Annotated in this window: 49 protein-coding genes and 2 pseudogenes (1 of these 51 cut by a window edge); 18 read left to right on the top strand and 33 right to left on the bottom strand. The window is 71.1% G+C overall.

What is annotated here, in order from left to right; translation table 11 throughout:
• From ABZZ04_RS22505 to ABZZ04_RS22445, 13 genes are all read right to left on the bottom strand, one after another.
• A protein-coding gene (locus ABZZ04_RS22505; protein ID WP_356933966.1) for a hypothetical protein crosses the window boundary here: on the bottom strand, positions 1 to 410 show its 5' portion. Its footprint begins 211 nt before the window's first position; 410 of the gene's 621 nt are visible here — the first part of the coding sequence; it begins with the start codon at positions 408 to 410; its stop codon lies beyond the left edge, outside the window.
• Positions 411 to 441: 31 nt separating this feature from the next.
• Complete coding sequence (locus tag ABZZ04_RS22500) at positions 442 to 1,044, bottom strand: pilus assembly protein TadG-related protein (RefSeq protein ID WP_356933965.1); 603 nt, start codon at positions 1,042 to 1,044, stop codon at positions 442 to 444.
• Positions 1,044 to 1,274 carry a hypothetical protein gene (locus tag ABZZ04_RS22495; protein WP_356933964.1) on the bottom strand — a complete coding sequence of 77 codons (231 nt, stop codon included), beginning with the start codon at positions 1,272 to 1,274 and terminating at the stop codon, positions 1,044 to 1,046. Before ABZZ04_RS22495 ends, ABZZ04_RS22500 begins: the two co-directional genes overlap by 1 nt.
• A gap of 245 nt (positions 1,275 to 1,519) precedes the next feature.
• The gene (locus tag ABZZ04_RS22490; RefSeq protein ID WP_356933963.1) at positions 1,520 to 2,617 is read right to left on the bottom strand and encodes a response regulator transcription factor; all 1,098 of its coding nucleotides are present in this window, start codon (positions 2,615 to 2,617) and stop codon (positions 1,520 to 1,522) included.
• A gap of 61 nt (positions 2,618 to 2,678) precedes the next feature.
• The gene (locus ABZZ04_RS22485; RefSeq protein ID WP_356933962.1) at positions 2,679 to 3,995 is read right to left on the bottom strand and encodes a histidine kinase; all 1,317 of its coding nucleotides are present in this window, start codon (positions 3,993 to 3,995) and stop codon (positions 2,679 to 2,681) included.
• Positions 3,996 to 4,046: 51 nt separating this feature from the next.
• Positions 4,047 to 4,934, bottom strand: coding sequence for a DUF5936 domain-containing protein (locus ABZZ04_RS22480; RefSeq protein ID WP_356934036.1), 888 nt, complete (start codon positions 4,932 to 4,934; stop codon positions 4,047 to 4,049).
• A gap of 14 nt (positions 4,935 to 4,948) precedes the next feature.
• Complete coding sequence (locus ABZZ04_RS22475; protein ID WP_356933961.1) at positions 4,949 to 5,887, bottom strand: type II secretion system F family protein; 939 nt, start codon at positions 5,885 to 5,887, stop codon at positions 4,949 to 4,951.
• Between the two features lie 10 nt (positions 5,888 to 5,897).
• Complete coding sequence (locus tag ABZZ04_RS22470; RefSeq protein ID WP_356933960.1) at positions 5,898 to 7,235, bottom strand: CpaF family protein; 1,338 nt, start codon at positions 7,233 to 7,235, stop codon at positions 5,898 to 5,900.
• A gap of 69 nt (positions 7,236 to 7,304) precedes the next feature.
• Entirely contained in the window at positions 7,305 to 7,691 is a 387-nt protein-coding gene (locus ABZZ04_RS22465) for a TadE/TadG family type IV pilus assembly protein (protein ID WP_356933959.1), read from the bottom strand.
• Positions 7,688 to 8,035, bottom strand: coding sequence for a pilus assembly protein (locus ABZZ04_RS22460; RefSeq protein ID WP_356934035.1), 348 nt, complete (start codon positions 8,033 to 8,035; stop codon positions 7,688 to 7,690). Before ABZZ04_RS22460 ends, ABZZ04_RS22465 begins: the two co-directional genes overlap by 4 nt.
• Positions 8,036 to 8,197: 162 nt before the next feature.
• Entirely contained in the window at positions 8,198 to 9,478 is a 1,281-nt protein-coding gene (locus tag ABZZ04_RS22455) for an AAA family ATPase (RefSeq protein ID WP_356933958.1), read from the bottom strand.
• A gap of 7 nt (positions 9,479 to 9,485) precedes the next feature.
• Positions 9,486 to 10,196 (bottom strand): Flp pilus assembly protein CpaB, encoded by a 711-nt coding sequence (gene cpaB, locus ABZZ04_RS22450; RefSeq protein WP_356933957.1) that lies wholly within the window; start codon positions 10,194 to 10,196, stop codon positions 9,486 to 9,488.
• A gap of 75 nt (positions 10,197 to 10,271) precedes the next feature.
• On the bottom strand, positions 10,272 to 11,138 hold the full coding sequence (locus ABZZ04_RS22445) for a hypothetical protein (RefSeq protein ID WP_356933956.1): 867 nt from the start codon (positions 11,136 to 11,138) through the stop codon (positions 10,272 to 10,274).
• 724 nt (positions 11,139 to 11,862) lie between these two features.
• Between ABZZ04_RS22445 and ABZZ04_RS22440 the strand changes: the two genes are divergently transcribed.
• Positions 11,863 to 13,569, top strand: coding sequence for a glycoside hydrolase family 18 protein (locus ABZZ04_RS22440; protein ID WP_356934034.1), 1,707 nt, complete (start codon positions 11,863 to 11,865; stop codon positions 13,567 to 13,569).
• A 368-nt stretch (positions 13,570 to 13,937) separates the two neighbouring features.
• The gene (locus ABZZ04_RS22435; RefSeq protein WP_356933955.1) at positions 13,938 to 15,806 is read left to right on the top strand and encodes a serine/threonine-protein kinase; all 1,869 of its coding nucleotides are present in this window, start codon (positions 13,938 to 13,940) and stop codon (positions 15,804 to 15,806) included.
• Between the two features lie 48 nt (positions 15,807 to 15,854).
• Here ABZZ04_RS22435 and ABZZ04_RS22430 read toward each other — a convergent pair whose 3' ends face one another.
• The 5 genes from ABZZ04_RS22430 to ABZZ04_RS22410 all read right to left on the bottom strand — a co-directional run bounded on the left by ABZZ04_RS22430 (position 15,855) and on the right by ABZZ04_RS22410 (position 20,829).
• A complete protein-coding gene (locus ABZZ04_RS22430) occupies positions 15,855 to 16,769 on the bottom strand; it encodes a hypothetical protein (RefSeq protein ID WP_356933954.1) in 915 nt (304 codons plus the stop codon).
• Between the two features lie 62 nt (positions 16,770 to 16,831).
• Complete coding sequence (locus tag ABZZ04_RS22425) at positions 16,832 to 18,307, bottom strand: gluconate:H+ symporter (protein ID WP_356933953.1); 1,476 nt, start codon at positions 18,305 to 18,307, stop codon at positions 16,832 to 16,834.
• Between the two features lie 144 nt (positions 18,308 to 18,451).
• Positions 18,452 to 18,862, bottom strand: coding sequence for a RidA family protein (locus ABZZ04_RS22420; protein ID WP_148838926.1), 411 nt, complete (start codon positions 18,860 to 18,862; stop codon positions 18,452 to 18,454).
• Positions 18,863 to 18,868: 6 nt separating this feature from the next.
• Positions 18,869 to 19,630, bottom strand: a complete 762-nt coding sequence (locus tag ABZZ04_RS22415) for an IclR family transcriptional regulator (protein ID WP_356933952.1) — start codon at positions 19,628 to 19,630, stop codon at positions 18,869 to 18,871.
• Positions 19,627 to 20,829 carry a sugar kinase gene (locus ABZZ04_RS22410; RefSeq protein ID WP_356933951.1) on the bottom strand — a complete coding sequence of 401 codons (1,203 nt, stop codon included), beginning with the start codon at positions 20,827 to 20,829 and terminating at the stop codon, positions 19,627 to 19,629. The genes ABZZ04_RS22415 and ABZZ04_RS22410 overlap by 4 nt, the downstream gene beginning before the upstream one ends.
• A 142-nt stretch (positions 20,830 to 20,971) precedes the next feature.
• Here ABZZ04_RS22410 and ABZZ04_RS22405 point away from each other — a divergent pair, with 142 nt between their 5' ends.
• Entirely contained in the window at positions 20,972 to 22,312 is a 1,341-nt protein-coding gene (locus tag ABZZ04_RS22405; RefSeq protein ID WP_356933950.1) for an alanine racemase, read from the top strand.
• A gap of 155 nt (positions 22,313 to 22,467) precedes the next feature.
• Positions 22,468 to 24,099 (top strand): D-aminoacylase, encoded by a 1,632-nt coding sequence (locus ABZZ04_RS22400; protein ID WP_356933949.1) that lies wholly within the window; start codon positions 22,468 to 22,470, stop codon positions 24,097 to 24,099.
• A 15-nt stretch (positions 24,100 to 24,114) separates the two neighbouring features.
• Here ABZZ04_RS22400 and ABZZ04_RS22395 read toward each other — a convergent pair whose 3' ends face one another.
• Positions 24,115 to 24,951: a siderophore-interacting protein gene (locus ABZZ04_RS22395; RefSeq protein ID WP_356933948.1), complete on the bottom strand. Its 837-nt coding sequence runs from the start codon at positions 24,949 to 24,951 to the stop codon at positions 24,115 to 24,117.
• An 84-nt stretch (positions 24,952 to 25,035) separates the two neighbouring features.
• On the opposite strand from ABZZ04_RS22395, the gene ABZZ04_RS22390 reads away from it, so the two are divergent.
• On the top strand, positions 25,036 to 25,857 hold the full coding sequence (locus ABZZ04_RS22390; RefSeq protein WP_356933947.1) for a TetR/AcrR family transcriptional regulator: 822 nt from the start codon (positions 25,036 to 25,038) through the stop codon (positions 25,855 to 25,857).
• 196 nt (positions 25,858 to 26,053) lie between these two features.
• Here ABZZ04_RS22390 and ABZZ04_RS22385 read toward each other — a convergent pair whose 3' ends face one another.
• Together ABZZ04_RS22385 and ABZZ04_RS22380 are read right to left on the bottom strand one after the other, a co-directional pair.
• Entirely contained in the window at positions 26,054 to 26,914 is an 861-nt protein-coding gene (locus ABZZ04_RS22385) for a serine protease (protein ID WP_356933946.1), read from the bottom strand.
• 223 nt (positions 26,915 to 27,137) lie between these two features.
• On the bottom strand, positions 27,138 to 28,004 hold the full coding sequence (locus ABZZ04_RS22380) for an AraC family transcriptional regulator (RefSeq protein WP_356933945.1): 867 nt from the start codon (positions 28,002 to 28,004) through the stop codon (positions 27,138 to 27,140).
• A 207-nt stretch (positions 28,005 to 28,211) separates the two neighbouring features.
• Between ABZZ04_RS22380 and ABZZ04_RS22375 the strand changes: the two genes are divergently transcribed.
• The 7 genes from ABZZ04_RS22375 to ABZZ04_RS22345 all read left to right on the top strand — a co-directional run bounded on the left by ABZZ04_RS22375 (position 28,212) and on the right by ABZZ04_RS22345 (position 35,973).
• Positions 28,212 to 29,045: an arylamine N-acetyltransferase gene (locus tag ABZZ04_RS22375; RefSeq protein WP_356933944.1), complete on the top strand. Its 834-nt coding sequence runs from the start codon at positions 28,212 to 28,214 to the stop codon at positions 29,043 to 29,045.
• A gap of 264 nt (positions 29,046 to 29,309) precedes the next feature.
• Complete coding sequence (locus ABZZ04_RS22370) at positions 29,310 to 30,521, top strand: pyridoxal phosphate-dependent aminotransferase (RefSeq protein ID WP_356933943.1); 1,212 nt, start codon at positions 29,310 to 29,312, stop codon at positions 30,519 to 30,521.
• Between the two features lie 101 nt (positions 30,522 to 30,622).
• Positions 30,623 to 31,009, top strand: coding sequence for a hypothetical protein (locus tag ABZZ04_RS22365; RefSeq protein WP_356933942.1), 387 nt, complete (start codon positions 30,623 to 30,625; stop codon positions 31,007 to 31,009).
• Positions 31,010 to 31,256: 247 nt separating this feature from the next.
• Positions 31,257 to 32,360, top strand: a complete 1,104-nt coding sequence (locus ABZZ04_RS22360) for a hypothetical protein (protein WP_356933941.1) — start codon at positions 31,257 to 31,259, stop codon at positions 32,358 to 32,360.
• A 91-nt stretch (positions 32,361 to 32,451) separates the two neighbouring features.
• A complete protein-coding gene (locus ABZZ04_RS22355) occupies positions 32,452 to 33,684 on the top strand; it encodes a toxic anion resistance protein (RefSeq protein WP_356933940.1) in 1,233 nt (410 codons plus the stop codon).
• Positions 33,681 to 35,321, top strand: coding sequence for a substrate-binding and VWA domain-containing protein (locus ABZZ04_RS22350; RefSeq protein WP_356933939.1), 1,641 nt, complete (start codon positions 33,681 to 33,683; stop codon positions 35,319 to 35,321). The genes ABZZ04_RS22355 and ABZZ04_RS22350 overlap by 4 nt, the downstream gene beginning before the upstream one ends.
• A 61-nt stretch (positions 35,322 to 35,382) precedes the next feature.
• Complete coding sequence (locus ABZZ04_RS22345) at positions 35,383 to 35,973, top strand: hypothetical protein (protein WP_356934033.1); 591 nt, start codon at positions 35,383 to 35,385, stop codon at positions 35,971 to 35,973.
• 31 nt (positions 35,974 to 36,004) lie between these two features.
• Here ABZZ04_RS22345 and ABZZ04_RS22340 read toward each other — a convergent pair whose 3' ends face one another.
• The gene (locus ABZZ04_RS22340; RefSeq protein ID WP_356933938.1) at positions 36,005 to 37,744 is read right to left on the bottom strand and encodes an Ig-like domain repeat protein; all 1,740 of its coding nucleotides are present in this window, start codon (positions 37,742 to 37,744) and stop codon (positions 36,005 to 36,007) included.
• 285 nt (positions 37,745 to 38,029) lie between these two features.
• Positions 38,030 to 39,853 carry a phosphoenolpyruvate carboxykinase (GTP) gene (locus tag ABZZ04_RS22335; RefSeq protein ID WP_356933937.1) on the bottom strand — a complete coding sequence of 608 codons (1,824 nt, stop codon included), beginning with the start codon at positions 39,851 to 39,853 and terminating at the stop codon, positions 38,030 to 38,032.
• A 212-nt stretch (positions 39,854 to 40,065) separates the two neighbouring features.
• Here ABZZ04_RS22335 and ABZZ04_RS22330 point away from each other — a divergent pair, with 212 nt between their 5' ends.
• The gene (locus ABZZ04_RS22330; RefSeq protein WP_356933936.1) at positions 40,066 to 40,761 is read left to right on the top strand and encodes a hemolysin III family protein; all 696 of its coding nucleotides are present in this window, start codon (positions 40,066 to 40,068) and stop codon (positions 40,759 to 40,761) included.
• Positions 40,762 to 40,812: 51 nt separating this feature from the next.
• Positions 40,813 to 41,445 carry a TetR family transcriptional regulator gene (locus ABZZ04_RS22325; protein ID WP_356933935.1) on the top strand — a complete coding sequence of 211 codons (633 nt, stop codon included), beginning with the start codon at positions 40,813 to 40,815 and terminating at the stop codon, positions 41,443 to 41,445.
• 102 nt (positions 41,446 to 41,547) lie between these two features.
• Here the strand turns inward: ABZZ04_RS22325 and ABZZ04_RS22320 are convergent, their stop codons facing one another.
• Positions 41,548 to 43,581 carry a thioredoxin domain-containing protein gene (locus tag ABZZ04_RS22320; protein WP_356933934.1) on the bottom strand — a complete coding sequence of 678 codons (2,034 nt, stop codon included), beginning with the start codon at positions 43,579 to 43,581 and terminating at the stop codon, positions 41,548 to 41,550.
• Between the two features lie 171 nt (positions 43,582 to 43,752).
• On the opposite strand from ABZZ04_RS22320, the pseudogene ABZZ04_RS22315 reads away from it, so the two are divergent.
• A pseudogene (locus ABZZ04_RS22315) lies at positions 43,753 to 44,070 on the top strand (Uma2 family endonuclease); the annotation flags it as partial.
• Between the two features lie 224 nt (positions 44,071 to 44,294).
• Here ABZZ04_RS22315 and cas6e read toward each other — a convergent pair.
• The 7 genes from cas6e to ABZZ04_RS22280 all read right to left on the bottom strand — a co-directional run bounded on the left by cas6e (position 44,295) and on the right by ABZZ04_RS22280 (position 52,918).
• Complete coding sequence (gene cas6e, locus ABZZ04_RS22310; protein ID WP_356933933.1) at positions 44,295 to 44,963, bottom strand: type I-E CRISPR-associated protein Cas6/Cse3/CasE; 669 nt, start codon at positions 44,961 to 44,963, stop codon at positions 44,295 to 44,297.
• Positions 44,960 to 45,790, bottom strand: coding sequence for a type I-E CRISPR-associated protein Cas5/CasD (gene cas5e, locus ABZZ04_RS22305; RefSeq protein WP_356933932.1), 831 nt, complete (start codon positions 45,788 to 45,790; stop codon positions 44,960 to 44,962). The genes cas6e and cas5e overlap by 4 nt, the downstream gene beginning before the upstream one ends.
• On the bottom strand, positions 45,787 to 46,980 hold the full coding sequence (gene cas7e, locus ABZZ04_RS22300; RefSeq protein ID WP_356933931.1) for a type I-E CRISPR-associated protein Cas7/Cse4/CasC: 1,194 nt from the start codon (positions 46,978 to 46,980) through the stop codon (positions 45,787 to 45,789). The genes cas5e and cas7e overlap by 4 nt, the downstream gene beginning before the upstream one ends.
• Before the next feature lie 37 nt (positions 46,981 to 47,017).
• Positions 47,018 to 47,677, bottom strand: a complete 660-nt coding sequence (gene casB / locus ABZZ04_RS22295) for a type I-E CRISPR-associated protein Cse2/CasB (RefSeq protein WP_356933930.1) — start codon at positions 47,675 to 47,677, stop codon at positions 47,018 to 47,020.
• Positions 47,678 to 47,703: 26 nt separating this feature from the next.
• On the bottom strand, positions 47,704 to 49,269 hold the full coding sequence (casA, locus tag ABZZ04_RS22290) for a type I-E CRISPR-associated protein Cse1/CasA (RefSeq protein ID WP_356933929.1): 1,566 nt from the start codon (positions 49,267 to 49,269) through the stop codon (positions 47,704 to 47,706).
• Positions 49,270 to 49,432: 163 nt separating this feature from the next.
• Complete coding sequence (locus ABZZ04_RS22285; RefSeq protein ID WP_356933928.1) at positions 49,433 to 52,264, bottom strand: CRISPR-associated endonuclease Cas3''; 2,832 nt, start codon at positions 52,262 to 52,264, stop codon at positions 49,433 to 49,435.
• 522 nt (positions 52,265 to 52,786) lie between these two features.
• Positions 52,787 to 52,918 (bottom strand): hypothetical protein, encoded by a 132-nt coding sequence (locus ABZZ04_RS22280; protein WP_356933927.1) that lies wholly within the window; start codon positions 52,916 to 52,918, stop codon positions 52,787 to 52,789.
• Positions 52,919 to 53,029: 111 nt separating this feature from the next.
• Between ABZZ04_RS22280 and ABZZ04_RS22275 the strand changes: the two are divergent.
• Positions 53,030 to 53,899 (top strand): annotated as a pseudogene (locus ABZZ04_RS22275) (tetratricopeptide repeat protein); the annotation flags it as partial.
• A 294-nt stretch (positions 53,900 to 54,193) separates the two neighbouring features.
• Here ABZZ04_RS22275 and ABZZ04_RS22270 read toward each other — a convergent pair.
• Together ABZZ04_RS22270 and mca are read right to left on the bottom strand one after the other, a co-directional pair.
• Complete coding sequence (locus tag ABZZ04_RS22270; protein WP_356933926.1) at positions 54,194 to 54,433, bottom strand: hypothetical protein; 240 nt, start codon at positions 54,431 to 54,433, stop codon at positions 54,194 to 54,196.
• A gap of 1 nt (position 54,434) precedes the next feature.
• Complete coding sequence (gene mca, locus ABZZ04_RS22265; RefSeq protein ID WP_356933925.1) at positions 54,435 to 55,316, bottom strand: mycothiol conjugate amidase Mca; 882 nt, start codon at positions 55,314 to 55,316, stop codon at positions 54,435 to 54,437.
• A gap of 97 nt (positions 55,317 to 55,413) precedes the next feature.
• Here mca and ABZZ04_RS22260 point away from each other — a divergent pair, with 97 nt between their 5' ends.
• A complete protein-coding gene (locus tag ABZZ04_RS22260) occupies positions 55,414 to 55,830 on the top strand; it encodes a DUF4307 domain-containing protein (RefSeq protein WP_356933924.1) in 417 nt (138 codons plus the stop codon).
• Between the two features lie 257 nt (positions 55,831 to 56,087).
• Positions 56,088 to 56,585 carry a transcription elongation factor GreA gene (greA, locus tag ABZZ04_RS22255; RefSeq protein ID WP_356933923.1) on the top strand — a complete coding sequence of 166 codons (498 nt, stop codon included), beginning with the start codon at positions 56,088 to 56,090 and terminating at the stop codon, positions 56,583 to 56,585.
• Positions 56,586 to 56,701 lie beyond the last annotated feature (116 nt).

Raw genomic sequence — 56,701 nt, 5'->3', positions numbered from 1 at the left:
CCGGCTACCGAGTTGGGGTTCTTCTTGACGAGCAGTTCCTCGGAACCGGACCAACTACTGGTGGGCTGGTTCATGTCGCTCCCGTTCTTGACCTCGCCCTGCACCGTGACGAAGCCACCGGAATCACGCTTCACCTGGTTGATGACCAGGGTGATCCCTCGCTGACCCCTGATTTCGGCGAGCTTCACATTCGGGTCCACGTTCTCCCCGGCAGCCGTGTCCTCCGGCTTCTCGTCCTCCTTGTCCCCGCCCGAGGGCTTGGAAGGAACGGAGGAGGGCGACGAGCCGGCGTCATTGGTCTTGTCGCCGCCGTCGTCGGTGCCGCAACCAGCGACGGCCAAGGCCATCGCAGCCGCCAGCGAGACGGCTGCCACAGCCCTTCGGGACCTGGTGGAGCGCCGAATGCTCATGGGTTCTGATTCCTTTACTCGTCGTTCGCCATCAATTGTCGACCAGGTGCACGTCGTAGAGGATCCTGCTCACCGTGGACCAGGGCGGAGGACTGGCCGGCGCGATCTGGAGGAAGTCGCTGCCGCACGTGAAGAAGAACATGTCCCGGATGCTGTCGTCGTTGTAGTCGACCGACGTCCAACTGCAGCGGAACTTGATGACGGCGGTGGCCTCTGCCTCCGCCTTCTCGTTCTTCGATCCGGGAAGCACCGGTGAGTCCACCGGCTTGAGTCCTCGAACCTTCACCTTGATCCGGTCTTCGTAGCCACCAGGCATCGGAACGCAGCTCAGGAGCTTCGTCTGGTTGGCCGAAGCGAGCCCCGATGCCGCGGAGCAGCCGCCCACCGGGTGGGCACGAAGGTAGGCGTCGAGCAAGTCCTCGGGGAGCGAGGCGAAGAATCCGGCCTGGAACTCCTCGCGGGCCTGGCGTGCCGCAGCCAGGGCTGCCGCGTCTGCCGCTCCCTGGGCACTGTTGCGCAAGGCAGCTGCCTTGCCGACGGCAAAGAATGCGAACACGAGGAAGAGCAGGCCCGCCACCATCACTACATAGATGGGGAAGGCCTGCCCTGCGTCTCGGCGATTAGTGCCGGTCATCAGCCCGAGGTGATGGAGGACACCAGGCCCTGGATGCGGCCCGAGATCGCGCCACCGATGCCCGTGGCCATGATCGCGCCGATGATCGCCACGACCACCAGGATGATGCCCAGGTACTCGAACGCCGTCTGGCCGCGGTCCTTGGCCTCGTAGCGCTTCTGGATGGCGCTGACGGCGGTGTTGGCCCAGCCGTTGACGCGAACGGCGGTCTTCAGGGTGATGTTCGACATGGTGTTCCCCTCCGGGTTCGGCCGACCGGTAGTCGGCCGACTCGCAAGTTTCCTGGGTGTCGCCCGCGGTACCGGCTTCCTCCTGGCCGGTGCCGCTGGCGACATGAGAAACATACGGCGGCGCGCCCCGCTCGCCGGAGGGTCCCAGGGCCCATTCCCGGGCCCAAAGCGTCAGTTGGGTCTGCGGGATCGGCGCATCGCGCCAGGACCCACGTCCCGTCGCACTCCCGTTCGCACTCCCGCGCTCAGCCACGGTGACCACCGGCCTCGCGCGCTCCCCGCCCCGCGGAGGGGGCCGTGCCGAGCCAGCGGGCGATGGCCTCGCTGCGGCTCGTGCTGTGCAACTTGGTGAAGATCCGGTTGATGTGGTTCTTGACCGTCTTCTCACTGATGAAGCAGGTGGCGGCGATCTGCTGATTGCTCATGCCGGACGCGATCAGCTCCATGACCTCCACCTCCCGTGAACTCAGCCCGTACTGCTGCCTGTTGAGCGCTGCACCCGGTTCCCCGGTCATGGAAGACTGTGCCACAACTGGTTGCAGATGCGAAAGACCTTGCGGTGTTCGAACGGGTCGCGGCGCAGGTGGAGCCGGTTCGGGCGCGGGTGCGTGTGCAGGCGCACCGTGTTGCTGAACGGAACTCGGGGCGTGGCCGTCGTATCCGGGTCCCTGGTAGGGAACACCGGTGGTCAGCGCCGTTCCGAGCCCCTCGGGAAGCGGTCGCTGCTGCGGCGTCGGGCCCTGGCGCATGTGGGCGAGGAGGGCGTTGGCCGCGGTGGCGGTGAAGTGGGCGCGGCCGTCCTTGGTGTCGCGCACGGCCTGCACCAGTTGGTCGGCCGTGAATTCGCCGTGGACCAGGTAGCCGCCGGCGCCCAGGCGCAGCGCCTCGTGGACGATCTCGTTCTCGCGGCTGTAGGTCAGCATCATCACGGGTGCGACCTGCACGAGGTGGGGCAGTGCGGAGATGCCGTCGACACCGGGCATCCGGACGTCGAGCAGGACGACGTCCGGGCGGTGCCGGACGGCCATGTCGTAGGCCTGACGGCCGTCCGTGGCCTCCGCGACGACTTCGATGTCCTCGCGGCCCGAGAGCAGGACGCCGAGGCCGGCCCGGACCACGGGGTTGTCGTCGGCGACGACGACCCGCAGGACGCCGGGCACCGGTCGGTTCAGTGCCGCCGGGAAGGGGGACATGGGCTCGGATGCCGCGGACTGCTGGGAAACGGGGAAGGCGTGGGAACCGGGTTCCGGGTCGAGCGGGGTGACGTGCGAGGACGTGTGCTGGGACGCGTGGTTCTGCGCGGCCCAGTTCTGGCCCGACGCGCGGGAGACGTCGTCCGGCATCTGCGACCTCCTCTCAAGGGTCTATGGGGGGTGAGGGTGGAGTACGGACGGTTCGTGCGGTTCATGCGGCTTGCTCCGCGCCGGGGGCGGCGGTCAGAGCGGCGATCGGGAGTTCCAGGCGCACCTCGGTGCCCTTGGCCGCCTGGCCCTTCCCGATCCGGATGCGGGCGCCGATGGACGCGGCGCGTTCGACCATGCCGACCAGGCCGAAGTGCCCGGCGTGCCGGAGGTCGTCGAGCGTCGTGCCCGGTGGCAGACCGCGCCCGTCGTCGTACACGCTGACGCGCAGGACGTCGCCCTTCACACCTGCGAGCACGACGAGGTAGGTGGGTTGTGCGTGACGGTGGGCGTTCTCCATCGCCTCGGACGCGATGGTGAGCAGCTGGCGGGCGACGACCTGGGGGACGTGCGGTATCGGTGCGTCGTTCAGGAGCCGGAAGGTGGCGGTGAGTCCGTGCCGTCGGGTGAAGTCGTCGGCACGGGCCATCAGTTCGCGTACGACGTCCACGCCGCCGTCGAGGCCGGACTCGCGGCGCAGGTCGGAGAGGAGTTCCCGGGACTCGGCGGCGGCCCGGCGGGCGGAGCGGGCGACCAGTTCGGCCTGGTGCCTGACGGTGAGCGGGTCCATCCGGTCGGAGGAGGCCGCCAGGCCGTCGGCCGCCAAGGCCAGGCCGTGCAGGGTCTTGGCCACCGAGTCGTGCATCTCCCGGGCGAGGCGGGTGCGTTCGCCCTCCACGGCCTCGTTGACGGCGAGGCGGGCCCGGGTCTCGGTGAGGGCCTGGCTCGCCGTCCCGAAGCGCAGGAGCAGGTTGCGCAGGGTGACGCCGACGGCGCCGGCTATGCAGCAGAAGCCCGGGAGCAGGATCGCCGTGGCGTCGGCGGGCTGGAGCTTCGGGGTGGTGTTGTACACGCCGAGGACGATGATGATCTGGAGGGCGGCGAAGACCGCCGCGCCCCGCCAGCCGTAGACGAGCCCGGCCAGCAGCGGGGTGCAGACGGTGACGTACGCGAGGGTGGACTCGGGGCTGGCCGTGATCAGCAGCAGGGCACCGAAGAAGGCGTCGATGCCCAGCAGCCAGGGGTAGCGCAGCAGGACCGGGCCGAAGCGCTCCCAGTCACGGAACAGGACGTACGACCCCATGAACGTGACGAGGATGGCCGAGCCGATCAGCCAGGAGGCCGGCCCCGCCGCGGTGTGGTTGATCGCGAACGGGGTGGCTATGGCGATCATGGCGAGCCGGAAGCCGAAGACCTGGCGGCACATCGCCTGGAGCGCGTTCAGCTGGATCGCGAACGCCGGCCGTGAGCCGGGATCGGCAATCGCCTGACGCACCTCGGCGTTCAGTTCGTTCTGTGCGTTGCCGAGCGGGAACGACATGAGCCTGCCACCTCCTTCCGACCGTCCTGCCCACCGTCCGCGTCGTCCACGTCATCCGCCCGCGAGGAACCCGAAGTCGATGTTGGCCCCGTAGACGAAGCCGACCGTCAGCAGCACCAGCGTTCCGGGCAGCAGGAACGTGGTGACCGCGAAGGTGGCCTTGGGGACGGCCCTGGCCGCCTTCCGGCGGGCGTTCTGGGCGTCCGTGCGCCGCATGTCGTTGGCGATCTGGATCAGCGTCTCGACGATCGGCGCACCGAGCTCCTCGCCCTGCTGGAGCGTGGTCACGAACATCGCGACCTGCTCCGAGTCGTTGCGCCTGCGCAGTTGCTCGAACGCCTCACGACGACTGACGCCCATGTCCATCTGCCGCAGGGTGATGCGCAGTTCGTCGGCCCAGGGGCCTTCGTACTTCTCGGCGACCCTGGCCAGGGCCTGCCGGAAGCCGAGGCCCGCGGAGACCACGACGGCGAGGACGTCGAGGAAGTCGGGAAGGGTCCGGTCGATGTGGTCGCGGCGGATGCGGACCGCGGACCAGAGGCCGACCTCGACCCAGAAAATACCGAAGGCGACCAGCAGCAGGGCCAGGAAGATCTGGCCGCGCATGAGCATGCTGAAGGCGCCGAGCGCGCCGAGGCCGCCGTAGACGGCGCGGCGTGCCGCGTAGCGGTCGATGGTCAGACCGCCCGGGTTGCCCGCCATGTCGATCTGGCGGCGCTTCTTGTTGACGGCCTTGGGGCCCATCATCCGCAGGACCGCGGGGGCCCAGCGCATGCCGAGACGGTCGATGCCGGAACCCACCGCGCTGGTGCGGGTGGAGCCGACCTCCAGCGCGATCGCGAGGTCGCCGGGAAGCTTCGCGTCGCGGCGGTACATGCGGATACCGGCGATGGCGCCGTACACCGCGAGCCCCATGATGCCTGCGAGCACCAGATCCATGTTCGCCCCGCCCATCAGACGTCGATCTTGGACATGCGGCGGATCACGATGAATCCGATCGCGTACAGGACGATGGAGATGACCACCGCGGTCTGGCCGATGAAGGCGCCGGTCATCCGGTCGAGCGCGCCGGGCATGACCGCGTCCATCAGGAGCATGGTCCCCAGCCCGAACATCGGTACGGCGTAGGCGGTGACGGTGACCTGGGAGAGCTGGGTCTTGACCTCTCGGCGGGTCTCCTTGCGCTCCTCCAGCGTCTCGGTGAGGTTGCGCAGCGAGCTGACGACCGTACCACCGGCCCGGTTGGACAGGACGAGGGTGGTGACGAGGACGACGAGTTCGCGGGAGGGCAGCCGGTCGGTCAGTTCGCTCAGCGCGTCGTCGAGGGACTCGCCGACGGCGAGGCGCCGGGAGACCCGGGCCAGTTCCTCACCGGCCGGGTTCTCCATCTCGTCCGCCGCCATGCCGATCGAGGTGCGCAGGGCCAGGCCGGCCTGGGTGGCATTGGCGAGGATGCGGGCGAGTTCGGGGAGCTGGTTGATGAAGCGCTCGGTGCGCTTGGTCCGCTGCCAGTTCAGGAAGGCGTTGGTGCCCCAGAGGCCGATCAGGGCGGCGACCGGGCCGAAGAAGCTGGCGAGGAGCGACGAGGCGATCATCCAGAGCCCGGCCAGGGCGGCGAGCGCGTAGACGAAGAACTCGCCCGGGGTGAGCTCCAGACCGGTGGCGGCCAGCTTGAGTTCGAGCTTCCGGCCCAGACCGATCTTGCGCAGCTTGGCGTCGAAGCCCCGGAAGCGGCGCCGCCGCCCGGTCTCCGGGATGTGCCCCGTGTGCGAGAGCCGGTCCACCAGGGCGTCCCGGTCGGCCTTGCCACCGCTGTAGGCGTGCAGGCCCACCACACCCGTGACGCCGGCCAGCAGCGTCACACCGATGGTGAGTAGAGGAAGATTCGTCATGGCGCGTTACCTAGTTGGCCTCTCGGGTGGCGAGCTGATCGGCGGATTCGGCGACTCCGAAGGCCTGCGGGATGGGCTGGCTGGCCATGTAGAGGCGTTCGGCGATCCTGCGCGGGATGGGGAGGTAGTTGAACTCGCCGTTGATCCGTCCCTCGGCGTCCATCGGCTGGGCGTCGAACTTGGCGACGGTCACGATGCGGTAGGGGTCGCGTCCGTGGGAGTCGAGGACGGCGATCTCGGTGATCTTTCGGGAACCGTCGGCGTGCCGGGTGAGCTGGACGATCACGTCGACGGCGCTGTTGATCTGGTCGTGCAGCGCCTCGAAGGGGATCTTGATCTCGGACATCGAGGCAAGGGTCTGCAGACGCATGAGCGCGTCCTCGGCGTTGTTGGCGTGGACCGTGGCGAGCGAGCCGTCGTGACCGGTCGACATCGCCTGGAGCATGTCGAGCGACTCGCCGCCACGGACCTCACCGACGACGATGCGGTCGGGACGCATACGCAGGGAGTTTCGGACCAGGTCACGGATGGTGATCTGGCCCTTGCCCTCGACGTTCGCCGGCCGGGACTCCAGCCGGATGACATGGCTCTGCTGGAGCTGGAGCTCGGCGGAGTCCTCGATGGTGACGATGCGCTCGCTGTCGGGGATCAGGCCGGAGAGCGCGTTGAGGAGTGTCGTCTTCCCGGTACCGGTGGCTCCGGACACGATGACGTTGAGTTTGGCCTGGACGAGGCCCGCCAGCAGGATCAGCATCTGATCGTCGAGCGAGCCGACGTTGATCATTTCCTGGAGCGTGAAGGCCCTGGGGAACCGTCGGATGGTGAGCGTGGCGCCGGTCAGCGACAGCGGCGGGATGATCACGTTGACACGCTCGCCACTGGGCAGACGCGCGTCGACCATGGGGTTCTGCTCGTCCACACGGCGGTTGACCGTCGACACGATGCGTTCGATGGTCTGCATCAGCTGCTCGTGCGAGCTGAAACGCATCGGCAGCTTCTCGACCTTGCCGCTGCGCTCCACGAAGATCTGGTCCGGCCCGTTCACCATGATCTCGGTGATGGACGCGTCCTCCAGGAGCGGTTCCAGGATGCCGAGGCCGAGGGCCTCGTCCACGACCCGGCGGATCAGCTGGGTGCGCTCGACCGTCGAGAGGACCGGCCCCTCACGGCTGATGATGTGGCTGAGCACGCGCTCCAGCCGGGCCCGCCGGTCCGCGGCGGCGAGCGAGGACATCTCCGCCAGGTCGATCTCTTCGAGCAGCTTGGCGCGGTAGGTGGCCACCATGTGGCTGTCCTCCCGCGCCCCGCCGTTCTTCTCGGGGGCGCTCATGCGTGCCCGCAGGCTCATTGCGTAACTCCTCGTTCCGTCTTGCTTGTTGAGCCGCTGGAGAGATCGTGGAGCGGCGTGCCGCGGGCGTCAGGTGCGGGGCATCGTGGAGCTGCGCTCGGCGGTGCCCCAGATGTTGACGCCCGGAAGGATGTCGGGCACCTTGACGCGGGTCGTGCAGGTGACCTCCTGGCCGGAACCGCTGGTGCGGATGCGGGCGCGCTTGGCGGTCCAGCCGCTCATCGCGTCCTTGCCCGCCTCGACGTCGCAGCCGCCTCCGAGCGACATGCTGGCCGAACGCGCCGCCGCGCGGGCCCCCGTGCCCGCCTGGTTGGCGGCGTACGCGGCGAGGCCCGCCTGGATCGCGAGGAGGCCGCACAGGAGCATCAGGGGGATGAAGCCCAGATACTCGATGGCGACCTGGCCGCGGTCGCGGCGGGTGGCCGTGGCGCCGGAGTCGGGAGTGTGATTGCTCATCGTCGGTCCGCCTCCACCGGGAATGCGCCGTTGCCCTTGACCTGGAACGGCCAGTTGAGTACGCCGGGCACCAGGATCGGCACCTGGAGCTTGACCTCGGCCTTGTACATGCCGCCGGAGGTGCGGCACCTGGGGTTCTTCATCTCGTCCTCCCAGGCGTCCGGCAGGTTCTCCTTGGCCGCGTCCCGGCACGCCTGACCGCGCATGCTCTGCGCGATGGCTCCCGCGTGCGCCGCCTTGTCCGCGGAGTTCCCCGCCAGGGAGAACGTGTAGCCGATCAGCGCGCACTGCCAGAGCGCGATCATCAGCAGGATGATCAGCGGTGTGACGCCCAGGAACTCGATCGCGGTCTGGCCCCGGTCGCGCCCGCGGCCGGACAGCCGACCGCGTATCGGGCGTCGTGCGGTATCTCGTTCCGGACCCCGTGCCGGGGAAGGGTCACCGTGCTGCCTTCCCCGTATCTCCGTGTCTCTCGTCTCGGTGATTGCCATTGGTCAACTTGCCCCCTAGGTCGTCGCCCGGTTCCGGGAGTCGCTGTCGCGCCGGCGCCCGATCGAGCCCCGGTCGTTCTTGAACTTCGCGTTGCTCTTCGCGCCGTTCTTTTCCGCCTTCTCAGGAACCTTGACGATGCCCAGCTCTCCCGCAAGGGCCCAGAGGGCCTGTTTGACCGTGCTCTTGGAATCGAGTTCGTGCAGTCGACCCGCGTCGACGACGCTCTGGAGTTCCTTGAAGTTCGCGGGGACGGCCGTGTCGGCCGTCCTGGTGCCGGTGATCTTCTCGATCAGCTGCGGCTGGATCTCGGTGTTGCGGATGAAGCGGTTGACGAGGGTGACCGTCTCCTCCGCCTTGCGGATCTGGAGCCGGTCCCACATCCGTACGACCCGCTTGGCGCCGCGCACCGCGATCACGTCGGGGGTGGTGACCAGCAGCGAGGTGTCCGCCATCTCGATGGCCGCCGCGTTGGCGCCGTTCAGCTGGCTCCCGCAGTCGATCACCACGACCTCGTTGCGCGAGCGCAGGGCGCTGACGATCTGCCGGGCCGAGCGGTCGGTGACCTCCTCGGCGCTCTCCCCCTCGCTGGGGGCGAGCAGCAGCGACAGGCCGGTGTCGTGGCTGAACACGGCGTCGGCCAGGACGCGCGGCGAGATGTCGGTGATCGTCGACAGGTCGACGATGGAACGCCGGAACTGCACGTCGAGGTACGAGCCGATGTCGCCGGCCTGGAGGTCCATGTCGACCAGGGCGACGGTGCGCCCGGACGCCTGGGCCGCCAGGGCCAGCTGCACGGCGGTGATGGTGGCGCCCACGCCGCCCTTGGCGCCGCTGACGGTGACGACCGTACCGCCGGGTCCGGTGAACACGTCGTTGCCGGTGGACAGGTGACGGCGCACCCCGACGGACCATTGGGCCGCGGATTGAACCCTGTTGGCCAGTTCTTCGTAACTGAGGGGGAGGGTGACGACGCCTCGTGCGCCCGACTCCATCGCGGACGAGAACAGACCGGGGGTGACATCGGCGGTGATCAGCACGACACCGATGGCGGGGAAGCGGAGGGAGACCTCCCGGATCAGTTCCAGTGCCGGCACCGGCCCGATCCGCTCGTGGACCAGGACGACCTCGGGCAGGTCGTCGAGCGATTCGCCGGCGAGCCGGGCGAGGGTGTCGATGAGCTGCGTCGAGTCACTGACCGGGGCGGCCGGCTCCGCTTCGGGGAGCTGGCTGAGCAGGGTGGTGACGGATCTGGCCGCGTCGACGTCACCGACGGCCGGGAGGATCCTCGTGGTCATTCGATCCTCACTTGTCCTTGTCGAGCGTGTAGGTGCGGTCGCCGGGACGGATGGTGCTGTCGCTGCCGGAGGCCAGGAGGGCGAGGCGCACGTGCTCCGCGAAGGACTCGGCGTAGGCGATGCGCTGGGTGTCGAGCGTGTTGAGCGCGAAGGTGATCGGGACGGCCTCGGTGCCCATGTTGCTCTTGCTGCCGTCGGTGCGGGGCTCCAGGGCGGTCAGCTTGCCGACGTCCAGCACCTTGGCGTTGGAGACGATGACCTTCGACTGGGAGGGGTCGCCGTCGCGCTCACCGGCGAAGGTGGCGTAGATGTTGACGGTGGCGCCGGGGGTGATCTTGCCCGCGACACCGGTCGCGGCGTCGATCATGATGGCGATCTCCTGCTCCCCGGGCTGCAGTTCGGGGCGCCGCTGCATCATGTCGGACTGGAGCAGCGAACCCTTGCGCAGCTGGGTGACGGCGATCTTGCCGTTGACCTCGGAGAGGTCCGTCACCGCGTTGGTGGACAGCCAGCGCTTGGGCATCGAGATCTTCTCGAACTGCCCGGCGGACAGAGCGGTGTAGGGGGCCACGTCGGACTTCAGCTGGTAGGCCGAGACCTCCGGCCCGACCTTGGAGTTGACATCGCTGATGACCGAGAGCACGCCGGCGAAGGCGCCGAAGGCGCACAGAACCGACAAGAGCAGGAGTATCACGCCGCGGCGCTGACGGGAGTTCATGGGCCGGACAACCTCGTTCGATTCGGATGCTGGGGGCAGCGGACGGAAAGGCGTCTACGGAGGAAAGCGGAAGCGCTAGGACTGCGGTGGTGCGAGCGCTCCATGGCTGAGGACACCGGCTGGGTGTGTTCGGTTCTCGGCCGCGGGAAGCGGGGAGGAGCAGAACCCGCAGCGATCACCGATGAGTTCCATCCCGCACCAGTGACAGTTCTCCCGGCGTACGGAGGAGACCAGCTGGTACAGGACGGAGAGGTCTGGCAGGTAGGCGGCGAATTCCACCAGTTTCCCGGTTCCCCACCAGGCGGGGGAGGCGGAGGGGAGCGTGGCCTCGTGGACGGACTGGACCTTCCACGCGGGCGCGAGGGTCTCCTTCACCCACTCGGACTGCGACTGCCCCTTGGCGGTCATCAGATGAGTGGCGAACTCGGGGCCGGTCGGGGGCTCCGCCTTCGGACCGACCTTGACGAGCTGTGGTTCGGGCGCCGCGACCACGGCGAACTGGGAGCCGGGCACCCAGGACTGGGCGTGCGTCCTGAGGTCGACCGGGACCCGGTCGAACTTGGCGACCGAGTGCAGCAGGGCGCCCGCGTGGATGTAGTGCGTCAGCAACCGGGCGGCGGAGGCGACCACTCCCGGGCTGAAGTCGCAGATGGACAGCTGGCGCAGCTGCCGTACGAGCACGGCCACGCCCAGCGGCGGCAGGTCCACCTTCACCAGGGCGATGCGATCGCTCTCCAGGACCGCGCGGACGGAGTAGAGCCGACGTTCATGGGCGGACGAGATGCCGGTCGGATAGACGGCGACGACATAGCCGTGCTGTTCGAGCAGCACATGCATGTCGCCGATGGCCATCTCCAGGGCCTGGGCGTCCGGAGCCTGCAGCAGGGCGGCTGTCGGCGTCTGCTGATCGGTCGGAGGTAGTACCAGGTCAGCACTGGTCACTGCTATTGCGGTCGGCACGCTGTTCCCCGTTTCGGCTCCGACCGACGCCGGTCATGACGTCGGCCGCAATCGCTCCTGCTCCGCGGTTCTGCCTCAGCACTTTATCCACGTCTTACCTGGCAGAGAACACTTTTCAGAGGCCAGTCCGACAACGTGTACGAGGCGCCTGCGTAACGCCGCGGTGCTAAATCGGATCAAATCGAAAATCGTCAACTTCTGTACAACTGCGGAGGGTTACCGATACACCTTCCGGTTACCCGACTCGGAAATTCATCGCCGCACGTCAGAGCGGTGAAGGGGGATTCAGTACCCCCTCCGATGAGGGGTGGTTCGTCACTGTCCGGACACCCCCGGCACTTCACCCGCATGAGGTTGCGAGGCTGCAACAAAACGTCAATCCACAGGTTGGAACGGGGTGCTCCGGGACACCTCCGGGGGTATTCACGGGCCCCCGGAGGGGGCTGTTCTGAAGGGCCGAACAGACCTGTCAGTCACGGCCTCCGCCGCCAGAGGTCTTGACAACTCGATTGGTCTGGACCAGTTTTGTCGGCCAGCGGTGGCCACCGTTCATCTACTCCGTCTCCCCTTCATCTGCCCGTCACCTCCCGGACGTTCCGAAGCGCCGCCGGTCCACCCCGCCGGCCCATCCCCAGGCACCCCGGCAGGCATCCCCGACTCCCCACGGAGGCAGCAAGTGGAACCTTCCCCCGTCAACGGACGCAGAATCCGCAGGCGTTACAACCGTCCGTTCGTCGGTGTCGCGACGGCCGTCCTCGCGGCCGGTGCGCTGACCGCCACGGGCATGGCGGGCAGCGCCGAGGCCGCCGACGTCAACGTCGCCAGGAACGCGGGCTTCGAGTCCGGGCTCGCCAACTGGTCCTGCACCGGCGGCACCGCCACCACCGTCTCCTCCCCGGTGCACGGCGGCAGCTCCGCGCTGCAGGCCACCCCGACCGGCCAGGGCACCGCCCGGTGCACCCAGACCGTGTCCGTGAAGCCCGACTCGACGTACACGCTCAGCTCCTGGGTGCAGGGCGGTTACGCGTACCTCGGCGCGAGCGGCACCGGAACCACCGACGTGTCCACCTGGTCCCCCGGCTCCGGCAGCTGGACCCAGCTCACCACCAGCTTCAGGACCGGCCCGAACACCACCTCGGTCGACGTCTACACGCACGGCTGGTACGGCCAGGCCGCCTATCTGGTGGACGACGTGTCCGTCAGCGGCCCCGACGGCGGTGGCGGCACCGACCCCGATCCCGAGATCCCCGCCCCGCCCGCCGGTCTCGGCGTCGGCACGACCACGTCCTCCTCCGTGGCCCTGTCCTGGAACGCGGTGCCGGGCGCGACCAACTACACCGTCTACCGCAACGGCACGAAGGCGACCACGGCCACCGGGACCTCGGCGACGGTCACGGGGCTGGCCGCCGACACCGAGTACCAGTTCTCGGTGACCGCCACCAACGCGGCCGGCGAGTCCGCCAAGTCCGCCGCGGTCGGCGCCCGCACCGCCAAGGAGGGCGGCGGCGAGCCCGGCCCCGGCACCTCGGTGCCCAAGCACGCGGTGACCGGCTACTGGCAGAACTTCAACAACGGCGCGACCGTGCAGAAGCTCAGCGACGTGCCCGCGAACTACGACATCATCGCGGTCTCCTTCGCCGACGCCACCGCCACGCCGGGCGCCGTCACCTTCAACCTGGACACCGCCGGGCTGAACGGCTACACCGTCGACCAGTTCAAGGCCGACATCAAGGCGAAGCAGGCGGCCGGGAAGAACGTCATCATCTCGGTCGGCGGCGAGAAGGGCACCGTCTCCGTCAACAGCGACGCCTCGGCGGCCAACTTCGCCAACTCGCTCCACTCGCTGATCCAGGAGTACGGCTTCAACGGCGTCGACATCGACCTGGAGAACGGCCTCAACTCCACGTACATGACGAAGGCGCTGCGTTCCCTGTCGCAGAAGGTGGGCTCCGGCCTCGTCATCACCATGGCCCCGCAGACCATCGACATGCAGTCGACCGCGGGCGAGTACTTCAAGACGGCGCTCAACATCAAGGACATCCTGACCGTCGTCAACATGCAGTACTACAACAGCGGCGCGATGCTCGGCTGCGACGGCAAGGTCTACTCGCAGGGCTCGGTGGACTTCCTCACCGCGCTGGCCTGCATCCAGCTGGAGGGCGGCCTCGCCCCGTCGCAGGTCGGTCTCGGCGTCCCCGCATCGCCGAGCGCCGCGGGCGGCGGCTACGTCGCCCCGTCGGTGGTGAACGCGGCCCTGGACTGCCTGGCCTCCGGCACCAACTGCGGTTCCTTCAAGCCCTCGAAGACGTACCCGGACATCCGCGGTGCGATGACCTGGTCGACCGCCTGGGACGCCAAGTCGGGCAACGCCTGGTCGAACGCGGTGGGCCCGCACGTGCACGGCCTGCCGTAGCCACGGACCGGCACCATCCATGACCAGCAGCGCCGCCGCTCCCCCGGCGGCGCTGCTGCATGTCATGGGGGCGGTCGGGACGGTGGCTGCGACCGGGGGCAGGGCTTCACCTGGTGGCACAAGTCGGGTGCGGACGGGATCGATCGGACGTGCACGGCGGGGCGCGGGGAGCGGTTCTGGTACTGGCGGGCGAACAGGGGGCGGAGCATCATCTGCGCCTCGGCGGCCTGACCGGGCCCGCCCCGTGAAGCGGCGTTCCGGGCTGTCCCGGACCGTCCGCACGCTGTCCCGGACAGCCCGGACCGTGGTCCTGCGGGAGGTCGCGTGCCACCGTGAGGGGAGCGCGGTGGTGCGACGGGGGGAATGACATGGCCGGGGCGCGGGTTCAGGCGCTGAGCGGGGACGATCCGACGGTTCTCGGGCCGTACCGGCTGATCGGACGGCTGGCGTCCGGCGGCATGGGACGGATCTATCTGGCCCGGGGCGGCGGACAGGGCGGCGGGGAACTCGTCGCCGTGAAGACGCTGTTGGCCGAGGGACGGGTCGGCGACGTCGACCGGCGGCGCTTCGCCCGCGAGGTGAAGCTCGCCCAGCGGATCGACAGCACGTACACGGCGCGGGTGCGGGAGGCCGATCCGGACGCCGAGCGGCCCTGGATGGCCATCGACTACATCGCCGCGCCACCGCTCTCCGAGCTCGTCCGGACCTGCGGGGTGCTGCCCGCGTCGGCGGTGCGGTGGGCGGCGGCGGGCACGGCGGAGGCGCTGGTCACCCTCCACCGCGAAGGCATCGTCCACCGCGACGTGAAACCGCAGAACGTACTGCTCCCGCTCGACGGACCCCGGGTCATCGACTTCGGCATCTCGCACGCCGACGACCTCACCCGTACCAGCCTGACGCTGGGCACGATCGCCTTCACCTCGCCCGAGCAGGCCCGCGGCGAGGCATCGACGACCGCGTCCGACGTGTACTCACTGGGCGCGACGCTGTTCCTGCTCGCCACCGGACGCCCGCCCTACGCCGCGGACGGCGACACCCTGCGCCTGCTCGCCCGCGTCCAACGCGGCGACCTCGACCTCGACGGACTGCCCAGGGAACTCGCACCGACCATCCGCCCCTGCCTGGCCACCGACCCCGCCGAACGCCCCGCACCGGCCGAACTGCTCGCCCGGTTCCGCGAGGACCAGACCGGGATGCCCACCACGCGCGGCGGGAACCGCTGGCTGCCGCCGCGCTGGACGGCACTGATCGGGGAGTACGCGGCCCAGGGCCGGGAGCTGGCCCGCGCGAACCGGATCGACCCGGACGCCGTGACCGTGGACCAGCGCACGAGCGTGGTGCCACCGCCGGACCCCACCCGGATGTACACGGCGGAACGGGAACGGGAGCAAGAGCGGCAACGGAAACGGGAACGGCAGCGCGCCGAGGAGGAGAAGGCCCAGGAGGCCGAGAAAGAGCGGAACGCGCGGCGCGCCCGCGCCACGTCGTCCGCCCCGGCCCCGTCGTCGTCCTCGGCCCGCCCCAAGTCCAAGCCCAAGTCCGAGCCCGACCCCGTACCGACTCCCGCCCCTGCGGCGAAGAAGTCCTCCGGCGAGGCGTGGATGCTCATCCCGCTCGCCGCCATCATTCTTTTCCTCTGGCAGCAGCCCTGGAAGACGGACACCACCAGCACCTCGACCACCGGCAGCACCTACGGCTCCACCGCGAGCCGGAGCTGGACGCCGACGCCCACCCCGACCGCCGACGCCACGGACCGGGCGTTCCGGTTCATCCGCAGCGGCCAATGCCTCAACGCCTACGACGACGGGCACGGGAACTGGAACTCCACGGTGCCCGTCCCGGTCGACTGCGACTCCGCCAACGCGTACGTCTACGTCACCCGCGCCTACTCGACCGGCGGCACCCCCGACCCCTGCCCGTCGGGGAACGGCCGGGGCAGGTGGTACCACGCCGCGAACGACGACATGAACACGACCCTGTGCCTGACCCGTCAGTTCCGCAAGGGTCAGTGCTTCCCCGCCGACCTCGACGGCAACGGCAACGCCGATCTGCTGGTGGTCTGGAGCTGCAACTCGGACAAGGTGCCCGTCGCGGGCCAGTCGATCGCGCAGATCACCGGCTACTACCGGGCGCCCAAGTCGTACCGCGGCCAGATCTGCCCGACGAACGGCGGGCAGCGCTACTGGTACTGGAAGGTGGACGACAACAAGAACATCATCTGCGTCAGCCGGGCCTGATGCCGGGCGGACCCGGCGAAGGCACGGACGGGTCCTCGGGGCCCGGGTTCACGCCCGGGGCGTGCCCGGTCCGGTCCGGCGGGCCGCCGGCATCTGCCATGCGCGGGTGGGTGCGTGGCCGACCTCGACGTCGTGCAGCTGGGTGGCGAGCAGCCGGCTCGCCGCCCCGGCCGGGGCCCGGCGGTCGGTCAGTGGATGGGGGCCGTCCAGGACGGACATGGTGAGGTGATAGGTCGACAGGGCCCGGTCCGTCCCGGCCCTGGCCCGTTCCTCGGACGGTGCGCGGGAAAGGGTCAGTACCGTCGGCTCCAGGTCCTCGGCGACGGCGGCGGCGAGACGGGCGTGGCCGTCCAGGATCACGTAGCAGTTGAGCCCGCTGAACCACCAGAGCAGTACGGGCGGCAGGACGCCTTCCCGGGCCTGCTTGCGGTAGGACTTCACCCTGCCGTCGTCGGGCGGTGGCATCCGCCGCAGGGGCATGACCCCCCATGAGCCGGTGAACCAGTCGACATAGCCGTCGGGGTGGTCGTCGAGCAGCCGGGAGCGCCATCGGCCGGCGGGCCCGTCCCCGGTCCGGGGCGTCCCCTCCTCGACGAGTCGCCGGGAGAGCACCCACCGCCCCTCGTGGAGCGGGCCGATGGGCGATGCTTCCAGGGCGCCGGCGAAGCGATGCGCCCAGCGGGCGTACCAGGACGGTTGCCCCTGCCCGCCGACCGCGCGCGCCTCCGCGGCCCGCAACGGGGCGACGGGTGACCGGTAGCGGTCCGTGCGGAGGTACTCGACTCCGCACCGGTCGTCGTCGACCTCGGCGGAGAACACCACGTCCGGCCCCTGCACCAGGACCATCCGGTTGCCGTCGGCCACCTCCGGCCGCAGCCCCGGCTCGGTCGCGGGCGCAAGTTCCGGGCCGAGGCCGCCCCAGGATTCGTCGGCGGTCGCCGCGGTCAGATTCGTCCGGTGCACCGGACGAATCCTAGGCCCCGTCCGACCCGGTCCGTCCCGACTCGGCACGCCCCGGCGCTGAACTAGATCACCAGGCTCAGCAGCGCCGCGACCGCGAATCCCGTGACCGACAGGACCGTCTCCAGGACCGTCCAGGACTTCAGGGTGTCGCGTTCGGAGATGCCGAAGTACTTCGACACCATCCAGAAGCCGCCGTCGTTGACGTGCGAGGCGAAGATCGAGCCGGCCGAGATCGCCATGATGATCAGCGCCAGGTGGGCCTGCGACAGGTCCTGCCCCTCGACCAGGGGTACGACGATGCCGGCGGTGGTGACGATGGCGACCGTCGCCGAACCCTGGGCGACGCGCAGCACCACGGAGATCAGCCAGGCGAGCAGGATGACGGGCAGGCCGACGTCGTTGAAGGTGTCCGCGAGCGCGTCCGCGATGCCGCTGCCCTTGAGGACGGCGCCGAAGACGCCGCCCGCGCCGACGACCAGCAGGATGTTGCCGACCGGCTTGAGGGAGGAGGTGGACACCGACTCCAGGGACTTGCGGGACCAGCCGCGCCGGATGCCGAGCAGGTAGTAGGCGAGCAGCAGCGCGATCGTCAGGGCGACGAAGGGGTTGCCGAAGAATTCGATGACCGAGCGCGGGGTGGAGGGGTCCAGCGCGATGGAGGAGAACGTCGCGGCGAGGATCAGCACCAGCGGTGTGCCGATGATCGTGAGCACGGTGGCGAGCGCGACCGGTTCCTCGCGCGGGGTGACCCCGGCGGTCCGCTGTTCGGCGGCGACCGCGGCCTTCGCCTCCTCGGCGGCCTCGACCATGTCCTGCGGGACCGCGACGAAGATCCGCCTCCCGATCCAGGCCGCGTAGCCCCAGGCGGCGAGGACGGACGGGATGCCGACGACGGCGCCCATCAGGATGACCCAGCCGAGGGAGACCTGGAAGAGTCCGGCGGCGGCGACCGGGCCGGGGTGCGGCGGCAGGAACGCGTGGGTCATGGAGAGGCCCGCCAGCAGCGGCATCGCGTAGAGCAGGATCGATTTTCCGGAGCGTTTCGCGGCGGCGTAGACGATCGGCGCGAGGACGAAGATGCCGACGTCGAAGAAGACCGGGATGCCGAAGATGAGGCCGGTCAGTCCCATGGCGAGCGGGGCCCGCTTCTCGCCGAAGAGGTTCAGCAGGCGGGCGCTCAGCACCTCGGCCCCGCCGGAGACCTCCAGGATCGCGCCGAGCATCGTGCCGAGGCCGATGATGATGGCGACGTGACCGAGGATGCCGCCCATGCCGGATTCGATGACGGAGACGGCGGCGGACTTCTGGACCGTGCCGAAGAGTTCCGTGACGGAGAGGCCGGCGCCGAGGCCGACGGCTATGGAGACGGCGAGCAGCGCGACGAACGGCTGCAGCCTGACCTTGATGATCAGGAAGAGGAGGAGCGCGATGCCGAGGGCGGCGACGGTCAGCAGACCGGCGGTGCCGTCGACGAGCAGGAGGAGGCCACCGGTGTGGGGTGGTGTCTCGACCGGTTGTGGGGAAGCGGCGAGCAGCATGGACGACTCCGTTTTCGGAGAAGGCTTTTGGGTGTGGCGGGGCGCGGCACGGCGCTTCCGTGGGGCGAAGCGCCGTGCCGTGCGCGATGGGGTGGCGGAGCGGGTGCGGCAGGGGGACCGGCCGGAGGGACCCGGTCGGTCGGATCAGCCGAGGACCGCGAGGGCGTCGATCTCGATGAGCAGGCCCTTGGGGAGGCCGACGTAGACCGTCGTGCGGGCGGCGGGGGGCTGCGTCAGGTTCTGCTCGGCGAAGTAGGCGTTGTAGATCTCGTTCATCTCGGCGAAGTGGTCCACGTCCGTGAGGTAGACGCGCATCATCATCACGTCGTCCCAGCTCGCGCCGCCCTCCTCCAGGATCGCCTTGACGTTGGCGAAGGTCTGGAGGGTCTGCTCGCGCAGGGTCGGACCGGCGGGGGTCGGGGCCCGGCCCTCGACGGCGGGCAGGAAGCCGACCTGGCCGGCGACCTGGAGGATGTTCCCCTTCTTCACCCCGTGCGAGAACTTCGCGGGGGGCGTGGTGTGGGTGCTCGGGGTGAGGGCGATCTTCTCGGTCATGGCTGTTCAGGCTTTCTTGGGTCGGTTGTCGGTACCGGAGTACTCCCGGCTGATGGTTTCGGCGGTGCGCCGCACCAGGGGGAGCAGGGTGAGGAGTTCCTCGGCCGTGACGACGACATTGGGCGCGGAGACCGACATCGCTGCGACGACCCGCCCGTCCGCTCCCCGGATGGGGGCGCCGATGCAGTTGATGGATTCCTCGTGGCCGCCGAGGTCGGTGGCCCAGCCCTGTTCGCGGACGACGGTGAGCTCCTTGAGGAAGGCACCGGCGTTCGGGGTCGAACGGGACGTGTACATGGGGTAGTCGAGCTTCTCGGCGACGGCGCGCCGCTCGGGCTCGGTGAGGTCGGCGAGCAGCAGTTTCGCCACGGCGGCGACGGTGATCGCGACGGGCTTGCCGATCCGCGAGTACATCCGGACCGGGTAGCGGCTCTCGACCTTGTCGATGTAGAGGACCTCCTGCTCCTCGTACACCGCGAGGTGGACGGTGTGACCGCAGTTCTCGTTGAGTTCGACGAGGTGGGGGTGGGCGATCTCCCGTACGTCGAGGTTCTCGACGGCCTCCTGCGCCAGGGCGAAGAGCCGGGCGCCGAGACGGTAGCGCTGGTCCTGCTGGCGGTAGACGAGTCCGTGCTCGTGGAGCGTGCGGAGCAGGCGCAGCGCCGTGGACTTGTGGACGCCGAGCCGCTCGGCGACCTGCCCGAGGTCGGCGGGTCCCTGGGCGAGCAGCGGCAGGATGCTCAGCGCCCGGTCGACGGTCTGACTCATGTCGTACGTACCTCCTGGTCCTCCCCCGTCCAGCCGGGGCCGAGACGAAGTCTCCCCCAGGCCCCGTCGTCCAGGGCGGCAAGGGCGTCGGCGTGCGCACGGGCCGGCGGATCGGTGAGGTCGCCGGGGACGGTGAGGACGGCGGCGGCCATGAGGTGGCCGTGCCGGACCCGGTCGCGCACCGGCAGGCCGCGGAGGGTGGCGGAGAGGAACCCGGCGGCGAAGGCGTCACCGGCGCCGACGGGGGCGACGACGTCGACCCGGAGCGCGGGGACGGCGGTGACGACATCGGCGCGGGTGCCGGTGCAGGTGTCGGTGTCGGTGTCGGCGCGGGTGCCGGTGCCGGTGCCGGATTCGGTACGGGAATCGGTACGGACACCGGCTTCGGTACGGGAATCGGTACGGACGTCGGCTTCGGTGCGGGAATCGGCCCCCGCGGTACGCGAGGAGGTGGCGCGCGAGAAGACGGTGGCGCCCTCCGCCCCCCGCTTCACGACCAGCACCTCCGGCTCCGGCAGGGCCGCGCGGATCGCCTCGGCACCCCGCACGCCCCACGCCTCCTCCGCCTCGTCCTCGCCGACGAAGACGAGGTCGGCACCGCGCGCCAGGTCGAGCAGGACGGCCGGCCGCGCCCCGTCCCGCCACAGGCCCGGCCGGTGGTTGACGTCGAAGGAGACGAGCGGGCGGCCGGGCCGGGGGGCGGTCAGGTCGCGCAGCAGGGCCAGGCAGTCGGCGGAGAGCGCGGCCGTGATGCCTGACAGGTGCAGGACCCGGCCGGTGAGCAGCGCCTCGTACGGGACGTTGTCCGGGGACATCGCGGAGGCGGCGGACCCGGCCCGGTAGTAGGCGACCTCGTGCACGTCGGCGGCCCGGTCCGTGGCCGTGCGGAAGTAGATGCCGGTGGGCCGCTCCGGGTCGCGCCGCACGGCGGAGGTGTCCACCCCGTATCCGGTGATCGCCTCGACGAGGTGGTCCCCGAAGCCGTCCGCGCCGACCCGGCTCACCCAGGCCGCCCGGTGCCCGGCGGCGGCCAGGGCGCAGGCGACGTTGGACTCGGCGCCCCCGATGCCGCGGCCGAAGGAGGGCACGTCGGCGAGGCGTCCGGGCTGCGACGGCAGGAACGTCACCATGGACTCGCCGAGGCACACGACTTCGGTGGCCGTGACGGCGTCGGTGGTCCTGGCCGGGGTTCCGGACACTCGGGGGCTCCTCGCGGGTTCGGTGATTCGGTTCGGTGATTCGGTTCGGGGCGCGGTGGGCAATGGCCCGGGGCGCGGCGGTGGTACACGCCATTGACCCGGCGTCGGCTCGGATGTTAGACAGCGTCAAGCGATATACGCAATGGGTGTTGCATATGATGCAACGACTACTTCGATCGAGGAGGCCCCCTTGGCTGCCGACCGTTCCGTGGCCGGACTCGCCGACGAGCCGGTCGACCACCGCTTCAAGGCGCTTCCGCCCGACGCGGAGGGCCTCACCGTGGGCGCCCTCGCCGCCGAGCGGCGCGACCTCTTCACGGGCGGCTTCACCACCCCGGTGCTCGCCCTGTCCGCCGAGTCGGTCGAGCACAACCTCGCCCTCCTGGAGACGTACGCGGAGCGCCACGGGCTCGCCTTCGCCCCGCACGGCAAGACCTCCATGTCCCCGCAGCTCTTCGCCCGCCAGCTGGAGCACGGCGCCTGGGGCATCACCGCGGCGGTGCCGCACCAGGCGCGGGTCTACCGGGCGTACGGGATCCGGCGGATCTTCCTCGCCAACGAACTGGTCGACGCGGCCGCCCTGCGCTGGCTGGCCGGCGAGCTGGACGCCGACCCGGAGTTCCGCTTCGTCTGCTACGTCGACTCGGTGCGCGGCGTCGAGCTGATGGACGAGGCGCTGCGGGCGGCGGGCGCCACCCGCCCCGTCGACGTCGTCGTGGAGCTGGGCGCGGGCGAGGGGGCGCGCACCGGCGCCCGCACCGAGGCCGAGTGCGCGGCGGTCGCCGACGCGGTGGCCGCGACCGGGACGCTGCGGCTGGTGGGCGTGGCCGGTTACGAGGGCGAGGTGCCGGACGCGTCCGGCGAGCGGGTGCGCCGGTGGCTGCACCGGCTCGTCGCGCTGGCCGTCGACCTCGACCGGGCGGGCCGGTTCGCGGCCGTGGCGGAGGCCGGCGGGGAGATCGTGGTCAGCGCGGGCGGCAGCGCGTGGTTCGACGCGGTGGCGGACGTGTTCGCGCAGGTCCCGGAGCTCTCCGCGCCGGTGCTGAAGCTGCTGCGCTCGGGGGCGTACGTCTCGCACGACGACGGCCACTACCGCCACCTCACCCCGTTCAACCGCGTCCCCGGGGAGGGCGCCCTGCAGCCCGCCTTCCGGCTGTGGGCGCAGGTGGTCTCCCGCCCCTCCCCCGAGCAGGCGTTCCTGAACGCGGGCAAGCGGGACGCGGCGTACGACCTCGACCTCCCCGAGGCACAGGTGGTGCGCTCCGGCCGCGACGGCACCGTCCGGCCCGCGACCGGCATCACGGTCAGCGGCCTGTCGGACCAGCACACCTGGGTGCGCACGGAGCCGGGGGCGGAGCTGGAGGTCGGCGACTGGGTGGGGATGGGGCTGTCCCACCCGTGCACGAGCTTCGACAAGTGGCAGCTGATTCCGCTGGTCGCGGAGGACGGGACGGTCGTCGACTTCGTCCGCACGTTCTTCTGACGCGTGGGGGAGCCGCCCCGCGGGACGGCTCCCCTTCCCGCAACCAGGGCTCCGCCCCCGGATCCCCGCTCCTCGATCGCCGGAGGGGCTGAATTCCACCCCCACTCCCCGAACGCCGGAGGGGCCGGGTCTCGCCAGTTGTCAGGAGCCGCTCCATGGACCTCGTCATCCGCAACGCCCACGTCGTCGACGGCACCGGCAGCCCCGGCCGCCGGGCCGACGTGGCCATCTCCGACGGCCGGATCGCCGGGATCCACCCCGAGGGCGCACCCGGCCCGCGCCCCACCGCCCGCCGCACCCTCGAAGCCGACGGGCTGGCACTCTCCCCCGGCTTCGTCGACATGCACGCGCACAGCGACCTCGCGCTGCTCCGCGACCCGGACCACAGCGCGAAGGCCGCACAGGGCGTCACCCTCGAAGTCCTCGGCCAGGACGGGCTGTCGTACGCGCCGGTCGACGACCGGACGCTCGCCGAGGTCCGGCGCTCCATCTCCGGCTGGAACGGCAACGGCGACGACGTCGACTTCGACTGGCGCACCGTCGGCGAGTACCTCGACCGGCTGGACCGCGGCCCCGACGGCCGGGGCATCGCGGTCAACGCCGCCTACCTGGTCCCGCAGGGCACGGTCCGGATGCACGCGATGGGCTGGGAGGACCGCCCCGCCACCGGCGCGGAACTGGACCGGATGAAGGAACTCGTCGCCCGGGGCATGGCGGAGGGCGCGGTCGGCATGTCCTCCGGGCTCACGTACACCCCCGGCATGTACGCGGACGACGCCGAACTCACCGAACTGTGCCGGGTGGTGGCCGAGTACGACGGCTACTACTGCCCGCACCACCGCTCGTACGGGGCGGGCGCGCTCGGGGCGTACGAGGAGATGGTGCGGCTCACCCGGAACGCGGGCTGCGCCCTCCACCTCGCCCACGCCACCATGAACTTCGGGGTGAACGAGGGCCGGGCGCCCGAACTGCTCGCCCTGCTCGACGACGCGCTCGACGCGGGCGCGGACATCTCCCTCGACACCTACCCGTACACCCCCGGCTGCACGACCCTCGTCGCGATGCTGCCGAGCTGGGCGGGCGAGGGCGGGCCGGACGCGGTGCTCGCCCGCCTCGCGGACGACGCGACGGCCGAACGCGTCCGGCACCACCTGGAGGTGGTGGGCTCGGACGGCTGCCACGGGGTGCCGATCGAGTGGGACACCATCGAGATCTCGGGCGTCGGCGCGCCCTCCCTCGCCGACCACGTCGGGCGCACGGTCGCCGAGTCCGCCCGGCTGCGCGGCGAGGCGCCCTGGACGACCGCCCGCAGGCTGCTCGTCGAGGACCGGCTCGGCTCGACGATCCTCCAGCACGTGGGCCACGAGGAGAACGTGCGGCAGATCATGCGCCACCGGGTGCACACCGGCGGCAGCGACGGCATCCTCCAGGGCGACAAGCCGCACCCGCGCGCCTACGGCACGTTCCCGCAGTACCTCGGCCGGTACGTCAGGGAGTTGGGCATCCTCACCCTGGAGGAGTGCGTCGCCCACCTCACCTCGCGCCCGGCGAGGCGGCTGCGGCTGACCGACCGCGGGTACGTCCGCGAGGGCTACCGGGCCGACCTGGTGCTCTTCGACCCGGCGACGGTGGCTGCCGGCTCGACCTTCGAGGAGCCGCGCACCCTGCCGGTCGGCATCCCGCACGTGCTGATCGACGGCCGGTTCGTCATCGAGGACGGCCACCGCACCCAGGCCCTCGCGGGCCGGGCCGTACGGGGAGCGGGGCGCACCCGGAACACCCCGTGAAGCTCCTCCCCTCGCCTACTCCGCCGCCCGTTCCCTCGCCCAGGCCAGGTCCTCCTCGGTCGGGGCGTCGTCCTGGGTGAGGCTGCGCCGCCAGTAACCGCTGAACTCCACGGCCCCGCGGCCCATGCCGCGCTCCTCGACCAGGTGGCGGCGCAGGGCCCGTACCGCCGACGCCTCGCCGGCCAGCCACGCGGCCCCGGGCCCGGCGGGCAGCGGGGTGGCCCGCACCGCGTCCGGCAGCGACCCGCCCCGGTCCCGGTGCACCCACCGGACGCTCACGTCACCGGGCGATTCGAGCGGCACCTCCTCCGCCGCGTCGGCCACCTCGACCCGGACCAGCGCCCGCGCCCCCGCCGGCAGGGCCTCCAGGATCGTCCCGATCGCGGGCAGCGCCGTCTCGTCCCCGGCCAGCAGCAGCCAGTCGGCGACGGGGAGCGGACGGGCGTACGCGGACGACGGGCCGACCATGCCGAGCACGTCGCCGGTGCGGGCGCGCCGTCCCCAGCGGGCGGCCGGGCCCTCCTCGCCGTGGAGCACGAAGTCGACCGTCATCAGGCCGGAGCCGGGGTCGTACCCGCGGACGGTGAAACTCCGCATCAACGGACGCTCGGGCTCCGGGATCGCCAGGTACGCCTCGTACCAGCGCATGCCGTGCACGTCGTCGGCGTCCGGCTCCGGAAGCCGGGGGACGTCCTGCCCCTCCCGCGGGAAGCAGAGCTTCATCTGCTGGTCCGGCCGGTCCTCCATGAGCCCAGCCAACGCGTCCCCGGCGAAGGTGACGCGCGCCGTGCGCGGGGTGACCCGCTCCACGCCCACGACCCGTACGTACGACACCGCCAGTGCCTGCCCCATCGCGGATCCCACCCTCCCCGACTGATACTTTACGACGTAAGGAATTACCTGGGGGAAGTTACTTTACGGCGTAAGGAGTTGCAAGTGGTGGTCTTTGCCGGGCAGGGCGACGCCCGCCGGTCGATGTCCCTGCTGTGGCGCGCGGACCGGCCGGAGGAGCAGGACCGGCGCCCCGGCCCCCGGCCCGCGCTGAGCGTCGACGCGATCGTGGCCGCCGCCGTCGCCGTCGCGGACGAGAAGGGCATGGCCGCGCTCTCGATGCGGGCGGTGGGCGAGCGGCTGGGCCGTACGGCGATGGCGCTCTACACCCACGTCCCCGGCAAGGACGAACTGCTGGACCTGATGTACGACGCCGTCCACGCCGAACTGCCCACCGACTACCCGGACACCGGCGACTGGCGCGCGGGGCTCACCGACTGGGCGCGGGACACCCTCGCGTTCCAGCTGCGCCACCCCTGGGTGCTCCGGGTCTCCCAGGCCCGCCCGGTCCTCGGCCCGCACGAGTACGCGGGACTGGACACCCTGGTGGGCCTGTTGAACCGGACCGGGCTCGACGCGGCCGTGCTGCGGCGGCTGGTCGGGACGCTGTCCCACTTCGTCCGGGGCTGCGCCGGGACGGTCGCCGAGGCGCGGCAGGCCGCGGCGGCGACGGGCGAGGCGGACGAGGAGTGGTGGTTCGCCCGCTCGGCGCTGCTGGGCGAGGTGGCGCCCGACTTCGCGGAGCGCTACCCGAGCCTGAGCGCGATGGAGCACGCCTCCGCCCCGCAGCCCCCGGACCCGCCCTCGGACCCGTCCCCGGCGGATGTGCCGTACCTGGAGCGCGAGGCGCGAAGGACCTTCGAGGCGGGGCTCGGCGTACTGCTGGACGGGATCGAGGCGGCGGTCCGCCGCGCCGGGGCGCGCTGAGCACGGCGGGGCGGACGCGAGCCGTACGGGTACCCAGAAACGCGACCGCCGCGACACCCTGTCGGGCGTCGCGGCGGTCACAGCCATACGTTCACGCGCGCACGTTCACGCGCGCACGTTCACGCGCGCACGTTCACACGCATGCGTTCACGCGCGGCGGTCACACGCATGCGTTCACGCCCGGACGTTCGTCCGTTCACGGCTTGGGCAGTTCGCATCCCGGCCGGTCGAGGTCGAACCTGTTGCCGGCACCGATGCACGGCACGAGACCGTAGGTCTGCTGGGCGTAGTTGATGCCCTCGCGCACCGTCACGTCACCGTTCTCGTCGACCTCGCACGGGTTGTTGTCCGCGCACTCCAGGCCGTCCTCGTTGCCGGTGTTGTTGACGGCGACGACCTTGCCGGTCGCGTTGTCGATCACCGGGGAGCCGGACGTACCGCCGATGGTCTGGCAGGCGGAGGTGTAGCGGACCGAGTCCTTCCAGGTCCACGCCCCCTCCTTGAGGCGGTAGACGAAGCCGTCGACGTTGCAGGAGTACGTGCGCTTCCAGTAGCCGGACACGACCGTGATCGCGGTGCCCTCGACCGGGTGCGCGGCGTTGAGCTCCAGCGCCTTGATGCCGTAGGTGCTCTCGATCTGGGCGTAGGTACGGGTGAGCTGGTACACCGATATGTCGGTGTCGGTCATCGTCCCGTACGAGATCTTGCTCGCGCGCAGGGTGCCGACGCCGCTGCCCGAGGCGTTCAGCAGGGTGAAGCTCCGGGTGGACGGCTGGTCGACCACGACCTCGCCCGGCCCGGGGAATCCCGTCTCCATGCAGTGCCCGTTGGAGAGCACCAGCGCGGGGTCGTCGGGCTGGGAGTCGGGCGTGCGGACGACGGAGCCGGAACAGTTGCTCAGCGCCACGGTCCCGGCGAAGTTGACCGCCTTGGGCCTGACCTTCTCCTTGACCGCACTGGGCGACGTCGTTTCGTGGGTGGTGGCCGCGGTCGCTGGTGCGACACCCGCTCCGAGGAGCAGAACGGCGAACAGCGCACCGACGAGAGGCTTTTTCATGTGGGGGTCCCCTCCAGGCGTATGTGCAGGGTCCGAATGGCCCCTGCAACCGAAGTTCCTTCGGTTTTGACATGCGCATGTTTGCGTACTGGAGGGGGCCCCACAAGGGGCGGTTTCAAGCCGTCCTCGAACCGCCGGTGTCGCCCTCGAACCGCCGATGCCGTCCTCGAACCGCCGGTGCCGTGCCCGGAGTCGGGCACGGTACCGGCCTGCGGCCCGGGTCTCAGGAGACGGTCGGCTCCACCGGGATCCAGAGCTCCGCCTCGGCCCGCGCGCCGTCCGGCGAGAGCCTGGTGCGCAGGATCTCGGGGCCGGGCCTGCTCCGGTACGGGTTGGACGGGAACCACTGGGTGAACACGTCCCGCCACAGGTACTGGAGCGCCTGCGGGAAGGGACCGGAGTTCTCGAACACTGCCCAGGCCCCCGCCGGGACCACCAGCGCGTCCAGGTCGTCGGGCACGTCCGCGCCGGTCACCACGCCGTGGTAGTAGTCGAGTCCGGTCCCCTCGGCCCGGCTCTCGTCGAGCTTGTCGCTCACTCCGACGATGCCTTCCGGCTGCTGGTCGGACAGGGCCGCGATGCGCCCCATCGTCTCCTTGTCGATGCCCCGGATGAAATCGGCGATGGCCGGATTCATTCCCTCGTGCACCAGCGGGACCCGTGCCCTCTTGCCGACCACACGGAACTCCTCCTTCTCCACGATCCGGTACTGCATGCTGCTGCTCCCTTCGACCACGAGGCGGAAGGACATCCGGGGCTGCGAGCGCAGTGCCGCACCGACCCGCCGGGCCTCGCCCGGACCGACGCCGTGCATGGCCCGGAACGCCCGCGCGAACGCCTCCCCCGAGGAGTAGCCGTACCGGACGGCGATCTCCAGCAGCGTCCGCTCCCCCGCGAGCACCTCGGCCCCCGCGAGCGTCAGCCGCCTGCGCCGGACGTACTCCGACAGCGGCATCCCGGCCAGCGCGGAGAACATCCGCCGGAAGTGGTACTCCGACGTCACGGCGATCCGCGCCAGCTCGGTCACCTCGATCCGCCGGTCGAGACGGCCCTCGATGTGTTCCATGGCCTGGTTCAGCTTCTCCAGCACCCCGGACTCCTTCCCTTACGGACCACCACGTTAGGAACGGCGCACCCGCCCCGACCCGACATCCTGTGCCCGGTGCGGTCGGGTCGGGCAACGGGGGCGCCGGGGCGGCCTCCGGTCCCGGCGGCCGGGGACGGGGACCCGGGGACCAAGGCCCCTCCGCCCCTGGACCGAGGCGGTCGGCCGCCCCCGCTGCGTACCGTCGGGAGCATGACTTCCGACCGCGAGCACCTGCCCGACCTCGACGCCTACCTCGACCGCATCGGCTGGAGCGGGACGCGTGGGCCGACCGCGGAGGTGCTGCGCTCCGTGCACCGTGCCCACGCCCTGGGCATCCCCTTCGAGAACCTGGACCCGGTCCTCGGCAGCGCGCCCTCGCTCGCGATCGCCGATCTGGAGGCGAAGCTCGTGCGCGGCCGGCGCGGCGGGTACTGCTACGAGCACAACACCCTGTTCGCCGCCGTGCTGACCGCGCTCGGGTTCCACGTCACCCTGCTGTGCGCGCGGGTCGTGGTAGGGGCCCGGCCCGGGGACGTCCGGCCGCGCACCCACATGCTGATGGCGGTACGGATACCGGGCGGGCCCACCCCGTATCTGGCCGATGTCGGCTTCGGCTCCCCCGGTTCGCTGCTGGAGCCGATCCCGCTGGTGGCGGGCGCCGAGGTGCACGACGCGCCGCGCCGCCACCGGCTCGTCACCGTCCCGCACGACGGGCCGCTGGAGCTGTGGGAGCTGCGGACGCACACCGCCGACGGGGCCTGGCAGCCGCAGTACGCCTTCACCCTGGAGCCCTTCGAGGCGCCGGACTACGAGGTCATCAACTGGCACATCGCGACCAACCCGCGCTCCCCCTTCTCGTCCGGCGTGTACGCGCAGCGGACCGTCCCGGGCGCGCACCTGTCGCTGACCGGCCGCACGTTCGCCACCACGGCCGACGACGGCGGCCGCGAGGAGCGCGAGCTGGCGGACGGCGACGAGGTGCTGCGCGTACTGGCCACCGAGTTCGACATCCACCTGCCCCCGGACACCCGACTGCCGGAGTGAGGACCGGGGCCGGGGCGGCGGTCTCCGCCGCCCCGGCCCGCCACCCCGGTCCGGCCACGTGGCCCATCTCACCCGTCCGTGTTCGTCACGTCCCCGCTCCACCCCATTCGAAGCCCCGCCCCCTCCCCCGCCCGGCGTTCCCACGGTCCGGGGCGGGGGACGCATGGCTATGGAAGACGCGTTCGGCGGACCGGACCACCCGTGCGGGGCACCCCGGCGGGGAAGCCCCGACGGCGCGCGGGGCGCGGTCGTAAGCTCCCGGACATGCAGGTCATCCAGTCCACGAAGCTCGCCAACGTCTGTTACGAAATCCGGGGCCCCGTCCTGGAGGAAGCGATGCGGCTGGAGGCAGCCGGTCACCGCATCCTCAAGCTGAACACCGGCAACCCCGCCGCGTTCGGTTTCGAGTGCCCGCCCGAGATCCTCGAGGACATCCTGCGCAACCTCGCCGGGGCGCACGGCTACGGCGACGCGAAGGGGCTGCTGTCCGCGCGGCGGGCGGTGGTGCAGCACTACCAGACCAAGGGCATCGATCTCGACGTCGAGGACGTCTACCTGGGCAACGGCGTGTCCGAGCTGATCCAGATGTCGATGCAGGCGCTGCTCGACGACGGCGACGAGGTCCTCGTACCCGCCCCGGACTATCCGCTGTGGACCGCCTCGGTGTCGCTGGCCGGCGGCACGGCCGTGCACTACCGGTGCGACGAGCAGTCCGACTGGATGCCGGACCTCGCCGACATCGAGCGGAAGATCACCGACCGCACCAAGGCGCTGGTGATCATCAACCCGAACAACCCGACGGGTGCGGTGTACGACGAGGAGATGCTGCGCGGGCTGACCGAGATCGCCCGGCGCCACAACCTGGTCGTCTGCTCCGACGAGATCTACGACCGGATCCTGTACGACGGCGCGGTCCACATCCCGACCGCGACCATCGCGCCCGACCTGATGGTGCTCACCTTCAACGGGCTCTCCAAGAACTACCGGGTGGCCGGCTACCGGTCGGGCTGGCTGGCCGTCTGCGGCCCGAAGGCGCACGCCTCCTCGTACATCGAGGGGCTGACGATCCTCGCCAACATGCGGCTCTGCGCCAACATGCCCTCGCAGCACGCGGTGGCCACCGCGCTCGGCGGGCGGCAGTCGATCGACGACCTGGTGCTGCCGGGCGGGCGGATGCTGGAGCAGCGCGACGCCGCGTACGACCTGCTGACCCGGATCCCGGGCGTGACCTGCGTGAAGCCGAAGGGGGCGCTGTACCTCTTCCCGCGCCTGGATCCCAAGGTCTACAAGATCAAGGACGACCGGCAGATGGTCCTCGACCTGCTGCGGGCCGAGAAGATCATGGTGGTGCACGGCACCGGGTTCAACTGGCCGGAGCCCGATCACTTCCGGGTCGTGACGCTGCCCTCGACCGAGGACCTGACGGACGCGGTCAACCGGATCGCCCACTTCCTGGACGGATACGGCCAGCCCTGACGGCCGGCGGCGGGCCCGTGGACGATTCCTGTATCGATCGTAGACAACTTTAGACTTAATCCAATGTAGGATGGTCCCACAGCAACACCAGGAGGCCATCCATGTACGAACCGATCCGCACCAAATCGGTCCACACACCGGCCGACCACGCCGACGACTTCCCGCACCGTTCCCGCGAGGAGGAGCTGGACATCCAGCTCGCCGGGCACCTGGCCGCGCTCCTCGCGGTCACCGACGAGCTGGGCCTCGGCGAGGCGGGCGACCGCATCGCCGAACAGGTCGCCAGGCTGCGCGGCGCGCCGCCCGCCCGGCACGCCGGTCGAACCGGAGCATCCGCACCCGCGCTGCACCGCCGTGCCCACGCCCTCGCGGGCCGTGCGCTGGTGGTGGCCGCGTCCCGTGCCGACACCGCCGCGGCGATCCTCGCGGCCGGGCGCATGGACGCCCACGCGGCGGCCGCCACCACGCGGCTGGTCGGCGCCCACTGACGGCCCCGGTCCGCGCGCCATCGAGGCGCGTGGACCGGGCGCCACCCACCCCCACGCACCCCGGAGCCCGCCCCCCGCACCGGGACCCACACCCCCGTACACCGGAACCCGCCCCCTCGTACCGGGACCCACACCCCCATACACCGAAGGCCGCGCCCCGTACGCCGGAGTCGTCCGCTCCCGTTCCGCCCCCGTTGCGTACTGGGATACTCACTTCACCTGCCGTCCACCCGACTCCGCCTGGAATGTGGAATTCCGGGAGCACGCTTCGGGTGTGAGACGCATCGTGGGAATCGTCCTGGCGGTGCTGCTGATCGGCGGAGTGGCAGCAGCCGTCGCAGCAGGACGCGCCGGCAAGGACACGAGCACGGCAACGAAGACCGTGCGTGGAGTGATCGGGTCGGAGAAGGCCGAGTTCTTCGCCGATCCCGACGTGGTGAAGGCCCTCGCCGCCAAGGGGCTCACCGTCAAGGCGGAGACGTCCGGGTCATGGGCCATGGACCAGTTCCCCCTCAAGGGTTACGACTTCGCCTTCCCCGGCTCGAAGGCCCCGGCCGACGAGCTCCAGCGCAGGTCCCCCGTCAAGGGCGGACCGATCAGGCCGTTCTACTCGCCGCTCGTCGTCGTCGCGCACCGCGCCGCCGCCCGGGTGCTGGCGGACAACGGGCTCGCGACGCTGGGCGGGAAGTCCAGCGGCAAACTGCTCATGAAGCCGTACCTCGACGCCGCGCGGACGGACCGGACCTGGCAGCAGCTCAAGGGCGCCGACAAGCACGCCGAGCTGTCCGGGACGGTGTTCATCACCAGCACCGACCCCGTCTCGTCCAACTCCGGCGCCCTCTACCTCGCCGCCGCCTCCTACGTCGCCGACGGCGGCCGGGTCGCCGCGGACGAGGCCGCGGCCGGCCGCACCGCTCCCCTGCTGAAGAAGCTGATCCAGGTCCAGGGCGCACAGCAGACCAGCACCGACGCCCCGTTCCGCGACTTCATCAGCGGGGTCGGCAACCCGCTCGTCCTGGTCTACGAGTCGCAGGTCGCCTCGCTACTGATGCAGGGTCAGGAGACCGGTGACCTGGTGCTCCTCTACCCCGACACCACCGTGTCCAGCGACCACACCCTCGTACCGCTGACCGACACCGGCCGGCAGTTGGGCGAGCTGCTCTCCGCCGATCCGCGCCTGCGCGAGCTGGCCGTGCGGCACGGTTTCCGTCCCCAGGGCGCCGCGGCCGAGTTCACCGCCGCCACCGCCGACCACACCGACTACATCGACCAGAAGCTGACCGGAGTCCGTCAGGCGCCCGTGCCCACCGCCACGGTGCTGCGCACGATGGCCCGGCGGACCCGCGGCTGAGGACCCGCCGGGCGGCCGTGCCCGACCGGAGGCCGCCCGGCAGGTTCCGACCCGTACGCCTACGCCTTCCTCTGTTCCTGGAGACCCGCTCATGGCCGAAGAACCGCAACCGATCACCCTCGCCCCGCCCGGCGACGCCCCGCCGCTGGTCCTCACCCCGCCGGAGCCGGTCGCCCCGGTCCGCACCGAGCAGGCCGCCGGTCTCGTGCCGGTCGACGAGTCGGTGCGCACGGAGATGACCCGCCGCGCCGCCGAGTACGTCGGCGGCCTCGCCGGCCTGGACGCCCGGTCGCCCGAATTCACCACCCGGATCGGGGAGATCGCCGCCCTGGGGCAGGGCGACATCCGCAACGCCGCCCAGCAGTCCAACCGGATGCTGGACCGCACCGTCCGCTCGCTGTCCGCGTCCGGAAAGGGTTCCGGGAGCGGCTCCGGGGGCGGCGACGCCCAGGCCCGGGTCGGCTCCTCCCTCGTCGAGCTGCGCCGCACCGTCGAGGACCTCGACCCGCGCGACGCCCCCGCCAGGGGCGCGCGCCGGCTGCTGTCCCGACTGCCGGGCGGCAACCGGCTCCGCGACCACGTCGCCAAGTACGCGTCGGCCCAGTCCACCCTGAACCGGATCGTGGGCTCGCTGCGCGGCGGCCAGGACGAGCTGCGCCGCGACAACGCCGCCCTGCACACCGAGCGCACCCGGCTCTGGGAGACCATGGGCAAGCTCCAGGAGTACGTGGTCCTCACCGAGGCGCTGGACGGCGCCGTCGAACAGCGCATCGCGGCGGCCACCGACCCGGCGCAGGCGGACGCGCTCCGCGCCGACGTCCTCTTCCCCGTGCGGCAGAAGCACCAGGACCTGCTGACCCAGCTCGCGGTCTGCGCCCAGGGCTACCTGGCGATGGACGTGGTGCGCCGCAACAACGACGAGCTCATCAGGGGCGTCGACCGGGCCGCGACCACCACCGTCTCCGCCCTGCGGATCGCCGTGATGCTGGCCTCGGCGCTGGAGAGCCAGCGCAAGGTGACCGAGCAGGTCCAGGTGCTGCGCTCCACGACCGAGGACCTGATCCGCGGCAACGCGGAGATGCTCGCCGGGCAGAGCGGCGAGATCCAGCGCATCGCCGCCGACCCGGCGGTGGGGGCGGAGACGCTGCGCACCGCGTTCCAGCAGATCTACCGGACGCTCGACGCCATCGACACGTACAAGGTGCAGGCCACCGAGTCGATGGCCGCGACCGTGGAGTCGCTGACCGCCGAACTCCAGCAGGCCGGCGCCCACCTGGAGCGCAGCCGGTCGGCCGGGGTGCTGGGGGGCGGTGGCCCCGCATGACGAACCGCCCCCGCAGAAGGCTGCGGAGGCTGCGACGCCGGGTGACCCGTTCGCTCGCCGCGCTGCTGTCCGCCGCCGTGCTCGTCCCCCTCGCCGCGTGCTCCGCCCCGGACACCGGCGCGTCCGGCTCCTCCGGCGGGTCCGGGCAGGACGACGGCCGGCCCCGGGCCGGCACGCTGCGCGTCCTCGCCTCCAGTGAACTCTCCGACATGGAGCCGCTGTTGGCGAAGGCCGAGCAGGCCACCGGGATCACCGTGCGCCCCACCTGGACCGGCACGCTGGACGCCGTCGAACGGCTCGCCTCCGGGAAGGCGGACGGGGCGTACGACGCGGTGTGGCTGTCGTCCAACGACTATCTGCGGCTGCGTCCGGAGGCGGCGCGGCGCATCACGTCGGAGACCCCGCTGATGACGTCGCCGGTCGCGCTCGGGGTCCGCCCGGCGACCGTGGAACGACTGGGCTGGCGGCCCTCGGACGTGACCTGGTCGCAGGTGCACCGGGCGGTCGCCGAGGGCCGGCTGACGTACGGGATGACCGACCCGGTCCGCTCCAACTCCGGTTTCTCCGCGCTCGTCTCGGTCGCCTCCGGGCTCTCCGGCGCCCAGTCCGCGCTGACCGACGCCGATGTGCGCGGCGCGAGCGGGAAGCTGAAGGAGTTCTTCGGCGGGCAGCGACTGACGTCCGGTTCCTCCGGGTGGCTGGCCACCGCGTACGCCCGGCGCGGCAACGTCGACGCGCTGATCAACTACGAGTCCGTGCTGCTGTCGCTGAACCGCGACGACCACACCGGACTGTCCGTGATCCGCCCCCGCGACGGGGTGGTGACGGCCGACTACCCGCTCAGCACGCTCGCCGACGCCGCCCCCGACGCGAAGGACGCGGTGCGCGCCCTGACGGCGTACTTCCGCACCCCCGACGCGCAGCGGCGGCTGACCCGGGACACCTTCCGGCGCCCGGTCGTGCCCTCGGTGCGGCCCGCGGCTCCGCTCGCCGCCGACGCGCGGCGCGAACTGCCCTTCCCCGGCTCGCGGTCGGTGGCCGACGGGCTGCTCCACAGCTACGAGAACAAGCTGCGGCGCCCCTCGCGCACCGTGTACGTGCTGGACACGTCGGGCTCGATGAAGGGGGACCGGCTGAAGCGGCTGAAGGCGGCACTGACCGGACTGACCGGGGACTTCCGGGAACGGGAGGAGGTCACGCTGCTGCCGTTCGGCTCGTCGGTGAAGCAGGTGCGCACGCACACCGTCGACCCGGCCGACCCGCGGCGCGGAGCGGCCGCGATCGAGGCGGACACCGCCGCGCTGACGGCGGGCGGCGAGACGGCGATCTACTCGAGCCTGAAGTCGGCGTACGAGCGGATCGGCGGCGGCAGCGATTCGGCGTTCACCTCGATCGTGCTGATGACGGACGGCGAGAACACGACGGGCGACACGGCCGCGGGGTTCGCCTCCTACTACCGGTCGCTGCCGGCCGCGCACCGGGTAACCCCGGTCTTCCCGATCGTCTTCGGCGACTCGGACCGCGGCGAGCTGGACCGGATCGCCGAGCTGACCGGTGGCCGGCTCTTCGACGCGACCGGGGACCGGGGACCGGACTCCCTGGACGGGGCCTTCGAGGAGATCCGTGGCTACCAGTAGATCCCGGGGCGGGGCGGGCGGGTCCTCCGGTGGTTCGGGCCGCAGGCCGGCGAACCGGGTGCTGGCCTATGTCGAGTCGCGGAAGAACCTCGCCGGGAGCGCCTGCGGGATCGCCGGTCTCGTCCTCACCTTCACCGGGCTCGCGGGGACGTACTGGCCGGTGGTGGTCGCCGGGCTGTACGGGGCGGGCGCCCTGATCGCCCCGCCCGAGCGGCCGCCCGCACCGGAGTTCCCGGACGCCTCGTCGCGCCTGGACGCGCTGCGGGACGACTTCGGGACGCTGCGGGCCTACCTGGACGAGGTGGACCTGCCGCCCGCCGCGTCCGGCCGGCTCGCCGAGCTGACGGAGCTCCTCGACGGGCTGCTCGCCCCCGGCTGGGTGTCCGAGGCCCTGGCCGCCGACCCGGAGGGCGTCCACGCCCTGTCCCGTGCCGTGCACCAGGACATCCCGGAGTCGGTCGACACCTTCGTGCGGACCCGTTGGTGGACGCGGATCACGCCCGGCACGGAGCCGCCCGAACGCCATCTGGAACAGCAGCTGACGCTGCTGCACCGGGAGGCGGAGGCGCTCGCGGCCGGGCTGCGGGAGGCGGAGGCGCGGCGGCAGCAGATCCACACCCGTTATCTGGAGGACCGGGGCCGGAACGGGTAGTCCCCGTTCCGGCCCCGGACCGCCGCCCGGGTCAGCGCCGGACCCGTACCGTCGCCGACGCCGTCGATCCGCTGTGCAGGTCGTCGCCCGCGTAGCCGATCTCGTACGTCACCTCCCCGGTGGCCCGGGGCAGGTCGTTGACGGTGAAGGTGCCGTCGGCGGCGACGGCGGCCGAGGTCAGCGTGCCGGTGCCCTTCCGGTCGGTGCGCACCACGGACAGCGTGATCCCGGCGGGCAGCGCCCTGCCCTGCCCGGTCAGGGTGCCGGTGATCGTCAGGCCCGCGCTCTTGGTCGCCTCCGCCGGGGCCCGGAGCGCGAGGGCGGTCGGGGCCTTGTCGACGGTGACGGCGAGCGTGACGTCCTCGGCCGGGCGGTGGGTGACGTCACCGGTGAAGGAGATGGTGTAGGTGGCGTCGCCGACCAGGGACGGGACGTCGAGGACGGTGAACGAGCCGTCGGCCTCGACCTCGGCGGCGGCGATCCTGCGGTCGCCGTTCGCGTCGTGCCGCACCGCCGTCACCCTGACCGGTTCGGCGGGGGCGGGGCCGTCCAGCTCCAGCCGGCCCCTGATCCCGACCGGTTCGCCGACGACGGGCCGGCCCGGGGTGGTGGTGAGGCCGCCGGTGAAGCGGGAGTCGTACTGGGCGGCCGGGGGCTGGATGACGTGCAGCCAGTACTCGGTGCCGGAGGTGTTGGTGGTGACGGCGAACAGCCGCGAGCCGTCCTTCGACCAGCCGAGCCCGCGCGGCACGACCCGGTCGCCTTCGAGCGCGCCCTCGAAGGCGAACTCCAGCGGGGCCCGGCCGGACGCCGGGTCGGCGGGCTGCACCAGCAGGTCGGCCGTGCCCCCGGTGGCGGCGGCGCCCCGGGCGATGTACGTCCCGTCGCCGCTGAAGGCGACCGCGGACGCCTTGGCCCCCTCGGGCAGCGGCTGGTACGCGACCGGCGCGTCGGACAGGTCGGCGGACTCCAGGAGCCGGGTGCCGTACGCGGCGTCGGCGACCGCGATCCGCCGCCCGTCGGGGGACTGCGCCACGTCCTTCGTGTCGAGGCCGCCCCGCCCCTGGGCGTCGGCGAACCGGCGCTCCGGACCGCGCACCAGGGTGTCGCCGCTCGCGTCGAACGTGGTGACGAAGGGGTTGGTCTCGGTGGCGGTGCGGGTCTGCGCCATCACGATCCGGTCCGGGACCTCGGGGCCGCTGGTCAGCCGCAGTCTGCTCGCCGCGTTCCACCCGGTGTTGACGGACATGGTGCCCGACACGCCGTACAGGGCGTTCCAGTTGTCGGCGCAGTCGGTGCCGTTGTACGGCGTCTCGGCGTGCCACTGCTTGCCCCCGGCGAAGGCCACGTCGCGCGGGCAGGTCGGGGCGGTCGCGGTGGAGACGGCGCCGGTGCGCTGCCAGGTGACCGTGTCGTAGGCGACGACGCCGGAGGTGTACGAGACGTAGAGCGTCCCGCTGTCCGCGCTCAGCGCCATCCCGGAGGTGACGGGCCCGACGGACAGGGACCCGGTCTTCTGGCCCTGGAAGTTGTAGATGTGGACCTGGCTGGTGGACCGGTCCTGGCCGTCCGTCACGTAGACCCGCTCGTGCACGGAGTCGACGACCATCGCCGCGTACGAGGAGATCGGCAGCTTGGCCACGGTGTCGCCGGGCGTGGTGCCGTCGGCCGCGCGGGCGGCCGGTGGTGCGACCGCGGTGAGACCCGCGGTGCCGAGGGTCAGCGCGGCCAGCGTCGCCGCGATGCGTACATGGTGCCGGTTCTTGCTCAACCGATTCCCCCACAGGCTCTGTCGGCCTCCGGCCGACCGAGCCGGAGGCGATGTGAAGGAACATCGAAGCGTTGTGGAGGTTGTGTGCGCAAGCCTTGGGCGATCTTCGGACGTTCACCGTGAAACGCCGGAAAAGGGGGCGGCCCCCGGAACCGTGAGGGAGTTCCGGGGGCCGTACCGCGGCCGGGCTGGTGAGACCCCACAGGTCAGGGCGGATGTCCGGGACCCGGTCGCGGGGCGTGCGGGGCGCACCCGTGCGGGGTGCGCCCCGGGGGTCTGTCGGGATCAGCCCAGGCGCTGGACCAGCGCGCGGTACTCGTCCCACAGCTCCTTCGGCGTGTGGTCGCCGAAGGTGTTGAGGTGCTCGGGCACCAGCGACGCCTCCTCGCGCCAGATCTCCTTGTCGACGTCGAGCAGGAAGTCCAGGTCGGCGTCGGAGAGGTCCAGGCCGTCGGTGTCCAGCGAGCCCTTGGCCGGCAGGATGCCGATCGGCGTCTCGACGCCCTCGGCCGTGCCGTCCAGGCGCTCGACGATCCACTTCAGGACGCGGCTGTTCTCGCCGAAGCCGGGCCACACGAACTTGCCCGCGTCGTTCTTGCGGAACCAGTTCACGTAGTAGATCTTCGGGAGCTTGGCCTGGTCCTTGTCGGCACCGACCTTGATCCAGTGGTTCATGTAGTCGCCCATGTTGTAGCCGCAGAACGGCAGCATGGCGAACGGGTCGCGGCGCAGCTCGCCGACCTTGCCCTCGGCGGCGGCGGTCTTCTCGGAGGCGACGTTGGCCCCGAGGAAGACGCCGTGCTGCCAGGTGAAGGACTCGGTGACCAGCGGCACGGCGGAGGCGCGGCGGCCACCGAAGAGGATCGCCGAGATCGGCACGCCCTTCGGGTCCTCCCACTCGGGCGCGATGATCGGGCACTGCCCGGCCGGGACGGTGAAGCGGGCGTTGGGGTGGGCGGCCGGGGTGTCGGACGCGGGCGTCCAGTCGTTGCCCTTCCAGTCCGTGAGGTGGGCCGGAGCGGTCTCCGTCATGCCCTCCCACCAGACGTCGCCGTCGTCGGTGAGCGCCACGTTGGTGAAGACGGAGTTGCCCCACATGGTCTTCATGGCGTTGGCGTTGGTGTGCTCGCCGGTGCCGGGCGCGACGCCGAAGAAGCCGGCCTCGGGGTTGATCGCGTAGAGGCGGCCGTCCTCGCCGAACCGCATCCAGGCGATGTCGTCGCCGATGGTCTCCACGGTCCAGCCGGGGACCGTCGGCTCCAGCATGGCGAGGTTGGTCTTGCCGCAGGCGCTCGGGAACGCGGCGGCGACATACTTCGCCTCGCCCTGCGGCGGGGTGAGCTTGAGGATCAGCATGTGCTCGGCGAGCCAGCCCTCGTCACGCGCCATGACGGAGGCGATGCGCAGCGCGTAGCACTTCTTGCCGAGCAGGGCGTTGCCGCCGTAGCCGGAGCCGTAGGACCAGATCTCGCGGTCCTCGGGGAAGTGCGAGATGTACTTGGTGGAGTTGCACGGCCACGGGACGTCCTCCTGGCCCTCCGCCAGCGGGGCGCCCAGGGTGTGGACGGCCTTGACGAAGAAGCCGTCGGAACCGAGCTCGTCCAGCACGGCCCGGCCCATGCGGGTCATGGTGCGCATGGAGACGGCGACGTACGCGGAGTCGGTGATCTCGACGCCGATCGCGGAGAGCGGCGAGCCGACCGGGCCCATGCAGAAGGGCACGACGTACATGGTGCGACCGCGCATCGCGCCGCGGAAGACCCCGTTCTCACCGGTGAAGATCTCCCGCATCTCGGCGGGGGCCTTCCAGTGGTTCGTCGGACCGGCGTCCTCCTCCTTCTCGGAGCAGATGAACGTACGGTCCTCGACGCGGGCGACGTCGCTCGGGTCCGACGCGGCGTAGTAGGAGTTCGGGCGCTTGGTCTCGTCCAGCTTCGTGAAGGTGCCCTTGGCCACGAGCTCCCCGCACAGGCGCTCGTACTCGGCCTCGGAACCGTCGCACCAGACCACCCGGTCCGGCTCGGTGATCGCCGCGATCTCGTTCACCCAGGAGACGAGCTCCTGGTGCTGGGTGGGGGCAGTGGGGGGAGCCGCGATGTCGCGCGCCACGATCGCTCCTTGTTGAGGGTGTCTGTTTGGTAGTTGCCCCGTGGGGGCTGCGACCCGGATGCTTCTACCCCTTCGAATCCCGTTGGCGCTCATCCGGTGCCGACCGCACTCATTTGATCATCCGACCGTTTCGCCCATATGTCCAGGGGGCCTCACACGTGAGCATTGCCACTCGTATCAGTTACCTACGGTCGCGTAGGTACGATGCGGGAATGACTGCCGCCGCCGCGCCCGAGTCCACCGGGCTGGAACCAGCCGAGTCCCTCCCCCTTCCGGCGAAACCGCGGATGCGCGGCTGGCTGCACGCCGGGATGTTCCCCGCCGTGATCGTCGCGGGGATCGCCCTGATCGCGTTCACGGACAGCTCCCGCGGCCGGATCGCCTGCGGGATCTACACGCTGACCGCGTGCCTGCTGTTCGGGATCAGCGCGCTCTACCACCGGGGCACCTGGGGGCCGCGCGGCGAGGCGGTGCTCCGCCGGCTCGACCACGCCAACATCTTCCTGATCATCGCGGGCACCTACACCCCGCTGACCCTGCTCCTGCTGCCCGAGTCCACCGGCACCCCGCTGCTGTGGGCGGTCTGGGCGGCCGCGGCGGCCGGGATCGCCTTCCGGGTGTTCTGGGTCGGCGCCCCGCGCTGGCTCTACACGCCCTGCTACCTCGCCATGGGCTGGGCCGCGGTCTTCTTCCTGCCGGACTTCCTGCGGACCGGCGGGATCGCCGTGCTGGTGCTGGTCGTCGTCGGCGGCCTGCTCTACAGCGCGGGCGGCGTCATCTACGGCATCAAGCGGCCCAACCCCTCCCCGCGCTGGTTCGGCTTCCACGAGGTCTTCCACTCGCTGACCCTGGCCGCCTTCGTGGTGCATTACGTCGGCATCTCGCTGGTGGCCTACAACCACGGCTGAGCAGCGTCCCGACCGGTGCCGGCGGCCCGCCGATGCCCGACAATGACGACCATGGCCGCCATCTCCCACACCCCTTCCGTTTCCGCCCCGGGAACGCCGCCGCAGCTGGGACTGCGCGAGCGGAAGAAGCTCCGGACCCGGATCGCGATCCGGCACGCCGCCTGCCGGCTGATCGCCGAGCAGGGGTACGAGGCGACGACGGTCGAGCAGATCGCGGAGGCGGCCGAGGTGTCGCCCAGCACCGTCTTCCGGTACTTCCCGGCCAAGGAGGACATCGTCCTCGCCGACGAGTACGGCCCGGTCCTGGAGGCCGCCCTGCTCCGCCGCCCGGCCGGTGAACCGCCGCTGGAGTCGCTCCGGCACGTCCTGACGGAGACGTTCGCGGCGGTCCTGGCGACCGAGGAGGAGGAGATCCGCCAGCGCGCCCGGCTGATCGTGGAGGTCCCCGCGGTCCGGGCCCGGATGACGGAGAGCATGTCGGACACGGCCGGAACCCTGGCCGCCGCCCTGGCCGCCCGCGCCGGCCGCGCCCCCGACGACCTGACGGTCCGGGTGTCCGTCGCGGCGGTCCTGGGCGCGCTGCGCGAGGTGACGCTGTACTGGTGCGAACACGACCGGGAGGGCGACCTCGTCGCGATGATCGGCCGGGCACTGGACGGCCTGGAGAACGGCCTGTCGCTCTGACCCCGTGACCACGCCCCGCAGCACCGCAGGACCGCAGGACCGCAGGACCGCAGGACCGCAGGACCGCAGGAAATTCGACCACGCCCCCGCGGCTTCGCCGCCCTACCGCCCGCTCGCCGGGCCCCGCGCCCCGAGCCGCCGCGCCAGCTCCTGCGCGTCCGTCGTCGGGACGTCGCACACGAAGTTCCGGCACACGTACGCCGTCGGCGCCCCGTCCGTCATCGGCCGGTCCGCCAGCAGCGGGAACTCGCTCCCGCCCGTCTCCCCGGCGGCCACCACCGCGCCCGGGGCCGTGCCCAGCAGCGCCGTGCGGTGCAGCTCGCCGCCGACCGGCCCGGCGACCGCGACCTCGCGCGGCCCGTCGAGCAGCGCCTCCGCGACCGCGAGGCCCCAGCCGGTGAACCGGGGCGCCCGCGGGCCGAGCGCCTTCACCACGCCCAGCGCCCCCTCCCCGGCGGTGCGGTGGGCCTCGGAGCCGGTGTGCGCGGCGTACGAGATCAGCGCCCCGGCCGCCGCCGTCCAGCCCGCCGGGGTCGCGTTGTCGGTGGGATCCTGCGGGCGGCGGATGAGCTGTTCGGCGTCGTCCGCCGTGTCGTACAGCTGCCCGCCCTCGCCGGTGAAGTGCTGGAGCACGATGTCGAGGAGGAAGCCGGCGAACTCCAGCCAGACGCCCTCGCCGGTGACCGCGGCCAGGGCGAGGAAGCCCTCGGCGACGTCGCCGTAGTCCTCCAGCACCCCGGCGTTGGCACCGGCCCGCCCGTCCTTCGAGGTACGGGCCAGCCGGGCGACGTCCCCCATGTGGACCCGGACCAGCAGGTCGGCCGCCTCGGTGGCGCGCTCGACCAGGTCGGGCCGGTCGAAGTACGCCCCGGTCTCGGCGAGCGCGGCGATCGCCAGGCCGTTCCAGGCGGCGACCACCTTGTCGTCCCGGCCGGGCCGGGGGCGCAGCTCGCGGGCGGCCAGCAGCCGGGCCCGCACGTCGGCGACCCGGTCCGCGTCCGCCACGCCCGTCCCCGGCAGCCGCAGGACGGAGGCCCCCTCCTCGAACGTGCCCTCCTCGGTCACGCCGAAGTACTCGGCGGCGAAGGCCGCGTCCTGCTCGCCGAGCACCTCCCGCAACTGCCCGGGCGTCCACACGTAGTACGCGCCCTCGACGTTCCGCCCGGCCCCGTCCTCGCTGTCGGCGTCGAGCGCGGAGGCGAACCCCCCTTCGGCGGTGCGCAGTTCGCGCACCATGAAGTCGGCGGTCTCCAACGCGGTCCGCCGGGCCGACTCCGAGCCGGTCGCCCGCCACAGGTGCGCGTACACCCGGCAGAGCAGCGCGTTGTCGTAGAGCATCTTCTCGAAGTGCGGCACGACCCACTCCCGGTCCACCGAGTAGCGGGCGAACCCGCCGCCGAGCTGGTCGTACATCCCGCCCCGGGCCATCGCGTCGCAGGTGTCGACGGCCATCTGGAGGGCGCCCTCCGCCCCGGTGCGGGCGTGGTGGCGCAGCAGGAACTCGATGATCATGGACGGCGGGAACTTGGGCGCCCCGCCGAACCCGCCGTGCTTCCCGTCGTACTCACGGGTGAGCCCGAGCAGCGCCTGCGCCAGCTCCGGCTCGCCGGGCAGCCCCTGGCCGGTGTGCGCCAGGGAGCGCCGGGAGAGGTCCTGGACGATGCGCCCGGCGACTTCGCCCACCTCGTCGCGACGCTCGGCCCAGGCCGTCGCGACCCCTTCGAGGACCTGCCGGAAGGACGGCATGCCGTGGCGCGGCTCGGGCGGGAAGTACGTGCCGAAGTAGAAGGGTTCGGCGTCGGCGGTCAGGAAGACCGACATCGGCCAGCCCCCCTGCCCGGTCGCCGCCTGCACCGCCTCCATGTAGACCGCGTCCACGTCGGGGCGCTCCTCGCGGTCCACCTTGACGTTGACGAAGTGCTCGTTCATGAACGCGGCGGTGGCCTCGTCCTCGAAGGACTCGTGCGCGAGGACGTGGCACCAGTGGCACGAGCTGTAGCCGACACTCAGGAACACCGGCACGTCGCGCCGCCGGGCCTCCTCGAACGCCTCCGGTTCCCACGGCCACCAGTCGACCGGGTTCTCGGCGTGCTGCAACAGATAGGGCGAGGTGGCGTGCGCAAGTCGGTTGGCCATGCCCCAATCCTTGCGCACCCGCCCTCACGAGAGCCGCGCGCCACGGGGCGAGGCATGAACGGGCAGGTGGGACGGGTGGGAGCATCCGATGCCGGGCGGTCGGACAACACCGGGCAGTAGGCTGAGTCCAGCAGCGCCGAAACTGTGGAAGCACCGCGAAGGAGGCACACCGTGCCCGCCGAAATGGTGGCGCCCGCGTGGATGCGCACGCAGATCAGCGCGGAGCAGTACGACTCCTGGTCCGAGGAGCAGTGCGCCGGCATCGAGATCGTGGACGGGATGGTCGTCGTGAGCCCGAGCGCTTCCAAGCGCCACAACCGGCCGGCCCGCATCCTCGCCAATGCCCTGGACGCCGCCGCGGGCCCGGACTGGAACGCAGACACGGACTTCGACGTCCGCCTGCAGGACGTTCCACTCACCAACCGCCGCCCCGACGTCATCGTCTACCGGGCAGAGACCATCGATCTCACGCCTACCCGCCCCGAGCACACTTCCGTTGAAGCCCGCCGGCCTGAGATGACACCATCTCCTGGCACGACCCGAAGAAAGCCCCAAATCATCCCATATCCTGATTGGATATCGGATGAAAACGACCTCTCGGACGTGTTCTGAGGCTCGTATCCCCGGGCGAGGACGACGCGTCCGGCACCGCGATCGATGCAGAGCAGGTCGCACGCCTTGCCGCTCGACGAGTCGGTCAGGGCCGCTGATGTCTACTCCCCCGCCCGTAGCGGCGCGATGGTCAGCAGCCCGCACCCGTATGCCCGCCCCTTTCCGATGCCACCGGTCATCGCGGCTCGCAGCGCATCGGGATCGACGATTTCCGCAGTGCCCTCGAAACGGACCCGGTGGTGGCGCACCTTCTGGGCGTCGCTGCCCTTGCCTCGGCGGCCGACAGCGGCGTCCAGCGGGTGGGAGAGGTGGGTGTGAATCTTGAGACCGGCGAGGCCCGCCCGACGGTGCCACCAGTCGTCGGCGTGGCGGCCGTTGAGGGCAACGACGGAAGGAAGGTTCGTGTACACCTCCCGCGTGGTGCGGCTGGGGCGGCGAATGGGGTTGGCGTCGCAGCGGTAGGACAGGAGACGGCCATGGGCAAGGGCGTCCAGGAGCGGCTCGATGCTGCGGGAGGCCGAGCCGACCGCGTATCCGTCCGGAAGCCGCTCCGGAGCGGCCTCTCTGTTGCTCTGGACCATGAGCACGGCCTGTCGTTCGGCCTGCTCGACCCTGTGCAGTACTCCGAAGTGTCTGCGTGCCTCTTCGAGTTCGGGGAGGTCGGGGAAGAGAGACATCACTCGCCGATGCATGGCGACGGCATTGCGCAGTTCCTCGCGTACGTCGGTGCGGGAGGTGTCGAGGACGAGGCGGGTGAGCCAGGTGGTCATTCGGCGGCCTCCGGACCGTCGGGCCGGGGCACAGTGGCGGCGTGCAGATGTATGGCGAGCTCTTTGAGGTAGTCGACACCGAGTGCGCCGGTGTACAGACGTCCGGGCGGGTGCCAGGAGCCCCGGTAGAGCCGACGGGTACGGAAGACACGACGATGCGGGGCGGTGTCGACCGGTTCGTCCTGGACCTCGGAGCTGGGGCGGGAACCGTCGTCGGGGTCCTCGGGATGGCGTGGGAGCCAGTCGAGGGGGCGGTCGGCCAGCAGCGTCACCGCGGGGGCCGGGGCCTGCGCGGGCAGCGGGACGCGAAGGAGGCTGCCGAGGGCATCGGCACTGCGTCCGAGCAGCACGGGGCCCTCGGGCGGGCAGGCGCGGCGTCCCAGGTACAGGGGCCAGCGAGGGGTGGTGAGAGCGTCGGCACAGCGGTCGAGGACCGCCTCGTCCCGGCAGGTGAGCGCGCAGACGAAGGCGGCGTCGGCGAGGTAGAGGCGGTGGCCGTAGAGCGTGGACCTGTTCTCGCCGCGGGTGCCGCCCTTGGCCGTTCGGACGGTGTCCTTCGCGTCGAGGCCACCACCGACCGTGTGCAGGTCGCGCAGCACGTAGCCGGGACGGTCGATGCGCACGGTGAGACCCAGTCGGCGCAGATCGCCGTTGTCCTGTCCCCGATGCCGACCCAGCGCGCAGGACAGCAGGCCGAGCACGCCGGACTTGGTGGGGAAGGCAGCGGTGTCACGTTCTTCGGTGAAGTGGCTGCGCTCTCCCCAGGACTGCAGCGGCGCGGCAAGACGCAGCAGCAGCCCGGACTCCCGTGGCGGCCGCAGGGTCACGCGCCGCCTCCCAACGGGGTGAACGCGGCCTCGACACCGGCCTTGACCAGTGAGTCGAAGGACTCGACCCGGGTCCCCAGTCCTTCGATGTCCTGGCCGACGCCGGCCCAGTGGGCGGCGAGGACGCGGTCGCTTCCCATGAGCGTGGTGGCGGTCCGTGCGTACGCGACGAGCTGGTCGCGGGAGGCGGTGCCGTGTCCGCCGCCCTGCGCGGAGCGCACGGGGGCTTCGAATGCGGCGGCGAAGGACAGCGGGCGGTCGCTGCGGACGCTGACGTGGACGAGGTCCGGTGCAGTGTGCGGAGCGGTGGAGTTCTTCTTGGCCTGCGGCAGGGAGCGGATGAAGGAGGAGAGGAAGGCTCCGGCGATGTTGCGGGCGTCTTCGGACGCGTCTCGGACGCCTTCGGGAGCATGGACCTTGCCCATGTTGGTGACGAGTTCGCGCACGTCGATGGTGGCGAAGCGGTAGAACGTGCCGGCGGAGAACTCGGCCTCGCTGAGGTGGCCGCTGCCGGTCTCGCCCCACGCGGCGGTCAGGTCGTCGACGGCGGTGAAGTAGTCGACCTGGACATCACTGCGGTGGGTGGTGAAGGCATGGGCGACCTGAACCGCACCGTCGACGTCCGCGTCGTCGACCTCGGCGAGCATGCGGCCGAAGGTGTGGATGACGGCGTTGCCCCGACGGATGATGCCCTGGACTTCGGCCGCGGGAAGCTGCGACTTGTCGGTCGCCTTCTCGATCTTCTTTTTCTTGATCTTGTCGGGGTGTTCGGCAGCGAGGTCGGCGAGTTCCTCGATCGATTCGGAGGACAGGTACACAAGTCCGTTGGTGATGGCCTCGTAGCCCTCCTCGTCCGGCTTCTTCTCGATGCCGAACTTGATCCCGGAGGCCGCCACGACGTGGGCGCCGGCCAGGCGTGCTTCCCGGTGGTCCCAACCGTGCTTCTCCTTGAGGATGTCGGCGACGGCCTTGCCGATCCGGCGGGTCCGGGTGGCGAACTGGCCGATCTCCTTCTGGAACTCCTCGCGCAGCGCCCTCTTCCACGACTGGCTGCTGACACGGGTGCGCCGCACACCGCCGTAGTCCACCGTCTTGACGGCGTTGAGATCGTCACGGTTCAGCGTGGACACGGGGACGCTCTGGAGGATGTGTACGTCCACGAAGCAGGCGGGCAGGTGCGCGGTCGGCACGGAGAGCTCCTTCTGGAATGGTGTGCGGGTACGGCGGTCAGACGGCGGGCGGCCCGGGGGCGGGCACGGCCTGGGCGGCGTCGGTTTCGTCCTTCTTCCGCCACTCGTCGCGGTGGAGGGTGCGGAAGTAGTCCTGCTGCCACCGGCTCCCGATATCGGCCGCGTACCACGGCCAGTTGGTCAGGTCGCTCAGCAGCTGGGCCCAGTCGGGCTCGCTCTCGTACTGACGCAGGAGGCGGGTGGCCGGGGGAAGGTAGCGGTGCAGTCCGGTGGGGCTCTGGCGGACGAGGAGATCCAGGCGCCTGCGAGTGCTGTCGCGCCGGCGCTGGCGCTCCTGCGCGGGAGCCTTGAGGGCGGACTCGGCGAGGGTGCGGCCGAAGCTGAACCCGTAGGCGTCGTTCGACTGCTCCGCCTCCGTGTCGGCCACGGGCCGGTCGCGGACGACGTGGCGGGGCTGGTCGGCGATGAGCGCGGCGATCGCGTAGTAGGCGCGGTCCCGCTCGCGGTTCCGCTTCTCGGGCAGCCGGTGCGCGATGAACTCGTGCATCCCGGACACCTGGTCGATGTCCTTGCCCAGGCCACGGCGCAGGCGCGCGTGAGCCCCGGGGCTGTCGGCACACAACTCCCGGATCTCCCGCACGAAACGCAGGTGATCGGCACGGCGCTCGCGCGCTTCGGTTCTGCGGTCCTCCGCCATGGGACACCTTCCGATCGGCGTGGTGACTACTTCTTCTTGTGCACGGGGCGCGTCGCCCACAGCAGGCCACGGGCTTCGATCACGGCCTGGTTGCCGCGGACGGTGCGGGTGAGCGGCTCGGTCGCATGCTCGTAGGCATCACGAGCCAGCCGTAGGAAGGCATCGCGTGCGGCGCCGATGTCCAGACCACCGTCGGGATCCTCACGGGTGCGGTCGAGGCGGTCGAAACGGGCCCAGAACTCGCGCTCGGCGGCCGGCCAGTACAGGGCCTCGGCCTGTGGGACGAGTCTGCCCGCCTGCTTGGGATCACCGCCGGTGTACAACTCCCAGGCTCTGCGCACTGCTCCGACGAGGTTCTCCCCGTACCGTTCGCCCAGCCTGCGCAGTCGTCCGACCGCGACCCGGGCCTCAGGGATCTCATCGGTCAGGTGGCCCACGGTCGCGGGAGTCAGGCCACTGACGAACTGGATGTTCTTGGACTTGTTCTGGTCCAGACCCAGTGCCCTGATGCGCAGCTGGTCGGTGAGCTTGACCGCTGTCGAGAACAGCACCGGCCGCTCCACCGTGGTCGCCTCGCCGTCGGCCTCCGGGGGCTGATGGCCCAGCAGGCCGTCCAGATCCCTCCACAACGCCCTGCTCGCCTTGGCCGGCCGGGCGGAACGGATCGTCTCCTTCTTGACGAGCCTGTGTTCCCAGATGAGATACGGGTCGTTGGAGACTCCCGGGAGGCGGTACGCCCAGGTGATGCGGGCGTCCGTCACATGTTCCCCGCGGGCATCGGGCTGGAGCAGGAGAGCGTGCCGCGAGATGTCCGTCCACCAGCCGCAGGGGCCGACCGGCACCGGCGGAGCGCCCGCCGGATCCGTCGGCTCGTCCCGCTCCCAGGGACAGAGGTCTTCCTCGCGCCGCACCTCTGCTCTTGGCCGTACGAGCCCGGCAAGCAGGGTGACCAGCAACGATTCCCCCTCCGGGTGATAGGAGAGCGATCCGTGCAACGGTCCGCTCCTGGCCTCGGAGATCCGTTCCCCGTGGAGCACACGGGCGGTGCACTTGCCGGGAGCGCCGTAGTAGTGCCACATCAGCAGGTACAGCACTGCTGCGTCAGCGGAGGGCGAGTGCGGGGCACTGTCGCGGACGTGGCCGAACCAGGAGTGGTTGTTGCCCGAGGGGCGGGTCATCACCAGCTTGTTCACGCCGCTGGAATCGGTGCACTCGTCCGCCAGGCGCGGGTCCTGCATCCACGGACGGCCGGCGGCGCCGTCGTCGAAGAGGAAGAACCGGTGGTGCCACCGGGAGACGTACTTCTCGATGCCGTCCTGCGGCAGCGCACGGCTCTTCAGGATCTTTGCGCGCCTGCGCGGCCATTCGGTGTCCGGGTCCTCGTCGAGCTCGGTGACCCGTGCGGTGAGCGCGTACAGCACACGCAGGAGCGCCGAATGGGCGGCGGCGAGCGGGACGTCCAGGGCTTCGACGTCCTGGCAGCGCTCCAGAAGGCCCCGAAGGCCCACGGAGTCGGGGCCGCCCTGGCCGGGAAGCCAGCGCACGGGAATCCACGGCTCGTCGAAGAGGTTCATCGCCTGCGACGGTTCCACAACTCTCCCGGTCTCCCGCTCGCTTCCGCCCCGTAGGACCGCATGGCAGGCCCGCCCCGTCCAGGCGTCGCGCACCCATCGTGCCGCCGAAGGCACTTTCCGTAGTCGCGGGCTGTGAGTGATCGTAAGCGGTCACGGGGCAGGGCGGGGACCATTCGGGGAATCAACTGAGCCTGACCAGACCGGTCCTGGTGTACCCGATCCGCATGTTCCCGAGAAGGCCGGTGCAGGGGTCGCCGTCCCCGCCGAGTACCACTGGATACACCCTGTTGAGCCAGGTCCATTTACTCCACTGCGGGAACCTGAGGTTGTCGATGCTGCGGAACTGCTCACGGTCGATCTGCGCCGAGTTCCCGCCCTCGGGTGCCCACTGCGGCGGAACCGGAATCGTGTGCCGGGCCAGCGCGGACACGGCCGAGCCGCCCTCCCTCTTGAGGCTCGGCACCTTCTCCTTTCCCTCGGGCCCCAGGAAGGCGAACGTGCCCCGGAGGCGGACGAGCAGCACGTACGCCTGCTCGAAGCCCATCCTGGCTGCGAGGTGTTCCTCCGTGAGGCCGCGCTCGGCCCGGATCAGCTCGTACAGGTCGTCGTGGACGTCCGCCGGACCGGGGATGCCGATGTGCCGGGCGTCGTGCAGCAGCTCGGCCTCGTGCCCCTCGGCCTCCGCGGCCAGGAGGAGCTGCTGCCGCCTGACCTTGATGTCCTTGAGGGCGTCCAGGTAGCTGTCCGAGTCGTACACCTGACGGATCAACCGATGGGTGTCGCCGGGAAGTCGAAGCTGCGGGCCGTGCGATCGGAGCGCCTGGACCGTGCGCTGTCTCAGTGCCCGGTCCATCGGCGACCCGGCCCGCTCCTCGCCTTCCAGGAGCGTCAGACACCGGCCGCGGAGAGCGCGGGCCAACAGCGACGGCAGCGGAGCCGGAGGGGTGACGACCCGTTCGAAGCGGAACGGGAGGTGTTCGGCGAAGTCGGGAGTGGTGACGAGCACCGAACCGTCCCGCGCCGGATTCTTGTGGGCCGACGTGCACTCCGCCATCAGTTCGCGGACGTGATACCGGGGGAAGCGCTGGTGCAGCAGCCTTGCCCCGCCGGGCGTCGTATGCCGACGGCGGCTCTGCTCGATCGCGGTGAAGACCCGCTGAGCCTCCTCCACGTCGTCACAGCACACGAGGGTCGAGCCACTGCCCCCGGCCCCGCCCATGACGGCATCCACGTACGGGTCCGTGCCACTGGTCCGCGGCCGGACTTCAAGCGGGGAGACGCGCAGCACCGAGTCCTCAAAGGGACCGGCCGCAAACGGGGCGACCGAACCGTCCAGCCCGTCGACGTACAGCCAACCCGGCTGCGGCAGTTCCGTCGGCGGAGGTGCGTCTTCCTCCCGGCCTCTCAGCCCCCTGGCCACTCGCGCACCCCTCCGGTACGCCTGCACCAGGCGATCGGCACTCGCCCCGGCCAGGGTGTCGGTCAGCAGGACCACGGACGCCCCGAGCGCTGCCAGCCACTCCACCAGCAGGCACAGGAGCTGGTGCGAGAACGGCTCCTGCGGACGCACGTCGTCCACCACGAGGACCTTCTCGCTGAGCCCGAAGAACCGCACCGCACCATCCGGTACGGGCAGGACGGCCGGCAGGAACTGGTCGAGGACGCCCACCCCGAGGGAGGCCAGCAGCCCGCGGCGTCGCTCGGTGAGCCACTTCTTCGCGATGGCTCGGCTCTCCGGGGCGAGGCTGATTTCGGGGACTTCCTCGAAGGCCGTGTCCGGCCCGGCGTTGAAGCACATCGTGTGGAGCCGGATGAGCCCGCCGGAGCCCTCCAGGAGCGTGCCCGCCAGTGACGCCAGCTCCTTCGATGCCTCATCGAGGTGAAGCTCGTCCGGCAGCGCGAGAGCGATGCCCCGCGCCCCGGACGTCCGGCCGAGCTTCGAGGCCGCCACCATCCCGAGCCGTCGGCGGGCGGGGCCCGCCGGAGCACTCATCAGCAGCATCCCGGCATGCGCGGGCCCGTCTTCCGTGAGAAGCCGTCGCGCGAGCCGGCCGTGCACGGATCCGTCCAGGAGCCCAGCGGCTCCCAGCAGTTCCTCCTGCGCAGGGGTGGCGAATCCGCACCGGCCGAGGGCCTGACGCTCCACTCTCTCCCGGGCCGCATTCCGGACGCGTTCCCAGTGCTGTTCAAGAGCCTTGCCGCAGCAGCACTCCTCGTCCTCGATGCACCGCACCGTCTCGATCGACTCCTTCGTGCTGGCCATCCAGTCCGCCACCATCACCACGCCCAGCACCACGACCGAGAGTTCTGCCGGGAGAATTCCCGTCGGCACTGGGCCGTCGTCCGTGATCAGCGTGCGCACCATGCGAGCGTGGCGGAGGCGTTGTTCCGACCATTCGCCCATCCCGACCTGCGGCAGGAACGTCGCCGGGTTCCTCAGCTGCCGAGGCTCCATCTGCGGGTGGAAGAAACCGTGGTGCCCGCCGAGCAACTGCCCGACGGCGTGACCGATCAGCTCGCCGACCGGATCGTCCCGATCGCCCGACGGATAGCCCAGTTGCCCGAGAATCCCGGGCAGGGTCCAGTGCGTGATCCGGCAGTGCGGACCCGCTCTGTTGTCGGTGCCGTACCTGCCGTGCCGGTAACGGCCGTCGGCGAGCATCCGCTCGAAGTGGTCCGGACAGTCCTTCCGGATCTCTCCGGACAGGAAATGCTGGAACGACGGCGAGATCTTTCCCAGGTCGTGCAGCGCGGCCCAGAAGGCCAGCTCCCGCGCAGCATCGGCCTCTGTCAGACCCAGCGCCAGAGCTGTACGGGCACGCGTGCGCGGCCCGACAGTCGACTCCCACAGTTCCGTGAAGTACGCGCCGGTGTCGACGAGGTGGCACACCACCGGGTACGGGGATCCCAGACCGCTCTGCTTGCCCAGCAGGCGGGTGTCCAGGAGCCGGACATTGCCGTGGCGGCAGGGACCGCTCTCGCCGCCGGGCCCGGATTCGGCACTGGTCTCCATGCGAGTGTTGTAGCAGCAATACCAGGACATCTGCCGTCACAGGGAACGTACTTGGCGTACAGTCAGGAGCGGGTAGAGGAGATCCGGCGACTCCGCGGAAGGGGACACGTCCCCACGGTTCAGTGACACCGCCCCGCGGGTCCAACCAGCCTGCGGAGCCGTCACGATCTCCAAGGGGTAACTACATGGACAAGTCCCAGAACCTCCGCAGTGGGTTCTTCAAGCAGTTCGCCGGCTCCTTCGTCGGCAAGTTGCTTGCGGGCATCCTGCTGGAATGGTGGTCAGGGCAGTAGACCCGACCCGCGGCCCGGACTTCGGTCCGGGCCACTTTGTTCCCACAGGTCCGGCGCCCCGACAGGCAGAACTCCCCGGCGCAAAAGGCGGCGGTCGTACGGACGACTGCCGTGCAGCCGCCTCGGCCTCCGGCCCGGAAGCACAGCTCCGAGCCCCTCGCACGGCCCTGGCCCCGCGCGGGAACCACCCCCGTGCCCTGATGGCCTCCGCGCCCCGGCGGGGCCGTGGTCACCGTTCGGGTGCGAGTCTGGTGGCGAGGCCGTCGAGGATCCGGTCGAGGCCGTACGCGAAGCGGTCCTCGCGCTCCCGCTCCGGGTCCGTGCCCGTGTCCTCGCCGCGGTCCGGGCTGCGGTCCGCCACCGTGTGCGGTCGGTGGCGGCCGGCGGGTCGAGCTCTCCGAAGACGTCGTCCACGGCCAGCTGGACCAGCTCGTCCCGGTTGGCCACGTGCCGGTAGAGGGAGGCGGCGCCGGCGCTGTGCTCGCTCGGGATCACCCTGCACCACCAGAGGGCAATCTGACGGAGGCGTCGGCGCGGCTGCGCGAGGCGATCGAGCTGCAGTCGTCCGAGGGGCAGGCCGAGGACCGGGCCTGGTCGATGCACGCCCTGGCCGCCGTCGAGCGCGACCGGGCCCGGCCGGCCGAGGCGCTGGCCCTGCTGGACGCCGCGCTGGTCCTGCACCGGGAGGACGAGTCGCTGCACTGGGAGGCGTGGACGCATTTCCAGCTGGGGCAGACCCTGCTGCGGACGGGTGACGTGGAACGGGCCGAGGACGCGCTGCTCGTCGCCCGGAACCTGTACGGGCGGACCCGGGACGAGCGGGGCGGGGCCTGGGCGCTGACCCAGCTGGCTCGCGCCCGGCTGCTGGCCGGTGACGCGGCGCCGGCCGCGGAGCAGCTGAACCGGGCGGTGGCCCTGCACCGGGACAACGAGGACGCGCGCGGCGAGGCGTGGACGTGCCTGGAGCCGGCCCTGATCGACGCGGGCAACAACCGGGCCCCGCAGGCGCTGGAGCTGTGCGGCGAGGCGACGGAACTGTTCGAGTCCTACGGCGACGCGCGGGGCGCGGACTGGGCCCGTTTCCTGCGCTGCACGCTGCTGCCGTACGCGTCACCGGGCGGCAGCGAGGCGGGCGCGGCGGTGGCCCAGCAGGAGCCGGCCGATCTGCTCGGGGCCGGTCACCCCACGCGCGACGGCGGGCTGGAGGACTGCACGGAGGCGTTCGCGGTGATGCTGAACCGCGGCGTGGACCTGGAGGACGGCCGACAGGAGTGGCGCCCGGGCATGACGCCCGCGCCAGGCCCGGGAGATCATGGGCGTACCGCTTCCACCGAGGCCCTGACGGCCTGCCCGCCGTGCCACGCCCCGGGCCGTGTCCGGCACCCGCCCGCCCGGGGCACGATGCCGGAACGGGGCACGGCACCGGAACCGGACAACGCGTCGGGGCTCGACACCCCGGACAGTTGGCGACATGCCCCTGACACACCCCTGGACAGGAATGTGCGCGACACCGGCCGGCCTGGGTGCGGGCGGTCGGTGCCGCGCGGTGCGACGGGGCGGCCGGTGTCGTGCGATGGATGGCCGGTGTCGCGCGGTGCGACGGGGCGGCCGCGGACGTGCCGGTGCCGCCCCGTGCCTACTTCTGCTTCGCGGTTCCCGCCCCGGCGGCGGCGGCGTCGGCCGCCACCGCGTCCGGGTCCGGGGCCTCCACGAAGTCGACCCTGCCCATGTGCCGGTTCATGGACTTCATCAGCAGCCACACGCCCACGGCGAGTGCCGCGAAGACGAGAAAGCCGAGGACGCCGGGGGTCACCTTGTTCTTGTCGAGCTCGGCAGCAAGCGGAACGAGGTCGGTCAGTGCCTGGGTCGCGTACATATCAGGCATTGTCGCGGATGCCCGCGAAGAGGTCGCTCTCGGGGAGGGAGGTATCGACGAGGGACTTCGCCAGCTCGTACTCCTCGGTCGGCCAGACCTCCTTCTGGATGTCCATCGGCACGCGGAACCAGCCGCCGTCCGGGTCGATCTGCGTCGCGTGCGCGATCAGCGCCTTGTCCCGGATCTCGAAGAAGTCGGCGCACGGGATGTGCGTGGTCAGCGTGCGCTCGGCGCGCTCGAACTCCTTCCAGCGCTCCAGCCACTCGCCGTAGGGGGACTCCAGCCCGCGGGCCAGCAGCGCCTCGTGCAGGGCCACCGTGCGGGGCCGGTTGAAGCCCTGGTTGTAGTAGAGCTTCTGCGGCTGCCAGGCCGGGCCGAACTCCGACTCGGGGAACTTCTCGGTGTCCGTCGCACCGTCGAAGGCGATCATCGTGATCTTGTGGGTCATGATGTGGTCGGGGTGCGGGTAGCCGCCGTTCTCGTCATACGTGGTGATGACCTGCGGGCGGAACGCGCGGATGCTGCGGACCAGCCGGCCCGCCGCCTTCACCTCGTCCTCCAGCGCGAAGCAGCCCTCGGGGAGCGGCGGCAGCGGGTCGCCCTCGGGCAGCCCCGAGTCGACGAAGCCGAGCCACTCCTGCTCGACGCCCAGGATCTCCCGGGCCTCGTCCATCTCCTTCCTGCGCACCTCGTGGATGTTCTCCTCGATGTACGAGTCGCCCTGGAGCTTCGGGTTGAGGATGGAGCCGCGCTCGCCCCCCGTGCAGGTCACGACCAGCACGTCCACCCCCTCGGACACATACTTCGCCATGGTGGCCGCGCCCTTGCTCGACTCGTCGTCGGGGTGGGCGTGTACTGCCATCAGTCGCAGCTGCTCGGTCAAGACTCGATCCTCAGTGATTCGGCACATGGGCAGGCTTCTATAGTGACCGAACCGGGGGGTGGAAAATTCCTCGATCCCCGGCACGGGAGGAACGATCATGGCTGCGGTGCGGGAGTCGCTTCCGGAGAACCGCTACGGCCGCTCCGCGGACCAGCGGGCGGACCGCAAGCTCAAGATCATCGGCTCGGTGCTGGGCGTCGTCCTGCTCGGCGTGGTCGGCTGGATCGGCTACGGCTACGTCACCGGCCAGGGCATCAGCGCCGAGGTGATCAAGCGCCAGGTCGTCTCGGACCAGCAGGTCGACGTACACCTGGAGATCCGCAAGGACCAGGACGCCAAGGGCTACTGCACCCTGCGCGCCCAGCACGAGGACGGCAGCGACGTGGCCCGCAAGGACTTCCGGTTCGACGAGAGCACGGGCCGCATCGACCGCGTCGTGTCCCTGCGCACGACCGCCAGGGCGACCAGTGTCGAACTCCTCGGATGCACCACCGACGGCGGGGCGCGGCGTTGACCCCGCACCGCGGGGCGTCCCGCGCCCCGGCCCGGAGGTCGGCGTCACGTTGACCCCCGGCGGCGGCACATTGACCGCCGCGCACCGGAGCTGAATCAGCTATAACCGCTCTGACCTGCACATATGTGGTCCCGGTGTTTTACCTTCTCCCCCTTTCCCCGGTGAATTGTTAGGCTCGTGGTTTCGCCCACCCGTAGGGGCACATGCTTACGGGTAGGGCGATGCTTTGTATTCCCAGTACCGACGAGGAGCACCCTGTGACCCAGACCAGCGAAAACGTCACCTGGCTCACGCAGGAGGCGTACAACCAGCTCAAGGCCGAGCTGGAGTACCTGTCTGGTCCCGCGCGCACGGAGATCGCCGTAAAGATCGCGGCGGCCCGTGAGGAAGGCGACCTGCGCGAGAACGGCGGGTACCACGCGGCCAAGGAGGAGCAGGGCAAGATGGAGTTGCGGGTGCGCCAGCTCACCCAGCTCCTGGAGCACGCGAAGGTCGGCGAGGCGCCCGCCGACGACGGCGTGGTCGAGCCCGGCATGGTGGTCACGATCGCCTTCGACGGCGACCCGGACGACACCCTGACCTTCCTGCTGGCCTCGCGCGAGTACGCGAGCTCGGACATCGAGACGTACTCCCCGCAGTCGCCGCTCGGCACCGGCGTGAACGGCAAGCGGATGGGCGACGACGCCGAGTACGAGCTGCCGAACGGCAGGATGGCCATGGTGAAGATCCTCGCGGCGAAGCCGTACACCGGCTGACCCCTCGTCCGCCGAAACGCGCGGGAGCCCCCGGCCCGACGGCCGGGGGCTCCCGCGCGTGCGGGGCCGCCCGGGGCCGGGGCCGAGAGGGCCCCCCCCCCGCCCCCCCCCCGCCC

It is taken from the genome of Streptomyces sp. NPDC006435 (genome assembly GCF_040612315.1).
GTDB lineage: Bacteria > Actinomycetota > Actinomycetes > Streptomycetales > Streptomycetaceae > Streptomyces.
This window is presented reverse-complemented; position numbering and strand designations above follow the sequence as displayed.

Excerpts from the sequence above, each read along its gene's own strand:
- ABZZ04_RS22500 (WP_356933965.1), bottom strand. The coding sequence starts at position 1,044 with ATGACCGGCACTAATCGCCGAGACGCAGGGCAGGCCTTCCCCATCTAT.
- ABZZ04_RS22495 (WP_356933964.1), bottom strand. The coding sequence starts at position 1,274 with ATGTCGAACATCACCCTGAAGACCGCCGTTCGCGTCAACGGCTGGGCC.
- ABZZ04_RS22490 (WP_356933963.1), bottom strand. The coding sequence starts at position 2,617 with ATGCCGGACGACGTCTCCCGCGCGTCGGGCCAGAACTGGGCCGCGCAG.
- ABZZ04_RS22485 (WP_356933962.1), bottom strand. The coding sequence starts at position 3,995 with ATGTCGTTCCCGCTCGGCAACGCACAGAACGAACTGAACGCCGAGGTG.
- ABZZ04_RS22480 (WP_356934036.1), bottom strand. The coding sequence starts at position 4,934 with ATGGATCTGGTGCTCGCAGGCATCATGGGGCTCGCGGTGTACGGCGCC.
- ABZZ04_RS22475 (WP_356933961.1), bottom strand. The coding sequence starts at position 5,887 with ATGACGAATCTTCCTCTACTCACCATCGGTGTGACGCTGCTGGCCGGC.
- ABZZ04_RS22470 (WP_356933960.1), bottom strand. The coding sequence starts at position 7,235 with ATGAGCCTGCGGGCACGCATGAGCGCCCCCGAGAAGAACGGCGGGGCG.
- ABZZ04_RS22465 (WP_356933959.1), bottom strand. The coding sequence starts at position 7,691 with ATGAGCAATCACACTCCCGACTCCGGCGCCACGGCCACCCGCCGCGAC.
- ABZZ04_RS22455 (WP_356933958.1), bottom strand. The coding sequence starts at position 9,478 with ATGACCACGAGGATCCTCCCGGCCGTCGGTGACGTCGACGCGGCCAGA.
- cpaB (WP_356933957.1), bottom strand. The coding sequence starts at position 10,196 with ATGAACTCCCGTCAGCGCCGCGGCGTGATACTCCTGCTCTTGTCGGTT.
- ABZZ04_RS22435 (WP_356933955.1), top strand. The coding sequence starts at position 13,938 with ATGGCCGGGGCGCGGGTTCAGGCGCTGAGCGGGGACGATCCGACGGTT.
- ABZZ04_RS22425 (WP_356933953.1), bottom strand. The coding sequence starts at position 18,307 with ATGCTGCTCGCCGCTTCCCCACAACCGGTCGAGACACCACCCCACACC.
- ABZZ04_RS22420 (WP_148838926.1), bottom strand. The coding sequence starts at position 18,862 with ATGACCGAGAAGATCGCCCTCACCCCGAGCACCCACACCACGCCCCCC.
- ABZZ04_RS22415 (WP_356933952.1), bottom strand. The coding sequence starts at position 19,630 with ATGAGTCAGACCGTCGACCGGGCGCTGAGCATCCTGCCGCTGCTCGCC.
- ABZZ04_RS22405 (WP_356933950.1), top strand. The coding sequence starts at position 20,972 with ATGGGTGTTGCATATGATGCAACGACTACTTCGATCGAGGAGGCCCCC.
- ABZZ04_RS22400 (WP_356933949.1), top strand. The coding sequence starts at position 22,468 with ATGGACCTCGTCATCCGCAACGCCCACGTCGTCGACGGCACCGGCAGC.
- ABZZ04_RS22395 (WP_356933948.1), bottom strand. The coding sequence starts at position 24,951 with ATGGGGCAGGCACTGGCGGTGTCGTACGTACGGGTCGTGGGCGTGGAG.
- ABZZ04_RS22385 (WP_356933946.1), bottom strand. The coding sequence starts at position 26,914 with ATGAAAAAGCCTCTCGTCGGTGCGCTGTTCGCCGTTCTGCTCCTCGGA.
- ABZZ04_RS22375 (WP_356933944.1), top strand. The coding sequence starts at position 28,212 with ATGACTTCCGACCGCGAGCACCTGCCCGACCTCGACGCCTACCTCGAC.
- ABZZ04_RS22370 (WP_356933943.1), top strand. The coding sequence starts at position 29,310 with ATGCAGGTCATCCAGTCCACGAAGCTCGCCAACGTCTGTTACGAAATC.
- ABZZ04_RS22365 (WP_356933942.1), top strand. The coding sequence starts at position 30,623 with ATGTACGAACCGATCCGCACCAAATCGGTCCACACACCGGCCGACCAC.
- ABZZ04_RS22355 (WP_356933940.1), top strand. The coding sequence starts at position 32,452 with ATGGCCGAAGAACCGCAACCGATCACCCTCGCCCCGCCCGGCGACGCC.
- ABZZ04_RS22350 (WP_356933939.1), top strand. The coding sequence starts at position 33,681 with ATGACGAACCGCCCCCGCAGAAGGCTGCGGAGGCTGCGACGCCGGGTG.
- ABZZ04_RS22330 (WP_356933936.1), top strand. The coding sequence starts at position 40,066 with ATGACTGCCGCCGCCGCGCCCGAGTCCACCGGGCTGGAACCAGCCGAG.
- ABZZ04_RS22325 (WP_356933935.1), top strand. The coding sequence starts at position 40,813 with ATGGCCGCCATCTCCCACACCCCTTCCGTTTCCGCCCCGGGAACGCCG.
- ABZZ04_RS22320 (WP_356933934.1), bottom strand. The coding sequence starts at position 43,581 with ATGGCCAACCGACTTGCGCACGCCACCTCGCCCTATCTGTTGCAGCAC.
- cas6e (WP_356933933.1), bottom strand. The coding sequence starts at position 44,963 with ATGACCACCTGGCTCACCCGCCTCGTCCTCGACACCTCCCGCACCGAC.
- casB (WP_356933930.1), bottom strand. The coding sequence starts at position 47,677 with ATGGCGGAGGACCGCAGAACCGAAGCGCGCGAGCGCCGTGCCGATCAC.
- ABZZ04_RS22285 (WP_356933928.1), bottom strand. The coding sequence starts at position 52,264 with ATGGAGACCAGTGCCGAATCCGGGCCCGGCGGCGAGAGCGGTCCCTGC.
- ABZZ04_RS22270 (WP_356933926.1), bottom strand. The coding sequence starts at position 54,433 with ATGTACGCGACCCAGGCACTGACCGACCTCGTTCCGCTTGCTGCCGAG.
- ABZZ04_RS22260 (WP_356933924.1), top strand. The coding sequence starts at position 55,414 with ATGGCTGCGGTGCGGGAGTCGCTTCCGGAGAACCGCTACGGCCGCTCC.